A 55,239-nucleotide genomic window follows, 5' to 3' on the forward strand; every position below is an offset into this window, starting at 1 on the left:
ACCGTTCGCGCCGTCTGGCGATGATTGGGCTTGAACGCCGCAACTGGGCGTCTCGTGCAGAAAACGCCGCGCAGCAGATTGCTGCGCTAAATGATCGTCGTTCTGAGACTGCCGATGAAGCTGAAGCACTGGCAGAGGCACCTGAAGAGATCGAAAGCCGCCGCCGCGCTCTGCTTAATGAGCTTTCGGGAGCTGACGAGCGTCGCAAGCAGGCTGCCGGCATTCTTGCTGAAGCAGAGGCTGCACAGGCAGAGCTCGACAAGGCCGCAACGCTTGCCATTCAGCAGCTTGCGACCAGCCGCGAACAGCGTGCGCGTGCGGAAGAGCGCCTGACAGCTGCCGAGGAACGTCGCAAGGATACGGAAGCGCGTATTGTCGATGCACTTAATTGTGCGCCGCACGAAGCGATCCGCCACACAGGTTTTAAGCCTGAAGACCGTATGCCTGATCCTGATCAGCTCGAGCGCCAGCTTGAACGTTTGCGGATCGAACGCGAGCGTCTTGGTGCAGTCAACTTGCGCGCGGAAGAGGAAAGTCAGGAGCTTTCTGCGCGTCTTGAGGCGATTATCTCCGAGCGCGAAGACGTCATTGAAGCGATCAAGAAACTACGCCAGGCGATTCAGAGCCTCAACCGCGAGGGCCGTGAACGTTTGCTGGCCGCATTTGATGTTGTGAACGCGCAATTTCAGCGCCTGTTTACGCATCTTTTTGGTGGTGGTACTGCGGAATTGCAGCTCATTGAGAGCGATGATCCACTGGATGCAGGGCTGGAAGTTCTGGCACGCCCACCCGGCAAGAAGCCGCAGACCATGACGCTGCTTTCAGGTGGCGAACAGGCACTGACTGCAATGGCGCTGATCTTTGCCGTGTTCCTGACGAACCCGGCACCGATCTGCGTACTGGACGAAGTGGACGCGCCGCTCGACGACCATAATGTCGAGCGCTATTGCAATCTGATGGACGAAATGGCGGCTTCAACCGAAACGCGTTTCGTAGTCATCACGCATAATCCGATCACCATGGCGCGCATGAACCGCCTGTTTGGCGTGACCATGGGTGAGCAAGGCGTGAGCCAGCTTGTCTCGGTTGATCTTCAAACCGCAGAGCAGCTGCGCGAAGCAAGCTGATTTTAGAGCGCGCCTCGAGAAGTGTTAAATGGCTCTGCGTCGGATGATGCGCAAAAGCAAATATTCAGATCGACGCGCTCATTTCTGAGTCAGAGTTCACTCTTCATTCCCGCTTTCGTCTTCGTCATCATCATCATCGGCTTCAATGACTTGCCAAATAAACGCATGAAGACGTTCTTCAATGCTTGCTCTGGATGCACCTGATGCTTCCATTTCACGCTTGATTTTGAAAAACTGATCTTTGTCGGATTGCGACAGATATTTAGCGGCGGTTTCAAGTGATGATAGAGATGTGGACATGGCGGTTGATACTGCTTTGTTTCGCAAGATGCGCTTAGAGCACGTTTCGAGCTGATTGTATCAGATCGGCACCCTAAGCCTTTTTATTTGAAGCATAATCTTATCGATCCTCGTTTCACTACGATAGGACTTATGCTCTAAAACAGATAGACAGAGCATTTCCAACAGTTACAGCGGTTCCAGTTAAGAATGAATCGTTGGAACCGCTGTAACTGTTTGTTTTTACGCATTATCCGACGCAAAACCGCTTCGCACTTTTGCTGGAAATGCTATAAATCGAAATTGGAAAAGCTCTGGCTTCAGGTTTTATCTGATTAGCGAGCTTTATAGGTTACGCTGATCTTTGCGCCTGTCAGAGCGTGTTGTGCAAGTTTGCCCGGCTCCAGATCCTTTAAGCCGATTGGCAACGGCTTGTCGAAATGCACATCCATTGTGAAAAAGCCCGTCGGATTTGGCATGTCCTGAACAAAACGAGCCAGCGCTTTTCTGGAAGCCGCATCGATCTCGCTGTCGGGCATAGCTTCAATGCCTTTGCTTGCAATATCGCGTAGACGCGCAATGTCGACTTCCGGGTCGCTTTCGCCGGTCTCAGATGGCAGTGCAGCGAAATTGACGAGTGTCGGCAAAGCGACACTTTCCAACAGGCCCTGATTATCGAGGCGCAAACGCAGATGCGAAAGTGTGGCGGTCGGATTAACGGTCAGGGAAGCAACCGATGAATCGATCGGCAGGTTGATTTCCGCAGAAACTGAAGCTTTGCCCAGCTTTGTGCTGCTGATTTCTGCGTTCTGAATGTGCAGATAACCACTCTCCGGATTGAAGCGGTAGGAGGCCGTAAAATCCATCGGCCATTGCTGAATTGAGGTGATGTAATCCGAGATTTTGCTGCCGCTTTGCAGCGTGAAGCGCACACCATCGACCGCAATGCGTCCCCATTGCGGTGCAGTTTTGCTCAAATCAGGCGCTTCGGACAGATAGTCCTGCAAGCGATCCACTTCGATGATGGCCCTGTCTACTGTCCAGCCCATCATGCTCGTGGCTTGATACAAACCGTTCAAAACAACGCAGCCATCGGGGATGTCTCTGACTGCATAATCCTTACCGGGCTTGAGAACGCTCATACCTTTGAGAAACTCTTCGCACCGGCTGAGCGGTGCGCTGTCGGGCGCAGGTGCTGTTGTCTGAGCGGATGCTGACGAAGCGGCGAGAGAAAGCAGAACGGCTGGGAGAATGAAGCGCATGTCACCAATTCTATGTTGAACTAAATAAGACATGGCGCATCATTTCCATGTGGTCGCTGCTGTCAACTAGCAACTATGATGCTGTTACTTCTCGCTCCAGACAGCAAGCTCATTGCCGGCAGGGTCGGTGAAGTGAAAACGACGACCGCCGGGAAATGCAAAAATCGGCTTCACAACCGTTCCACCAGCTTCTGTCACAGCCTTCAAGGTTTCTTCGAGCTGCGCGGAATAAAGCACAGGCAACGGCTTGCGCGTCGCTTCCGGATCGGCATCAAAACCGCCATCCAGACCTTCTGCGAAGGCAGAATAGGTTGGACCGTAATCAACGAACGACCAACCAAAAGCGCGCGCATAGAAACTTTTAGCAGAATCCAGTGATCCATTGCCAGCTGGCATTTCAAGATAATCAAGCTTGCCGGTGATACGCATAGTCAACTCCAGGTGTTCTTTATTTGTTCTTATATTGAGAGTTAACGTGCGTCTTTGTCAAGAGATATCAAATTTGGTTCACAGCGCAGTCAATCAACTAGAATCGTAGGCGTGCCATCATGAGTGAGTCCACGTAGTGCCCGTTTCTAAAGGATTCGGATCGCAAAACGCCCTCGCGTTCAAAGCCGAACTTTTCATAAAGCTGGATGGCATGAACATTGTCTGCATAGACAATTAGATCCAGTCGCTTCAGATTAAGCCAGTTGTCTGCCACGTCAATAATTTGGCCCATCATGCCCGTGCCGATGCCTTGGCCCTGATATTCGTCATGCACACCAATTCCGATTGTCCCTGCGTGCGACTGTCGGCCCTCCGCACAACGAACATCGCAACAGCCAACGATCTTATCGTGGAGCAATGCGAGTACGACGATATGACGATCTTTGAGGGACGATAACCATTTACGTGTGTTCTCAATACGGGTGAATGGCAGGCGTATAGTCCCCGCCCGAAATTTGGGCATGTTTGTAATTGCACAAATTTCTTCGGCGTCTTCGGTACGTGGAGCGCGAAAGGTGAGCGCATTAGATGTTGCAGCCATAAGCCCTCTGACAACGGCAATTGTCAAAGCTTAGCTCTTCGAAACCCTGCTCACCATCACAACAAACAGTTGCTTCTTTCTCAAGCCGCCATTCGGCTTGAAGGACGGTTCGGGGTCTAATCGATTCTATTACGGTGCTTTGTCTTTTTTGATTGGCAGACAACGACTTGATCGCATAAGCACGAAGATAGTTTCTGCAAGCCTGTGGAAAACCACAGACATTGCGGACCGTTACCTGCGCAAGGGAGGCCGGCATGGCGAAGTGGGTGTACGCATTCGGTGATGGTAAGGCAGAGGGCGCTGCGAGTGATCGCAACCTTCTCGGCGGTAAAGGTGCGAACCTGGCTGAAATGAGCAGCCTTGGTCTGCCAGTGCCGCCCGGTTTTACGATCACGACGGAAGTGTGCACTTCCTATTATGACCATGAGCGGTCCTATCCCGACGAACTTGATCAGCAGGTGCAGACAGCACTTGATCAGGTGGCCGAGCGGACTGGACGCGTGTTCGGTGGTGCGGAAAAGCCGTTGCTCGTGTCGGTGCGATCGGGTGCGCGTGCATCCATGCCTGGCATGATGGATACGGTTCTGAACCTCGGTCTCAATGATGAGACAGTGCAAGCCATTGCGCGTGAGGCTGGCGACGAGCGTTTCGCCTATGACAGCTATCGCCGATTCATCCAGATGTATTCGGATGTCGTGCTGGGTGTCGACCATGGCTTCTTTGAAGAAATCCTCGAAGACAAGAAGGCCGATCTGGGCGTTGAAGTCGATACGGCTCTAAGTGCGGACGATTGGAAAGATGTGATCGCGCTCTACAAGGCGAAGGTCGAGGAAGAACTCGGAGAGCCTTTTCCGCAAGATCCACGCGAACAGCTTTGGGGGGCAATCAGTGCTGTTTTCTCCAGCTGGATGAACGCCCGCGCCATCACCTATAGACGTCTGCATAACATTCCGGCTCAATGGGGCACTGCGGTGAATGTTCAGGCCATGGTGTTCGGCAATATGGGCGAAACGTCTGCGACCGGCGTTGCCTTCACCCGCAATCCGTCGACCGGCGAAAAGAAGCTTTATGGCGAGTTTCTCGTCAATGCGCAGGGTGAAGATGTCGTGGCAGGCATTCGCACACCACAGAACATCACCGAAGAAGCGCGTATTGCTGCGGGTTCTGATAAGCCTTCGCTTGAAAAGGTCATGCCGGAAGCCTTTGCCGACTTTCTGAAAGTGGCAGATCGGCTTGAGCAGCATTACCGCGATATGCAGGATCTGGAATTTACCATCGAGCGCGGCAAGCTCTGGATGCTGCAAACCCGCTCCGGCAAGCGCACGGCAAAGGCCGCACTCAAGATGGCTGTTGAAATGGCCGCAGAAGGGCTGATTACTGAAGAAGAAGCCGTGCTGCGCATTGATCCGGCCGCACTCGACCAGCTTCTGCATCCGACCATCGATCCGCGAGCCGAGCGCATTGTTATAGGCCAAGGCTTACCCGCTTCTCCTGGCGCTGCGACAGGCGAAATCGTGTTCTCGTCTGAAGATGCAGAACAGGCAAAAGCCGAAGGCCGCAATGTCATTCTGGTGCGAGTTGAGACGAGCCCTGAAGACATTCACGGTATGCACGCGGCTGAGGGCATTCTGACCACGCGCGGCGGTATGACCAGTCACGCGGCAGTGGTTGCACGCGGCATGGGCAAGCCCTGCGTGTCGGGTGCAGGTTCTCTCCGTGTTGATTATCGCAACGGTACCATGCTGGCTGCTGGCCAGACCTTCAAAAAAGGTGATGTGATCACCGTTGATGGCGGCAACGGGCAAGTGCTGAAAGGCAAGGTTGCCATGCTGCAGCCCGAACTGTCGGGTGATTTCGGCAAACTCATGGAGTGGGCAGACAAGACCCGCCGCATGAAGGTGCGCGCCAATGCCGAAACGCCTGCCGATGCCCGCACCGCACGCTCGTTCGGGGCAGAAGGCATCGGCCTTTGCCGCACCGAGCATATGTTCTTTGAAGGCGAACGCATTATCGCGATGCGGGAAATGATCCTTGCCGACAAGGAGGATGGTCGCCGTGCGGCTCTAGCAAAGCTTCTGCCGATGCAGCGCTCGGATTTTGTCGAGCTGTTCGAGATCATGAAAGGCTTGCCTGTCACAATCCGGTTGCTCGATCCGCCTTTGCACGAATTCCTGCCACGCACTGATGAAGAAGTAGCAGAAGTGGCAAGCGCCATGGGCGTCGACGCCGATAGACTGCGCGAGCGTGCCGATAGTCTTCATGAGTTCAATCCGATGCTCGGCCATCGCGGTTGCCGTCTGGCGGTATCCTATCCAGAAATCGCCGAAATGCAGGCGCGTGCGATCTTTGAAGCTGCGATTGAAGCAGGCAAGAAGACCGGTGAGCATGTCGTGCCGGAAGTCATGGTGCCGCTGGTCGGCCTCAAGGCAGAACTTGATTTTGTCAAAGCGCGCATCGATGCGGTGGCAAAAGAAGTGATCGGCGAGTCCGGTGTCCAGATCGACTACATGGTCGGCACGATGATCGAATTGCCGCGTGCCGCTCTTCGTGCTGCTGAAATCGCTGAAACGGCAGAGTTCTTCTCTTTTGGCACGAACGACCTCACGCAGACCACTTTCGGTATTTCGCGTGATGATGCAGCGCCATTCCTTTCGACCTATCAGAGCCGTGGTGTAATCGAACAGGACCCGTTCGTTTCATTGGATTTTGATGGCGTGGGAGAGCTGATCCAGATCGCAGCCGAGCGTGGACGCAAAACACGCGACAAGCTCAAACTGGGTATTTGTGGCGAGCATGGCGGCGATCCGGCATCGATCAGCTTCTGCGAGCAAACAGGTCTTGATTACGTGTCCTGCTCGCCATTCCGGGTGCCGATTGCCCGACTGGCGGCAGCCCAAGCTGCAGCCCGCAATGGTAAAGCATCCTGAAAAGTGTAAAACGGTTTTAGGGTAATATGCGCCTGAAACGAAAATTTAGAGCGGTGATCTCAATCAATCGGATCGCTGCTCTAAATCATTGCCATAATTCGGCTTTGGTTCAGGCGCTGTAAACAGTAAATTTCAAAGCCAGAACTTTAATTAATCGGGGCAGCTATGTTTCGTCAGTTGTTAGCGGCGGGGGCCGCGCTTGTTTGCTTGAGCTCTGTGGCCAGCGCCTATGACGCGCTACCGCAGCCAGAGAAGCACGAGAAAATCAGCATTGTTGAACCGCAATTGCGCATCGCCAAAGGTGGTCCTGCTTCGCCACAGGTCGCGCTGACGCTTGATGCCTGCATGGGCAAAACGGATCACCGTATTCTCGATGTGCTGGTGGAAAACCGCATTCCGGCGACAATTTTTGTCACCGCGCGCTGGTTGAAACAGAATGCCGAAGCTTTCGCCGTAATGAACGCTCATCCCGACCTTTTCGATATCGAGAACCACGGCAATATGCATGTGCCAGCCATTACCAATGCGCCGACCATGTATAATATCAAAACTGCAGGTTCGCTCGATGCAGTCCGCTCCGAAATCGATGGTGGCGCGGATGCGATCGCTAAATCCGGCGCATCAAAGCCGCAATGGTATCGGGATGCCACGGCCCGTTATTCGACTGACGCTATTAAACTTGCGCAGAGCATGGGCTATGAGATCGGCGGCTACTCGCTCAATGGCGATCAGGGCGCATCCCTGCTTGCACCTGTCGTAGCCCGCCGTATTTCGGCGGCGCGCGATGGCGATGTCATCATTTCCCATATCAACCAGCCGACACGTTCGGCAGGTGAAGGTGTTGCCAAAGGCATTCTTGCGCTTCAGGCAAAAGGCATGAAATTCGTGAAGCTACGCGATGTTCAGACGACGATGACGCTCAATCCGGTGCCAGCACACAATCTTCATGCAATAGCACCAGCTGCAGCTGTGAAGCCGCAGGCCGAGAAATAGTGCTTTAGAGAGCATCCCGAAAAGTGCGAAGCGATCCTTGTGCGCCCAGGAGGGCGCACGGCGCTCTAGGTTCCGTTGGTTGTCTTACCATTCGGTGTCAGGCTTTTCATGACAGCGGCATAATTGCGGCCAAGGCTTTCAAACAGCGCATTGTTGCCGGTTGGCGGAGCGACTGAAAGTGTTGTGCCATCGTGTCCAAGCGTAACGAAGACGACCTGATCTTGCGGCTGTCCGGGAATGGCAATTGCACCGATACGTTGTGCCTCGGTGGTGTCCAGCGCTGGCATATTGAAAAGTACTTCGCCGCCCACACGCTCAGCTGCCTTGGCAAGAGCCGTGTCAAATCCTTCGATGAGAACGTCTATGGCACCGAGCGCAAATTCGAGCTCGACTGCTTCCAGCGTCATGACATCCTGCTCCGCTTCAGCGGTGCTGGATGTGGCTGGCATTTGGCCATTATGAAGGGTTCGATCCATGTCGTCCTCTCCGACGAATCCGAAAAAAGCCCCCATATACGCGATCATGCCCTTCGTTAGAAGTTGCTGCAATAGCTTTTATATTGATTTCACTCTATTTTTCCCGCTGTTTTTTCATAGCTGGTTAAATTGCCAGCGAGTGCTGAGCCTTTTTCTTTTGCGCCAGAGCAGTCTCTGTTATGCATGATTGCGCTCTAAAGGCAGTTGGGACCCCGCATGAGAAAACTTCGCTATCAGCGCCGACAGTCGCGCTCCGCAATTTGGGCATTGCGGTTTGGCGTTTTTGCGGCTGTCCTGTCAGCGCTTGGTCTTATTCTGCACAGGTTCGGTAAAATCGAGACACCCGATTTTGTTCTGGTTGCAACTGCGGGTGGGATATTCGCGATTTTAGCACTGCTTTGTGCCGCAAAGGGGCTACGCAATCTATGGGTGAATGGTGACAAAGGCGGTGCGCGTTCGTTCTGGGCTAGCTTTCTGGCATGTGCTGTTCTGCTGCCCCTCTGTTTCGTCGCCTCGCTTTGGTATGGCTCGCCTCCGCTCTATGATCTGACGACCGACTTTGAGACGCCGCCGCAGTTTCCCTCGACCATGCCTGCACGCTTAACGCGTATGAATTCGCTGCCTGTTGAGGTCCAGAGCGATATGCTGAGGCAGATGTCCGCCTATCCTGATGTGATGGGGCGCCGCTATGAAGCTGCACCCGACCGGGTTGCACAAGGCGTGGAAAACACGTTGAAAGCATTTGGCTGGAAACAAATCAGCCGTGATACGCCGCTGCCAACGCAGAATGCGACACGCTTTGCAGCAACTGCGCACAGCACCATTCTTGGTTTGAAAAGCGATGTGGTCATCCGCCTGCTTGATGAAGGCGAAACAACCTATGTCGATATGCGATCCGTTTCGCGTTACGGCAATCGGGATATGGGCCTGAACGCTGCCTTTATCACCGAGTTTCTGTCCGCGCTTGAAGGCGAAGTGAACAAGGCTCCTGCTGATGTGGAGTAATCACCGCGGCTGATAAATGCCGTTGAGCGACGGGTTGCCATCCGTAATGACTTCACCGCGCCCGACAAGATCTTCAAGGTGGGCGAGAACTGAGAGAGCTGCAGCACCATGCAGGCGCGGGTCGGTATCGCGGTAGATAGTCTTGACCATGTCGGGAATGGTGCAGTCGCCTTGCACGATCCGCTCCAATATCGCACGCTCCCGCATTTTCCGATGTGCGCGTAAACCACGCACAAATGCAGCTGGCTTGGTGACGGCTCCACCATGACCGGGCAGATAGATGCGATCATCGCGCTCCAGCAGCTTTTCAAGCGAAGTCATGTAATCGCTCATCGATCCATCGGGCGGTGCGACGATGGATGTGGCCCATGCCATCACATGATCGGCTGAAAAAAGAATGCCGGTGCCTTCAAGGCCAAAAGCCATATGATTGGCGGCGTGTCCGGGTGTGTGTATTCCGCGAAGGCTCCAGCCATCGCCATCGATTTTCGCACCATCGGCGAGGGCCAGATCGGGCGCAAAATCAATATCGGCGCTCGCCTCCAGCATATTGATCTCGCCGCTGTAATAGGGGCGGGCAGGGCGATGCGGACCTTCGGCGACAACGAGCGCGCCCGTCTGTTCTTTCAATCGCTTTGCGAGAGGCGAGTGGTCGCGATGCGTGTGGCTCACAAAGATATGACTGACAGGGCGACCGGCAATTGCTGCAAGCAGCGCCTGATAATGCGCTTCATCTTCCGGTCCAGGATCGATAACCGCCAGTGTATCGGTGCCCACAATGTAACTATTGGTGCCATGAAAGGTAAAAGCGCTGGGATTATTCGCGGTCAGCCGCAGCAGGTCTTTATTCAGGGCAACCGGAGTCCCATATTCAGGGGCAAAGCTGCCGTCAAAATCAAGCGCCATGGACTAACCCGTTCTTCTTTGGTTTTATTGATTAAGCGGCTTAGGACGAATATAGTCCGGTTTCAAATGATAATCTGGTCGAACGGTACTCACAGCGCCCATATTGGGTCGATATAAGGAGTGCGATGAACATGCGTCAGAGAAACAAATCAAGGGTTGCCGTTGCTTCTCTTCCTGCCGGCTACTTGCAAACCAGGCAATTGGCTCGCGCTTTCCGGTTTGTTTTGCTCGCGCTTATCGGCACCGCTGTTCTCACCATTTCCGCCAATATCAAAGTCGATCTTCTCTACGTCAACGTGACAATGCAGACAGCAGCGCTGTTTGCAATCTCTGCGTTTTATGGCTCGCGTCTGGCGGTTGCCACGGTTGCCCTTTATTTGCTTGAAGGCGCACTCGGCTTGCCGGTTTTCACCGGAACGCCGGAAAAGGGGCTTGGCCTTGCTTACATGGTTGGTCCGACAGGGGGCTATCTGCTGTCCTATCTCATTGCGGCCTGGATGGTCGGTCGCGCTGCCGATAAGGGGCTGGCGCGCAAACCGCTTGTTCTCGGCGGTGTCATGCTTGCTGCCGAAGTTGTCATCCTTGTGATGGGAGCAGGTTGGATTGCCTATTTGTTCGGTTTAGAAAAAGGCATCGCATTCGGCTTTGGCGTGTTCATCATTGGTGATCTCGTCAAGCTCGCACTTGCTGCTTGTGGGGTTCCCGCAATCATGTCGCTTCTCAAGCGATAAACAGCGCAAGTCTTTGATAATTTAGACAGGCCGGGCGACGACCCCGGCTTTTTTCATGTGTTTGTTGAAACTGCTTCGCGATTGACAATTTGCTGGCGGCAAAGCTTTGTTAGGTGTCATAAAATCAGGTTTGTGGGGAGGACAGTGTGAAATTTGAAGTGCTTGAGGTTGAGCCGCTAACAAAGGCGGCTTTTGCGCCATTTGGGGATGTAATCGAGATTGAAGGCGCCGAACGTCGCCTTATCAACAATGGCACGACGGAGCGCTTCCACGATCTGGCCCATGTTGAAGCAGCAGGCACCGACGCCCGCGTCCTCATCAATATTTTTAGAGGTCAGTCCTTCACAGCGCCTGTCGATGTCGTCATGCTGGAGCGGCATCCGTTCGGCTCGCAGGCTTTTGTGCCGCTAAATGGCAGGCCGTTTCTTGTTGTTGTTGCAGAAGATGCGGATGGCAAACCCGGAAAACCGAGAGCGTTTCTGGCGCGGGGTGATCAGGGCGTCAATTACTGGCGCAATGTCTGGCATCATCCGCTTGTGTCGCTGGAGCAGACATCGGATTTTCTTATTGTTGACCGGGCGGGAAGTGAGAATAATCTGGAGGAATATTTCCTGCCGGATGTCACTTATCGCATTGAGACAATTCCGGCTCTCAAAACACAAATCTGAGGTGAACCATGGGCAAGCTATCAACACATGTTCTCGACACTGCACATGGTAGTCCAGCCGCAGCAATGCGGATTGAACTCTATCGTCTTGGCGCTTTAGGCAAAACCGAACTGATCAAGCGCACCGTCACCAATCTCGATGGTCGCACCGACGAACCATTGCTCAGCGGAAGTGAAATGCAGGAAGGCACCTATGAGCTTCAGTTTCACGTTGCTGAATATTTCGAAGGGCGTAGCGCCGATGTTGCCAATCCGCCGTTCCTTGATTTGATCCCGATCCGTTTTGCGATTGCAGATGAAGACGGCAATTATCATGTGCCGTTGCTGGTCAGCCCCTGGTCCTACTCGACCTATCGCGGCAGCTGACTTATCCCCACCAGCATAAGTGCGGTTAAGCTCCTCGCATTATCACAGCGAGGAGCTATTTATGGACCAGACACACAATCTCAAACTTCCCTATATCATGCCCAGTCAGGCGCAGAAGCACGTCACACACAATGAGGCTTTGCGCTTTCTCGATGCAGTTGTGCATCTGAGTGTAAAATCCCGAACCCAAACGGGCGCTCCGGAAACACCTGCCGCAGGTGATCGTTATATCGTTGCTGCACCTGCTACCAGCCAATGGGCAGGAAAAGAGGGCAAGGTTGCCTTCTTCATTGATGGGGGATGGTCATTCGCGACCATCGCAAAAGGCTGGCTGGCCTACGTCGAAGAAGAGGCCAAGCTATTTGTTTACAATGGCACAGAATGGCAGGTCACAGGCTCGGTGCCGGATAGTCTTTCGTTGTCCATGCTGGGCGTGCAGGCGACGGCTGATGCGATCAACCGTTTCGCCATTTCTTCGGAAGCGAGCCTTTTCAACAATGCCGGCGCCGGGCATCAGCTGAAGATCAATAAACAGGCCGCAACCAATACGGCCAGCCTTCTGTTTCAGTCGGGCTGGACCGGATATGCAGAAATGGGCCTGAACGGGGACAATAATTTCAGCGTTAAAGTCGGCGACGATAGCGGAAACTGGCGAGAAGCCATGAAGGTCGATCGTGCGACCGGCAATCTGGCCATTGGTCAGATCTGGCCGTCAACACGGCTGCATGTTGATGGTCCGATACGCCCGGCCGCCTATGCGGTTGCCGCTTTGCCATCGCCGTCCCAGCACGGGGCTGGCGCAATGGCTTTTGTGAGTAACGCCAGCGGCGGCGCGCAAATGGCCTATTCGGACGGATCGGTCTGGCGAAGCGTGCGCACGGGCGCTGTAATTGTCTGATACGCTTTTGATGGAATGCAGCGGTTTTGCAGCATTCTCAATGATTGTATGTTCTCGCCAATTCAGATGACAACGACCTTTTTTGCCTGTGACGATAGATGTTCGTGAATAACCAGCGTGCCGCCTTCCGATTGTAACGGCAGCGGGGCTTTGGCTTCTCGTGCTTCCTTCGGCGTAATACCGAAGCGCCCTTTGAAAGCCTTCGTCAGTTGTGTGCTGTCATTAAAACCGCAGCGATAGGCGATTTCTTTAAGTGAAACAGGCTTGCCTTTTTGTTCGATCAGAATCCGGTAAGCCATATCGAGCCTCTTGTCGCGGATAACCTTTGCCACGCCGCCGTCCGGTTCAAATGCGCGATAAATATGTGAGCGCGACATGCGGAAATATTGTTGTATCGAATGGGGACCAAGAAGCGGGTTCGTTATGTTCTTGTCGATATAGGCAAGAATGCGATTGCGTATCGGCAGATTGATTGTTGCACTCTCAGCAGCGCCTGTGTCCGCCCTCTTAATACACGCAGCAAGTAGCGCCATCATTGCATCTTTGGCGGCGATGGCCTCCACGGCGGAGAGTTCCTGAACCACATCATTAAGCCCGCGCAGAAACTCGAAGAGGAGCTGGGTTGTCGCAGCTTCCGTTTTGAACACCATGCCATGAAGATTTCGCCATCCGATAAGCTTCTCCAGCTCTTGCCGCTGCATGATAACCGTCAGACGTGCGCCCGCTTCTGCATGACTGGTTATGACCTGTGACATGTCGAGGATGAAAATGTCGCCGGGTTTCGCAGCAACAGAGACTCCGTTGAAATCTCCACTCAGGGTGCCGGAAAGTAGGGCTTGAAGAACATAGTGATCGAGACCAGTCTGAGCGATCAGGTTCTTTGTGCGCTCATAATGCTGGGTGTTAAAGGTGGTGGATCCAACCAGCATGTTGCCGAATGGATAAGAGCGCAAAGTACCGATAAAGCCTTCTTCGTTTTCTTCATCGAGGGCAGATACTTCGTAAAATAGCTTGATAGCGTCGCGCCAAAAATCGTCGCGCGCTTCGGCATCGACCATATCTGTCGATAAAAACAGCTCTTTTGTCATTCCAACCCCATTGTGGGAGGTAATTATTATTTCCCGCAAAAGGTTATTGCGACAAAAGCAATCAATTAGACGTTAAAATTCAATATAATAAGAAAGATGTGATCAATCTTTTGGGAAGTAGAAGTTAACTGGTCGCTTTTATGGCGTAAATATTGTGCTTGACCATAAATGACAAAGCCCCAATCAATATTAGTAGTTGCTAATATTGATTGGGGCTTTGTGTTGTTTGTTAAGTGGGATTAGTAGGGGCTGTCGACCTTGCCCATTTCCACATAGACAGTCTTGATCTGGCTGTAATGCGTCAGCGCGGCAATGCCGTTTTCGCGGCCAATGCCGGACTGTTTGTAGCCGCCAAATGGCACTTCAACAGGCGTCAGATTATAGGCGTTAATCCAGCAGGTTCCTGCCTTGATCTGTCCGATGACGCGATGGCCGCGTGCGATGTCGGCGGTGAATACACCGGCCGCCAGACCGAACTCGGTATCGTTGGCGCGTGCAATCACTTCATCCTCGTCCGAGAATTCGAGAATGCTCATGACCGGGCCGAAGATTTCCTCGCGGGCAATCGTCATGTCGTCAGTCACATCGGTAAAGACGGTTGGCTCGATGAAGTAGCCTTTGTCGAAACCCTGCAGCTTTGGAATGCCGCCGCCGCATACAAGCTTCGCGCCTTCTTGCTTGCCCTTTTCAATATAGGACAAAACCTTGTCGCGCTGCGCGCTGTTGACGAGTGGTCCCATCTGGGTGGCTTCATCCAGAGGATCACCAATGCGGATTTTGCGGGTGCGTTCTACCAGACGCTCGACAAATGTTTCGCGAACATCCTTATGAACGAAAACGCGCGTGCCGTTGGAGCAGACCTGACCGGTCGAATAAAAGTTGCCGAGCATCGCACCGCCAATAGCGCTGTCGAGATCTGCATCATCAAATACGATGATCGGAGATTTGCCACCAAGTTCCATCGTGACATGCTTCAGATGCTCACCAGCCTGCGACATGATCCGCTTGCCGGTTGGAACTGAACCGGTGAGCGAAACCTTCGCTGTCATGCGGTGATTGACGAGTGCCGCACCAACATCGCCAAAGCCTTGTACAACATTGAACAGACCGTCAGGAAGACCAGCTTCCTTATAGGCCTCTGCCAGCGCGAGTGCCGAAAGAGGGGTGTTCTCGGACGGCTTGAAGATGAAAGCATTGCCCATAGCCAGTGCTGGCGCAGATTTCCATGCGGCGATTTGGATCGGGTAATTCCACGCACCGATGCCAACACAGATGCCGAGTGCTTCGCGGCGCGTGTAAGCAAACGACCCGCCAAGCTCTACGAACTCACCATTAAAGCCGGAAATGATGCCGCCGAAAAACTCAAGCGCATCTGCAGCCGATGCTGCATCCGCCACCAGTGTCTCCTGCAATGCCTTGCCGGTATCAAGCGTTTCGAGCTTGGAGAGCTTCTTGTTTTTCTCGCGTAGGATTTCCGCTGTGCGGCGCAGAATGCGGCCGCGTTCCACCGGCTTGAGCGCTGCCCATTCGCCTTGCGCTTTCAACGCGGCAGCATAGGCGCTCTCGATCACATCCGGTGTTGCTGAATAAAGCTTTGCGATTTCTTCGCCTGTCGCCGGATAGATGACGGGGAGCGGCTTGCCAGCTTTGTCTTCCACGAATGCGCCGCCGATGAAATGCGAGGCTTTAGGTTGGGCTTTCATTTTATTCTCCTCGAGTTTCATTAGCGATCAGATACTTCCCAGCGTGGGTTGATCCAGGGTTCCTGATTGGATCGCGCCAGCGGAGTGCGGCCCAGAATATGATCCGATGCCTTTTCGCCAGTCATGATCGACGGGCCGTTGAGGTTGCCGTTGGTGATGCGCGGGAAGATGGATGAATCCGCAACCCGCAATCCGTCAACGCCAATAACTCGGCATTCTTGGTCAACCACTGCCATTGGATCGTCAACTGATCCCATTTTGCAAGTTCCGCAAGGGTGGAATGCACTTTCCACATGCTCGCGAATGAAATTGTCGATCTCGTCATCAGACTGCACATTCGCGCCAGGCTGGATTTCCGCGCCGCGATAAGGGGCAAATGCGTCCTGTCCGAAAACTTCGCGTGTCAGTCGCACGCAATGACGGAAATCGGCCCAATCATCCTCATGCGACATATAGTTGAACTTTATGACAGGCTTTTCGCGCGGATTAGCCGAGCGCAAGGTAACACTGCCGCGCGACTTGGAGCGCATCGGTCCGACATGCGCCTGAAAGCCGTGCGATTCTGCAGCCGCTTTGCCGTCATAACGGATCGCGACCGGCAGGAAGTGGTATTGGATATCCGGATATTCCACGCCTGCTTTCGAACGCACGAAGGCTGCGGATTCGAAATGGTTTGTCGCGCCATCGCCAGTTTTGAAGAACAGCCATTCCGCGCCAATCTTGGCTTTGGAAAACAGGTTGAGTTTGGAATAAAGCGTGATCGGCTGCGTGCATTCCTGCTGGATATAGACTTCCAGATGATCCTGCAGATTTTGCCCAACGCCGGGGCGGTCAGCCACGACCTCAATGCCGTGCTCTTTAAGCTGCGCAGCAGGGCCAATGCCTGAAAGCATAAGCAGCTTTGGCGAATTGATCGACGATGCAGCGATGATGACTTCGCGGCGTGCGCGGATGGTCGAGAAAGTACGGCCCGCTTCGATTTCAACCCCGACCGCGCGCTTTCCTTCCATCACGATTTTTCGTGCTAAGCCTTTGACGAGCTTCACATTGGGGCGCTTGAGTGCAGGTTTAAGATAGGCATTGGCCGCAGACCAGCGACGTCCATTATGGATCGTCTGCTCCATCGGGCCAAAGCCTTCCTGCTTCTCGCCATTATAATCGTCAGTGACTTCAAAGCCCGCTTGTTGGCCGGCAGCGACGAAGGCCTTGAACAGCGGGTTATCGCTGCGACCGCGCTGAACATGCAGCGGACCATCGGTGCCGCGCCAGCCTTCCTGTCCGCCGTGGGAATTTTCCATCCGCTTGAAGTAGGGCAATACATCGGCATAGGACCAGCCGCGCGCGCCACTTTCCGACCAGTGATCGTAATCGCGTGCGTGCCCGCGCACATAGACCATGCCGTTGATGGATGATGATCCGCCGACCACCTTGCCGCGTGGCGTGACGAGACTGCGCCCGCCGATATGCGGCTCAGGTTCGGTGGAAAAGCCCCAGTCATATGTTTCCATATTCATGGGGAAGGAAAGGGCGGCTGGCATCTGAATCAGCGGGCCGATGTCTGGGCCGCCAAATTCAATGACAATAACCGAGTGCCTGCCATCTTCCGACAGCCGGTAGGCCATAGCCGAACCGGCAGAGCCGGAGCCAATAATAACGAAATCCGCTTCCATCTTATTTCTCCGCCGAAAGCTGAACAGCGATGTAATCTTCAACAAGGGCAATTGCCGATGCCGCATTTGGCGCATCGGCACCAAGGGCATGGCGGATATAAAGCCCATCGATCAGCGCACCTGCGCCTTCGGCAATACGGTTGGCGCGCTCGTGGCTGGTCAATTGTTCCAGCGCGAAGACGAAGTTTGAATGCAGGCGGCGCGCATAGATGCGCAAAAGCCGCTTTGTGTCTTCGGATTGCTGCGCATGAACATAGAAGGTCAGCCAGGCTGCAATCGTCTCCTGCGCAAACTGCGAGGCGGAGAAGTTAACCGCGATGATGGCCGCAATACGCTCACGCGGAGTTTCTGCAAGCTTCACGGCGGCGTTCAAATCGCTTCCGAGCTCACGCAAGAGATGGCGCATGGTGGCCAGGATCAGCTTGTCTTTGCCGCCAAAATAGTGATGCGCAAGCGCGGGCGATACGCCTGCTTCATGGGCGATCTGCGCAACAGTGACGTCCAACGAACCACGCTGGCCGATAGTACGGATGGCGGCATCGATCAGTTCGCGCCGCCGTAGGGGTTCCATCCCGATCTTAGGCATAATCGTCATCCGGGTTGAGGGCTGTTGATCCCTATTGTAACTTTGATTGACTGGTCAATCAATAAAAACTCGGTGTGCACTAAAATACGGATTTTTATCCGGTTGCACGCGTGTTCAGACTGTGGGCTTGCGGGGCGCGAGCGCTCTGCATACATTCAGATGATGAGCAGAGCTTTCACCAAAGAACAGGATGACGCGCCTATTGATCTCGGCGAACGTCCCATCAGTCCGCACCGCAATCTCGTCACGCCGAATGGTTTGAAGATGATTGACGACGAGCTCGCACGGCTTCACCGCGAACTGGCCGAAGCGAATGTTGCAGGCGAGCGCTCAGCGATTGCCCGCGTTTCGCGTGATTTGCGCTACTGGACTTCGCGACGTGAAACCGCAGAACTATCCGTGCCCGAGCCGGACAGTGACGTTGTACGATTCGGCATGACGGTGGAGCTGGAAAACCTAGATGAAGGCGGTATGCGGGTCTGGACCATTGTTGGCGAGGACGAGGCCGACCCCGCCAATGGCAAAATCTCCCACGTCTCGCCCGTGGCCATAATGATGTTTGGCAAGCCCGTGGGCGATGTGCTGAAAATCAACGGCAGAGACTGGGAGATTGTAGCTGCATCTGTGTGATTTACAGCCACCCCTTCCTGCGGAAATAGAATAGCGGCAGCAAAGCTGAGGCCACCATCAAGCCAAGCGCCATTGGATAACCCCAGGGTGAGTTCAGCTCCGGCATGAATGAGAAGTTCATGCCATAGATGGATGCGACGAGTGTTGGAGGCATGAAGCCCACTGCCGCAACCGAGAAAATCTTGATGATCGCGTTCTGTTCGACAGAGATAAGCCCGACAATCGTATCAAGCAGGAATGTCACCTTGTTGGACAGAAAATCCACATAGGCGACCAGCGACTGCGCATCGCGTTCCAGCGATTTGACCCATGAGCGCGTGTCTTTCTTGGTCGCAACCGGGCTGTTGATCGCAGAGAGATAAACCAGCATTCTGCTGATGCCTGCCAGACTTTCGCGCATTCGCGATAGAAACGTACCCTGTCCACCGATCTGCGTGAGGATGTGCCGGAAATCCTCAGTCGTCATTGGCCGTGCTTTGGGCTGGCGACGATAGATCGAATGCGATGCCGCATCGATCTTGCCTGCAACGCCTTCCAGAATATCTGCCAGACGATTGGTGGTGGCCTCGATTATGCCGAGCATGATTGAAAGGCCGGAACATTTTGCATTCGGGATCAGGCCGTTGCCCGGCTTTGTCGCGCGTGTGATGTAAATGCTGACCGATTTCGGATCGGCATAGCGAACCGTTACCAGCCGCTGTCCATGCAGAATGAAAGTGACAGGTGCGAGTTCACGATGATCGAGATCCACCGCATGAAGGATCGGCACAGTCAGATATTGCGCGCCGTTCTCCATATAGAATCGGCTCGATTCCTCGATTTCCGTCATGTCTTCACGGGTCGGGATCGAGATGCCGGTCCACGCCTCAACGATATGATCTTCATTGACGCCGGGTGCGAGAAGGTCAATCCAGATAACGTTTTCAGGAAGGGGATTGCCCGGCTCAACCTCGACGCGGTCGAGATGGTCTCCGTTAAGGCAGTAAAGAGTAATCATGCGGCACCCGGTTGCGAAGGCTTCATTCTAGCGTGCCACATTGCGCGATAATTGTTAACGGAATGCGGCAGATAAGGTTAAAGCAGATTGCGCGTCGCATGTAATCCACATTGACACGCGAGATTATGACATATAATTCATCAAGTCATCCGATGACTTTGGTGATCTATGGAAACACTCTCAAGAAAAAGCCTTGCCGATGCTGCGGAACAGTCCATCCGGGCTGAGATCACGGCCGGCAATTGGCGCGTGGGTGAGCAATTGCCCAATGAAGCAAGCCTTTCCGCGAAACTTGGGGTCAGTCGTGGCACTGTGCGCGAAGCCGTGCGTGCGCTGGTCGCCCAAGGGATGCTGGAAACGCGGCAGGGTTCCGGAACCTATGTCCTGTCGGCGGCAGACATGCGCCGCAGCCTTGATCGTATTCGCCATACAAGTTTGCGTGACCGCTTTGAAACGCGGGCAGCGCTTGAGGCGGAAGCTGCCCGACTTGTTGCTCAACGAGCGACACCGGAAATGATCCGCCATCTTGAAGCGATGCTGGAGCAGCGCAACAAGCGTGCGGAAACAAGCCGAACCGATTTTGTTTCGCGAGATTTTGCCTTCCATGAAGCAATCGTCGCGGCATCGGGCAACAATGCGCTTATCGAGGTCTATGCCTTCTTTTCCCAATCCATCCGGGAGTCAATAGAGGCGACGCTCGATGGAGAGCTGCCGGAACCCGATCACGAAGAACACAGTGCCCTTATTGAAGCTATCGCCACTGGTAATCCCGACCTGGCAGGCGAAGCAGTGCGTCGATTTATGGCGCCCCTAATCAAAGAACTTGAAAGGCTGTTGGCATCATGAGCCACACAAACAATGTTTCGTTGCAGGCAGCAACGGAAGAAAATCCGGCACACAATGCGGAGCCTTTTGTTGATGCCGAGGCCGACAGCGTGCCGCAACCCGCTGCACAACGCCTGCCGAGCCAAGCTTTGCGCGTGCTACTGGGCTTAAGTCTGGTGTTGATTGCTGCCAATCTGCGTCCGGTATTTTCAAGCGCTTCGGTCCTCCTTCCAGAAATCATCGACGCAACCGGCATGTCCGGTTTTGCTGCTGGCTTACTAACGACATTGCCGGTGGTCTGTTTGGGCGTATTCGCACCTTTCGCGCCGAGACTAGCCCAACGCTACGGTGCCGAGCGCGTCTTATTGTTTGTTCTGATTGTCTTGACCATCGGCACGGCAATCCGCGGCATCGGAAGCCAGGTGTCACTGTACATTGGCGCGATATTGGCTGGTGCTGCCATCGCTACCGGCAATGTATTGCTGCCGGGGGTCGTAAAGCGGGATTTCCCTAAAACCGCTGCGATTATGACCGGCTTTTATACGATGGCACTTTGTGGCGGCGCAGCCGCTGCTGCCGGGTTCACAATTCCGATTGAGCATATGCTCGGCGGTTCATGGAACCTTGCACTGGCTTTCTGGGCAATTCCAGCAGCGCTGGTTCTCGCACTTTGGCTGCCGCAGGCGCTGCGCGCGAAGCACAATGTCGCGTATTCAGGTTTTAAGGTTGTCGGGCTTTGGAAAGACAAGCTCGCCTGGCAGGTCACACTGTTTATGGGCCTTCAATCCTCGATGGCTTATGTCGTTTTTGGCTGGCTTGCGCCAATTCTGCGAGAGCAGGGGCTGAGTGCTACGGCAGCTGGCGGTTTGGTTTCATTTTCGATCATGGTGCAGGTCGTAACCTGTCTGGCGATCCCATCGATTGCGATACGCCAAAAGAGCCAGAGCCTGCTTAATGTGGTGCTTTGCATCAGCGCGGCGTTGCCTTTGATGGGCTTTCTTTATCTGCCGCAATGGAGTTTCTGGCTTCTGGCCATTGTGCAGGGCTTTGGGCAGGGCGGTTTGATCGCTGCCGCTATGATGGTGATCGTGTTGCGCTCACCGGATTCACATACGGCAGCTCACCTGTCCGGCATGGCGCAATGCGTCGGCTATACATTAGCGGCTATTGGTCCGCTCGTTGTTGGCATGATCCATGGTGCGACAGGAAGCTTTGCCGCCTGCGGTATATTCTTTGCAGCTCTTGGCTTGGGAGCAGCCATCAATGGCTGGGGTGCCGGGCGTACCCGTCATGTCGGCGTGACGGTCATAAAAGAAGCATAAAAAAAGCCCCGGAAAACCGGGGCTTTTTCTTTGGTGCGTCAAATTTATACGAACTGGCCGAGGCCTGGGATCGAGCCGACAACGGCGTCGACTGGTTCAGCACCAGCCTTTTCCTTGGCAAAACGGATGGTTTCCTTGGCAACGCCGGAGATTTCACCCATGCCGAGGCCAGCGCCCATCAGCTGCGAGCCGAGACCCATCACGCCGCCCATCAGGCCGGAAAGCAGACCGCCACCCTTGACCTGCGAAATGGCTTCTTCGGCGCCCGGGAAAGCTGCCAAAAGCTGCTGTACTTTATCAGCCGGGCCTTCCTTCTGCAGAAATGCCAAAATCATGCCAACAGCCTTTTCAGCAGTTGCTGCATCGATGCCAACATTGGAGGTGATGCGCGCGATCAGTTCGTCCATGAGAGTCTCCCAAATTTCTTACGTTTACGTAATATGCATTCTCATTGGCGCTTTGCAAGCTTTCCTGATTTAAAATATTCGCATTTTTCTGTGACCGCATGACGCCAAAATTGCACATCAATGGATAAAATGGCTTAATCATTGTTGCAGGGCGGTAGTGCTAGTATATCGTAAGGGAGCAAACCTTTTACGGAGCGACCTGCCTGATGACTGCTGATGATGCCATTTTCCTTGGTGCAAGCCGCAAACCAGATGATTCCTACCAGCAGCCTGAATATCTGGCGCTGAAATATGGTAACAGGCATGGCCTCGTTACCGGTGCGACAGGTACTGGTAAAACGGTCACGCTGCAGGTTCTCGCCGAGAGCTTTTCGGCGGCTGGCGTTCCAGTCTTCTGTGCCGATATCAAGGGCGATCTTTCCGGCATCGCCGCCAAAGGTGTCGTCAATGACAATCTGACCAAGCGCGCAGAGGAAATTCAGCTCAACCCATATGAGATGCGCGCATCTCCCGTTATTTTCTGGGATATTTTTGGCGAGCAGGGCCATCCGGTCCGTGCCACGATCTCCGAAATGGGGCCGCTGCTGCTCTCGCGCCTGATGAACCTGACCGATGCCCAGGAAGGCGTTCTTAACGTTGCTTTCCGTTTGGCCGATGAAGAAGGCCTGCTGCTGCTTGATCTCAAAGATTTGCAGGCAATTCTCGCGGAAATGGCCGAACGTTCGGCTGAGCTTTCTGCAAAATACGGTAACGTCAACAAGGCGTCGGTTGGTGCGATTCAGCGCTCGTTGCTCGTGCTTGATCAGCAGGGCGGCTCCAAATTTTTTGGCGAACCCGCCCTTCGTATCGCTGATCTGATGCGGACGACGACCGACGGTCGCGGTGTTATCAGCGTGCTCGCAGCCGACAAGCTGATGATGAGCCCGCGCCTTTATTCCACTTTCCTTCTCTGGCTCATGTCGGAACTCTTCGAGGAGCTTCCTGAAGTTGGTGATCCTGACAAGCCGCGTCTGGTCTTCTTCTTTGATGAAGCGCATTTGCTGTTCGATGAAGCACCAAAGGCGCTGGTTGATCGCGTCGAGCAGGTGGTTCGCCTGATCCGTTCCAAGGGCGTGGGCGTTTATTTTGTGACGCAGAATCCGCTCGATGTGCCTGAAACAGTGCTCGCTCAGCTTGGCAATCGTGTTCAGCATGCGCTCCGCGCTTATACGCCTCGCGAAACAAATGCAGTGAAGACCGCTGCCGATACGTTCCGTCCAAACCCGGATTTCAAGACGTTTGAGGCGATCACCAATCTTTCAACCGGTGAAGCACTGATTTCGACCTTGCAGGCCAAGGGCGTGCCTTCGATGGTGCAGCGCACATTGATCCGCCCGCCATCGTCGCAGATTGGCCCACTGACGCCTGAAGAACGGGCGAAGATCATTGCCGCAAGCCCTGTCTCCGGCCAATATGATCAGGCAATCGACCGCGATTCAGCGTTCGAAATGCTGGCGCGCAAAGCGCAGGCAGCAGCCGACGCCCAGCAGAAGACGAAGCAGGAAGAGGCCGGTGAAGGCGGCGGTATTTTTGGCGATCTGTTGGGAACTGCGCTTGGAACTGGTCGTCGATCTGGCCGTCAGACAGTTGCAGAAACGGCTATGAAATCAGTGGTTCGTTCTGTCAGTACGTCACTTGGACGTGCGCTTGTGCGCGGCATTCTGGGCAGCTTCAAGCGCTGACAGATATTCGCCTGAAATAAAAAAGCCCCGGTTTTCCGGGGCTTTTTTTGTATCTCGTAAATTCTGGATTACATAACCAGAATAGGCGATTTCGGTGGAACGCGGTTGTAAAGATCGATGATGTCCTGGTTCATCAGGCGTACGCAGCCGGAGGAAACAGCCTTGCCGATCGACCACCATTCAGGATTGCCGTGCAGACGATAGATCGTGTCCTTGCCATCCTTGAAGATGTAAAGAGCGCGGGCGCCGAGCGGATTCTTGAGACCTGGAGCCATGCCGCCGTTGCGCGAGCTGTATGGTTCGAGTTCTGGCTGGCGGGCAACCATTTCATCCGGTGGCGTCCAGCGTGGCCATTCGCGCTTGTACTGGATGACTGCGCGGCCCGACCATGCAAAGCCGTCGCGGCCGATGCCGACGCCGTAGCGCATTGCCTGTCCATTGCCCAGCACCAGATAGAGGAAACGGTTTGCCGTATCCACGACGATTGTGCCTGGCATTTCGCCAGTTGGATCCTGAACGACCTGGCGAAGATAGCGCTTGTCCATCTTCTGGATCGGAATGGCCGGTAGCTGAAAGCCATTGTCTTCTACAGCGGCATACATGGATGCCCAGCTTCCATAAGAAGCATCGACATTGGCCTGAGGGGTCCTGTTGATAGGATTGCCATTGGCATCAACATCAATGATTGGAACATTCTGCCCCAACTGAGCGCAACCGGCGAGGCCGGCCGCCGCTGTTGCTGTCATGGCCGTCAGAAAGGAACGGCGGGTAAGGGTCGTTTGCATATGAAAACCATTTTAGTGGCGGGAGGATTTTTAGATACAACGGTTAGGGTTAATGAAGTGCGACCAACTGGTTGTGATAATCGCAGATTCTGCGGCTATAACGGCGTTGGACGCGTTTTGTTGCGGGCAAAACGCCCGATAATTGTGGCTCTCAGCCGTTCGTAATAAGGCCTAAAAGTGGCTGAAGCGCTGCAGCAGGCCTCGTGTTGCCGTTGCGACACTATTTTAGCCGCAACAGGCGGTTGTCACCCAATTTGCGTTGTTCAAGTTTTAGTGAGATTCAGTCGAGCAATTGCAGGCTCGGCAGAATGAGGGCAGGGGGATATTGCTTATACTCGTCGGGTTGGTTGGACCGGTTGATCCAGACCGCGCGCATTCCGAATCGTGCGGCCCCAGCCACATCCCAGCGATTGGACGATTGAAACGAAATCGCCGACGGATAAAGCCGCCATTGCATCGTGATGAGTTCATATACTGACGGTGACGTCTTATAACGCCTGACGCTATCGGCAGAAATGACATCATCAAGCAGGACATCGAGTGCAGAGGATTTGACTGCCGCTTCAAGCATAGCGGGCGAGCCATTGGACAAAATAGCCAGCCGCGCTCCCCGGCTTTTCAGGCTTTTGAGGGCCGCTGGCACTTCTGGATAACAGTCTAGCTTCCAGTATGCTTCAAGCAAATCGTTGCGAAGTGCCGGATCGACAGATGGATAACGTGCAAAGGCGAAATCCAGTGCTTCTTCTGTGAGCTTCCAGAAATCGCGATATTCGCCCATGAGACTGAGCGTCCACGAATATTCGAGTTGCTTGGTGCGCCAGAGCAGGGAGAAGGCCGCGCCATCCGGTCCCGCTTTATCTTCATGCCTACGCACGGCGGAATGCACATCGAACAATGTGCCATACGCGTCGAAAACATAGGAACTGTGGGACACCGATTTTCTCCGTTCGTGCATCAATCTCAAAAAAAGTAAAGTGAACCCTATCCTTATGCAATTTCAATAATAATTCATTGTGATGGGCGCTAAATTTAGAACATCCGGCATTGCCGCCTGCGGCATTGCGGCCTATGTAGATTGCGCACGCAAGTTTCCGGGTATGTGTTCGCACTGCCCCACAGTAGCTGCCTATTGTAAGCTGAAAGACAGAGGAGAGTTCCAATGGCCTTTGAACTGCCCGCCCTTCCGTACGATTATGACGCACTTGCTCCGTTCATGTCGCGCGAAACCCTCGAATTCCACCACGACAAGCACCATCAGGCTTATGTTACCAATGGTAACAAGCTGCTCGAAGGTTCCGGCCTTGAAGGCAAAAGCCTCGAAGAAATCGTCAAGGAAAGCTTCGGCAAGAATCAGGCGCTCTTCAACAATGCTGGTCAGCACTACAACCACCTCCATTTCTGGAACTGGATGAAGAAAGACGGCGGCGGCAAGAAGCTGCCAGGCAAGCTTGAAAAGGCTGTTGAATCCGATCTCGGCGGCTACGACAAGTTCCGCGAAGACTTCATCGCTGCTGGCGCTGGTCAGTTCGGTTCGGGCTGGGCATGGTTGTCGGTTAAGAACGGCAAGCTCGAAATCTCGAAGACCGCAAACGGTGAAAGCCCGCTGGTTCACGGCGCAACGCCAATCCTCGGCGTCGACGTATGGGAACATTCCTACTACATCGATTACCGCAACGCGCGTCCGAAGTACCTCGAAGCTTTCGTTGATAGCCTCGTAAACTGGGATTACGTCCTGGAGCTTTACGAAAAGGCATAATTTGCCCTTCAGTAATGACAATGAAGAGCCCCGCGAAAGCGGGGTTTTTCTTTGCGTAGAAAAAGATAAAGCGCCATTCGGGCTTAACCCAAACCCATGAGTCATACGCATGGGTTTGAGTGCAAGGGACCGGTGGGTCAGGAAATGCTTGAATTTAAAAGGTGAGTATTAATATCAAGTAATACCCTTTTTATATAGTGATAATCTTGAATGCCTCTGCGATTAAACAATAGTATTTGTATCAAGTTTTTCACGTTGTCGTGAATGCGCTGTAATAATCGATATAAACTCGACGTGTTACTTTTGAGAAGTGGGATTTATTCGGCGTCTTTGTTGCAAAGACTGAGATTGTATCGGATATTTTTACCAAGGGACGATCGTTGTTCAATTTTTAGATGCGGAGGATCGCATGCGTTCATTTTTTCTCGCCGTCAGTTCAGTGGCTCTTTTGACTGCCGGTGTGGCTCATGCCGATGCTATTGCAGATCGTCAGGCAATCATGAAAGACATGGGCCGTTCAGTTGGACAGCTCGCGCCAATGGTGAAGGGTGATAAGCCTTTCGATGCGGCAGCCGCTCTGGCTGCCCTTGAAAAGATCGATGCGGACGCAAAGAAGTTCGACGTTGATACCCTGTTTCCTGCAGGTTCCGATCAGGGCGACACGGAAGCCTCACCAAAGATTTGGGAAAACAAGGAAGACTTCGTCAAGCACGTCGAAAAATTCCGCTCTGATGCAGCCGCAGCGCTCGCGGCCAAGCCTGCTGATCTCGATGCGCTGAAGCCAGCCTTTCAGCAGGTTGCCGCCAATTGTGGTTCCTGCCACCAGGCTTATCGCGTGAAAAAGAACTGACAAGAGCATCTGAGCCAATAGCGCGAAGCCTCTCCGGGGCAGATAAGTCTACAGACTGATTTCTGATCCCGCTTCGATGCATCAGATAATGCGCAAACAAAGGGATAGGGCGGTTTCAACAATTCTACTTAAATAGAAACCGCTCTAGCAGAACAATGGTCCGTAAACTCGCATATGCTGCCGGCGCGATAGTCATCATTGGTGCCGCCACCTTTTGGGTACTGACAACGCCTCAGACGGTGGACCAGTCGGTGATTGCAGCTTTGCAGCCGGGTGATGCGACAAAGGGCGAGCATGTGTTCTGGGCAGGGGGCTGTGCTTCCTGTCACGCTGCTCCCGGCGCGTCGGCTGATGACCGTAAGGTTCTCACCGGTGGACATGAACTGGTTTCAGATTTTGGCACATTCATTGCGCCTAACATCTCTCCGTCAGCGCAGGGCATCGGTAACTGGACCCTGCATGACTTTGCAAATGCCATGCTGAAAGGTGTCGGGCGGGCAGGGGAACACCTTTACCCTTCTTTCCCTTATACATCCTATGCAAAGATGCAGCCGCAGGATGTTGCAGACCTTTTCGCCTATATGAAAACCCTGCCTGCGTCGGATAATGTAGCGCCACCGCATAAGCTGAGCTTCCCATTCAATATCCGCCGTGGATTGGGTCTTTGGAAGCAGCTTTATCTTTCCGATAAGCCGGTCGTTGAACTGGCAAATGCATCCGATCAGGTGAAGCGCGGTCAATATTTAACGGAAGCTCTTGGCCATTGTGGCGAGTGCCATACGCCACGCAATGTCATTGGCGGGCTTGATGATAAGCAATGGATGGCCGGTGCGCTTTCACCTGAAACGGGAAGCGATGGTCGCAAGGGTGTGGTTCCCAATATTACCTCTGGTGAAGGTGGTATTGGCGAATGGGGCGAGAACGATATCGCCTATGCGCTGCAAAGTGGCTTCACACCGGATTTCGACTCACTCGGCGGATCGATGGCCGATGTCGTTGCCAATATGGCGCATCTGACAGACGCAGATCGAGACGCGATTGCCGCTTATCTCAAAGCCATTCCGGCGCATTCAAACGGCTATCCGTCCAATCGCTAGAGCATAATTCCTTAAACTTGAGTCAGTTTAAGATGAAATTATGCTCTAGTTTTAAAGTGTTAGAGCGACCTTTGCGCGCCTATTCAGGCGCACGGCGCTCTAATTACCGCTTCGTACAGCGAACAACTGTTGCGGCACCGGCATTGGTGTATTTGCTCTGCATTGTGTAGAGCCAACCTTTACACTCAGCCATTGTCTTGAAGCAGCGGAAGCGATCAATCGGCACCAGCCCATCGCCATCGCTGACAAATGGTGAATCGTCTACACCGCTGAACTGACCGACAATAACGCCGCTACCGCGTGGTGGCGTATTGCAACGTTGACCCGCAAATTCGCTGACGTTTTTGCGGACTTGTGCGTTGGCGGCCGATACTGACGGTAGTGCTACAAAAGCGGAAACCAGTAAACTCAATGCGGCCGTTGAAACGGTGAAGCCCTGACGCAACATGGAACACTCCCACTATTTGAAGTTATTCAACTAGAGCATAATTCCTTAAAATTGGATCAGTTTAAGCTAAAATTATGCTCTAATTTTAAAGTGTTAGAGCGACCTTTGTGTGCCAAGTCTGGCACACGGCGCTCTAGAGCGGTTTTGGCGAATGCTGAGCCATTGAAACCGCTCTATCTATTTGTTCTCACGCATTTCCAGACGCAAAATCGGTTCCCACTTTTGCTGGAAATGCTCTAAGAAGATTATACGCCATTTGGTGAAGTTTTCTAATCTCAAATTTTCTTACAAGTTCCGATATTTGTTCACTAAATTAGGCTTAAGATCGAAAGTACGTTCACTTCTTAAGTATTAATCTTGTTGACGGAAGGCATCGTTATTTATAGACAGCAGCACGGTTCCGGCACCTGCCGCCTGCAGACGAATGTCTCGGTGAAGCCCGGCTTTTGATATCTTCACCCTCGAAGCATTTCGTTGGTGGTAATGCAGGCACCCATCGCAATTGAAATGTGATTTGAGGAGTCTGTGATGTCTTCGGGACAATCACTCGATAATCGTTTTCTGCACGCTTCTCCGGGGCGTGTGTTTCTGACCAATGTGCTGCCCATGACGCTCATCATGGTGATGAACGGCTTGCTGAGCGTGGTCGATGCAATCTTCCTGGGCCATTTTGTTGGTGCCAGAGCCATGGCTGCAGTCAGTCTGGTCTTCCCAGCAATTATGCTCACAATTGCCATGTCAACGCTGGTCAGCGGCGGCATGTCGAGCCAGATGGCAAGGCAGCTTGGTGGCCGCAGGATTTCAGAGGCGGAAGCAACCTTTGCACGCGCTCATGGTCTGGCACTTATCATCGCGTTGGGCTTGATTGCGCTATTTTTTCTGGTTGGGCGCCCGCTTATCAATGGTATGGCGGACGGCGATATGGCGCTTGCAGAAATGGCATATCTCTTTCTGTTCATCACCATTCTAGCGCTGCCGCTTCAATTTGTCCTTGGCCTTCATGCCGATGCATGGCGCAATGAGGGGCGAGCTGGCCTGATCGCGATAATGTCGGTCTGCGTGACGCTCGCCAATATTGCACTGAACTACATTTTCATTGCGAAGATGGAGCTTGGCATTGCCGGATCGGCTTTGGGTACGGTTTTTGCTCAAACTCTTGGCTTGTTGTTGCTACTTGGTTTCAGGCAATTCAAGCAGGGTACGATTTCGCTCAATGCTTTGTGGCACAACTCCTGGGTCGGCGGTTGGGGACGTATTGCGGGTCTTGGGGCTCCGCTGAGTTTGAGCTTTATTGGCATTGCGTTGAGCACGGCCTTTGTGATCAGCGCGCTTCGTTTTTCCGAAGGCTCGGACTATGCGTTGAACGTTGCGGCTTATGGCATTGTAATGCGGATATTCGGCTTCACATATCTGCCTTTGATGGCCGTAGCGCTCGCAATGCAGAGCATCGTCGGCAACAATGTGGGTGCGGGTCTTTATAAGCGCTCGGACACTGTTTTGCGCATCGCGCTAACAACAGTGTTCGTCTATTGCCTCATCATTGAGATCATTGTCCTGATGGTCAGTAATTCCATCGGCTTGATCTTTGTGGACGACCTTGCTGTGAGTGAAGCGGTGGCACAGATCATTCGCCCAATGACCTATGCTTATCTTTTCACCGGGCCAGTTTTGGTTTTTGCGCTTTATTTTCAGGCCATTGGGCAGCCCGCACGCGCAGGACTTTTGACATTGAGCAAGCCGTTTGTGCTTCTGCCTGCTTTCGTAACGGTGCTTACAGCATTCTGGGGCGTTAATGCGATCTGGTTTGCATTCACGCTCGCAGATACGGTGATTGCGCTCATAGCTTTCGCAGTTCTGATTGCCGCTTTGAAGAAGCGGACACGTGCAGGCGGGCTTGGACTGTCACCTGCAGCGAAGCTCGCAACGGAACGTTACAGCGGTTCCAGTTAAAAATGAATCGTTGGAACCGCTGTAACTGTTTGTTTTTACGCATTATCCGACGCAAAACCGCTTCGCACTTTTGCTGGAAATGCTATTAAAACGAAAACTCCCGCCGAATGAAAATCCGGCGGGAGTTCCAATTTTCTTGCATTTATTCATAAGCCGTCAGGCTTTTCCGACCGCTTTCAACGCAAAAGCATAAGTGTAGGCAACTTCTTCCAGTCGGGAGAAACGACCCGAGGCACCGGCATGTCCCGCATCCATATTGATGCGGAAAAGAACCGGATGATCGTCTGTCTTAAGCTCACGCAGTTTCGCAACCCACTTGGCAGGTTCCCAATAGGTAACGCGCGGGTCGGTCAGACCAGCCACAGCCAGAATGCGCGGATAGGCTTGCGCGCTGACATTATCGTAAGGCGAATAGGCTGCGATGTTGCGATAATCGTTTTCCGAGGTGATCGGATTGCCCCATTCCGGCCATTCAGGCGGCGTCAGCGGCAAGGTATCATCAAGCATGGTGTTGAGCACATCCACGAACGGAACTTCCGCAATGATACCACCAAAGGCTTCCGGTGCCATATTGGCGATAGCGCCCATCAGCATACCGCCTGCCGAGCCGCCATGTGCAACAATGCGATCATGGCTGGTGAAACCATGCGTGACGAGGTGTTTTGCTGCCGCGATGAAATCCGTAAACGTGTTGGTCTTCTTTTCGCGCTTGCCGTTTTCGTACCAGGCAAAACCCTTGTCCTTGCCGCCACGAATATGCGCGATGGCATAGATGAAGCCGCGATCCACGAGCGACAGACGCGAGGTGCTGAAGCTTGCCGGGATGGTGATGCCATACGAACCATAGCCATAAAGCAGGCAAGGGGCAGAGCCGTCGAGCTTTGTATCCTTATGATAGATCAGCGAAACGGGCACCAGTTCGCCATCCATTGCCGGAGCGAGAACGCGCCGTGTGATGTAATCAGCAATATTATGGCCTGATGGAACTTCCTGCGTTTTGAGCAGTGCGCGTTCACGCGTGCGCATGTTGTAATCAAACAGCTGCTCAGGCGTGGTCATCGAAGAATAGGAGAAACGAATAACATCCGTATCGTATTCCGCGCTGCCATGCAGGCCGAGCGAATAGGCTTCTTCGTCGAATGCGATGGCGTGCTGCTCGCCGGTTTCGCGATCACGGATAACGATGCGCGGCAGGCCATTATCACGTTCCATCCAGACCAGATGCCGCTTATAGGCGGAATGCGACAGGATCAGGCGTCCCGGCACTTCCGGAACCAGCTCTTCCCAGTTTTCAGGCTGCGGTGCCGCTGCCGGTGCGCGCATGATCTTGAAGTCTTTGGCCCCATCAACATTGGTCAGAATGAAGAACTCATCGCCACCGGGCGCGATATCGTATTCAACGCCTGTTTTACGAGCCATGATCAGCTGCGGTTTTGCAGATGGATCATTTGCAGGCAACAACCAGCATTCCGAAGTCTCGTGATCATGAATATCGATGAAGATGAAGTCATCGAGTGGCGAGCCACCAACGCCAAGGAAGAAACCAGCATCCTTTTCTTCAAAGATCAGCTTGTCCTGCGTCTGTGCTGTGCCGATCTCATGGTAGAAAACCTTGGATGGTCGGTGATTTTCATCCAGCAAAGTATAGAAGAAACCTTTGCTGTCAGCATCCCAGCTGCCACCGCCATTGGTATCCGTCAGAATGTCTTCGAGATCCGACAAGCTGTCGAGGTCACGTACCTTGAGCTTGTAGAACTCTGATCCCTTGTCATCATAACCCCAGATCAAACGATTGTGATCGGGTGAATGATCGGCAGATGCGAGGCGGAAATAGGCCTTGTCTTTCGCTTCCTTGTCGCCGTCGAGCAGAATGGTTTCATCACCGCCATCGCGCGGGGTGCGAATGAAGTAAGGCTGCTCGCCGCCGGTGCGATAGGATACGCCGTAAGCATAGGGGCCATCCTTTGAAGGAATGGATGAATCGTCTTCCTTGATGCGACCGCGCATCTCAGCAAAAAGCTGCTTCTGAAGTGCATCTGTGTCCTGCATCAAAGTGGTCTGGTAGGCATTTTCCGCCTCCAGATGCTCGCGGATTTCAGATGCCAGAACCGACGGGTCTTTGAACACTTCCTGCCAGTTGTCAGCGCGGAGCCAGGCATAATCATCAGTTCGGGTGATGCCGTGGCGCGTGTCGCTCGCGGGGTGCTTTGGTGCTTTTGGTGGCTGAGGAAAATTGGTGTCGTGTGGCATGTAAAATCCAGTAAAAAGCAAATGAAATCAGTCCGAACCGTTGTGCCGGTCCGGACTGTGAAGCACAGGAATTAATCCTGATCGAAGATCAGTGCATTGCCGTTCATGCAATAGCGCAGGCCAGTTGGCGGAGGGCCGTCCGGGAAAACGTGACCCAGATGTGCATCGCAATCCGAGCAACGAATTTCCGTGCGGTTCATACCGTAGGAGTGATCTTCAAATGCTGAGACGGCATCTGGTTCGATCGGCTGAAAGAAGCTCGGCCAGCCAGTACCGGACTCGTATTTAGCTTCCGACTTGTAGAGTGGCCGGTCACAGCAAACACAACGATAGGTGCCGTGTAAGGAGCTGTCGAAGTTCGGGCTTGAAAAAGCGCGTTCCGTGCCGTGCTGACGGGTGATCTGATACTGGATCGGCGTAAGCTGTTCGCGCCATTCCGCATCGGTCTTCACGACCTTCAATGGGCGGGTTTGATCGGTAGAGCTAGACATCTATATCTCCTCTCTTGAGCGAAGCCGTATGGATTTGAATGCGGCACAGTGCAAACGGACATAAACTCTTCAATATATTGTTGAATTGCTTGTGCGCTTAGATGCCTGCATGTGCTCTGCGTTTCGTAGCGATTATATAGTTGGTGGATAAGCCAAATGCGAGCTGATCTGAATGAAATATATTATAATTATGCCTTTTTGCTGCCCGACTCCCTGTTCATGGTCGCAATCAATAAATTGTGTTTGTAGTGGCGTGGGTAAATAGACTTGGCAGAAAAAAACTATTGCTTATGTGTGAGCTACAAATTAATGAAGCTGCGGAAAAGAGATGCAAATCCCCCCATCTTTAAAAATATATGGCTGAGCTGAAAATAGCGGCAAACGCGTTTGGCTACAGCATAATTCCTTAAACTTGAATCAGTTTAAGGTAACGTTATGCTGTAAATATAGATTGTTAGAGCGACCTTTGTGCGCCCAAGAGGGCGCACGACGCTCTAGTCTGAACGGGAATTGGTTTTTTGTGTTTAAGTACATTGTATTTGCACAACCAAGAAGAAATCAATTCCATTAATGTAAAGTGGTTTGACAATTCTATTGCAAATGGCACTATTCATTGGTATTCGCATCGCGAAATGAGTTGGGCAGGGCATAAGAATTCGCGTAGACGGCAATCGGTTTTGAGAGTCGCAGTCTGCTTGATAAAAAGCAAAGACAAAAAAAGGAAATACAATGGAAAACCCTGAAATTTACGACGAAAGCGCAGAACTGCTTCTCAGCCTTACTGCTGATGTTGTTGCTGCTTACGTCGGAAACAACTCCATTCGTGCGAGCGAACTGCCTCTCCTGATTTCGGAAGTGCATTCTGCTTTCAAGCGTCACGTTGAGCGTGAAGAAGCTCCGGTCGTTGTTGAAAAGCCGAAGCCAGCCGTCAATCCAAAGAAGTCGGTTACTGACGATTACATCATCTGCCTGGAAGATGGTAAGAAGTTCAAGTCGCTGAAGCGTCACCTGATGACTCATTACAGCATGACGCCAGAACAGTACCGTGAAAAGTGGGATCTCGATCCTAACTACCCGATGGTTGCTCCAAACTATGCTGCAGCACGTTCGCGTCTTGCAAAGAAAATGGGTCTGGGCCGCAAGCCTAAGGACGCATAATTATAGCGTTTCCAGCAAGAGTGCGAAGCAGTTTTGCTTTGGATAATGCGTAAAACCAAACAGTTACAGTGGTTCCAACGATTCAGTCTGAACTGGAGCCGCTGTAATCAAATCCTGGTATCGGAAGCTTGTGTTTCGATACTGACATGCGATTTGTTTGATGATGGCTCGGAATACATGAGGTAACCTTCATGCTCTCCGGGCCATTATTCATTTGAATTTATAGCATCGACTTTTGCTTTGCTTTTATCCCGCATAGCCGGTCCAAAGCCTGTTTTAATGCAATATGTCGATTAAGATCATAGCTCCAGTGCCCGCGAACACCACGAAGACGTTCGCGTTCGATAAGGCGGTTTAGGCGGCCTTTTGCCTGCCGCTGCTCCTCAGCTGGGGCGCGGAGAAGCTTATCCATATCAATCCCTGCTATGATTTGCAGCGCTGCGCGTTGTATCGCGCTCATGCGCTCTTCTTTGCGCGCGTTCAAAAAGGTTTGGGTTGCTTCTCTTAGGGCTAATTCCATTATCATACTCCTCGTCGGCTTAATTTGGTGCCGAAAGGATCGCGCATTTCGCGGTTTGATGGATAAATTCCTATTATTTATAATTTTGTTAGACGCGGTATCAATTTTCTGTTGTAAAAAACTTATCCACGCTTGCAAATTCCTCACTATAAGAAGATATTCCTATTACGGTGAGGAAAGATGAATGTCTTTGGAACTAACAGATATCATCCATACCCGGGCTGAAGCTCTTGAGGCTTTGAAGGTGATTGCGGCGCGACACGGTCGAGCCCTCAGGATAGATAATTCTGGTCGTGCGTTGGGTCGCAGGCGCCAGGAAAAAAGCGTGGAACTCTGTTACGCGTTGATCGATTTGTTGTCGGCACATTTTTCTGTAAGCGGCGCTGAACTGCGCTCGCCGCTAAGATGCAGAAGAGAAGTAGCACAGGTCAGACAGATCGGAATGTATCTGGCGCACACATCGTTTGGAATGGTGATGAGCGAGGTTGCATGTGGGTTTTCGAGAGACAGGAGCACTGTTGTTTATGCGTGTCATCTTGTTGAAGACAGACGTGATGACGAAGATTTCGATGCAGTGGTTTCCACACTTGAAAAGGTTGTGAATTCAGGGTTCTCGGCTTGGAGGATGGCAGCATGAGTGTGGCGTTATCAGCTTCTGAAACAAGATTGGTCCGCTTTTTAAAGCAAGGCGGCTGCGAAATGCAGGATTCCGTTCGCGAAACGCATGTATTGCTGGTTGGCGAGCAGGGAACTATTGCCGCAACGCGTATCGAGATCAGCGAAATGCAGAAGCGCGGCGTCATCATCTGTGATGGCCAGCGCCTGGCTCTCTCTGGGCCAATCCGCAAGGTCGCTGCAAAATGTGCCAAACCAGCAAAGACAGCACGGGTCAGTCAGACAATTGAAACGGAGCAGGGGGAGACTGTTGAAATTAATCCAGCCGAATCTCCGCTCGCAAAGCTTTATCGCCTTAGAAGTGCCGATGGTTGCAGCTTCATTTCTGAGGACGAGTTTCGGGCAGGCGAGCGCCTAAGAGCTGATTTCACGCGCGGTTCTTTAATGCCTTCGATTTCTGCGCGATGGGATGCAAGTGTGGGCAATTCGGGTCGTTCCGGTCCCGGCGGGATGGCCGAGCTGACTGATATTGCACTGGCGAGCAGAATCCGTGTGGAGCGTGCGCTGGAAGCGGTTGGCCCCGAACTTAGCGGGGTCCTGATTGATATCTGTTGCTTCCTGAAGGGATTGGAAACAGTCGAGCGTGAGCGTCAATGGCCGGTGCGTTCAGGGAAGATGTTGCTAAAAATGGGGCTGGCAATGCTGAATAGGCACTATAATCCGCCGCGCGCAGTCGAACATAGGTCGCCGACAGTGCTGCATTGGGGTGCGGACGATTATCGTCCGACTGCTCGTCCCAGCCAGGGTTGAGTGGGGGTGCTCATTTTGACCGCATTGACCCTTTGAAGACTTTGAACAACAAAGCATTAGCAGCGGGGGTGAAAATGCAAAGCAATCGGCAAAGTCTTGAACGAGTTCTTGCAGAGCTTGAAGCTCGAGCGAAAACCGAACGTGTCTTCGTTAAAATTTATGCTGAAACCGCGCGTAATGAAGCCGATGCCGCTGATCAGCGCATCAAAGAAGGACGTTCCCGCGGACCTCTGGACGGTCGGATTGTATCGATCAAGGATCTATTCGATGTAACTGGCGAGCCAACGCTCGCTGGTTCCATCGTGCGTAAAATTGGATCGCCTGCCACCAATGATGCCCTCATTGTGCAACGTTTGAGGGATGCGGGCGCGATCATTGTCGGTAAAACGCATATGACGGAATTCGCCTTTACTGCAGTCGGATTAAACCCCCATTACGGCGTGCCAGCCAATGCAGTGGACCCAACGGGCGTTCCTGGTGGTTCATCGTCGGGGGCGGCAGTTTCGGTTGCAGAAGGTACGAGCGAAATCGCCATAGGTTCAGATACTGGCGGCTCTGTGCGAATCCCTGCCGCTTTGAATGGTGTGGTTGGCTTTAAACCTACCGCTAAACGCATTCCGCTGGATGGCGCATTTCCACTGGCCCCCTCACTTGATTCTATCGGCCCTCTGGCGAAGACCGTTGCCGATTGCATTGTGACGGATGCGATAATGGCTGGCGAAGCGCCTGTTCTGCCTGATGCTGCAGATTTGAGCACGCTAACGGTTGGTTTGCCGGAAGGCGTGCTCTTGGCTGATATGGAGCCGGAAGTAGCAGAAGCTTTTGGTGAGGCGTTAAACGCTCTCAAAAATGCGGGCGTGAGGATCGTCTCGCTTGAGGTCAACGATCTTATCTTAGAGCTGCGCAAAGCAGCACGGATTGGTTCGATTGCCGGTATTGAAGCAAGCCATGTTCATGCTGACACCTGGCTCAAAGACCCGGATGCAAATGTTGATCATCGGGTGAAGTACACGCTTGCAGAACGCTTGAATGTCTCAGATCAGGCATATGAAGACCTGATGCAGACGCGGAAAAATCTGGTTCAGGAAATGGACCGGCGATTGGGTGGCATGGATTTCTTCGTAACCCCCACGACGCCAATTGTTGCGCCGACGATTGCGTCTGTCAGCGAAGATCCCGTTGAATATGACCGTGTTGAAGGATTGCTGCTGCGTAACACGCAGATCGCCAATCAATTCGACCTTTGCAGCATCACTCTGCCGATGCCGGTTAAAGGAATGCCAGCAGGATTCATGCTGACAGCCCGAAACGGTGCCGACAAGTTGTTGTTTGCTGCAGCTCTTGCCGTCGAAAAATTGCTAGAGCGTCTCCCGAAAAGCGGGAACCGGTTTTCGGAATAAGATGCGCCTAAAAACAACCAGATAAAGCATTTCCAATGATTCAATCTGAACAGGAAATGCTTTAGGCTGAGACTTTCAATGCTGCTGCATCGCGGCGGATGCGCGCGATCATGGAGCGAAGACCATTTGAACGCTGTGGCGTAAGATGCTCATCAAGTCCGAGCTTCTTCAGCACCTCTTCCGGATCGGAAGCGACGATTTCAGACGCTTTACGACCGGAATAGAATGCAAGCACAATAGCGACGAGGCCGCGGACGATATGGGCGTCAGAATCGCCGAGAAATTCGACAACCGGATCATTGCCTTCATGTGGAATAGTCTTCAGCCACACCTGGCTGACGCAGCCTTGAACCTTATGCGCCGCGTCACGGGCATCATCTGGATAGGCTGGCAATTCCTTACCAAGATCAATCACATAGCGATAGCGATCTTCCCAATCGTCGAGAAATTCGAAGTCGGAGATAATGCTGTCGATTGTGGTGGTCATGATATTTGCTCAGATTTGATCCCGGATATGCCGTCTATATAGGGATAAATGTGACAAAGGTCACGGAAAAGCATCACTTGCGTGCGGGAATTGCACCTGTGGAAGAATGATCAAGTGCGCGCAGTGCTTCAGCGCGTGGCGTAGGGATCGGAATGGCATGGAGTAAGCTTTTCGTGGGCTGCTCCGTCGTTGTGTCCTGCGTTACAGTAACTGGCGACACAGTCTGCGGCTTTGTACCGAAGCGATCGCTTAAATATTCAAGTACTCCGCCGCTGCGTTCCAGCACACCGCTCGCGGCACTGGAAAGAACAGACGCGCCGTTTTCACACAAAGCAGGGTTGTTTACGCAAAGCTTGCCCAGTTCCAGCGCCGTTTTGCCATTATTGAGCAATTGGTCAATCGAATCCGGCTCCGCTTTGGTTTGAACCGGAGCGCTGTTCTTCGTCGATGTGTTTTCCTGATCCGCAGGAAAGAAGTGCGGCATCACCATGAATGCCAGCGACAGCCAGATTGCGGATTTGATGAGAAAACGGATCATTAGCTCAAAAATGTTGATCGGAAGCTTCGGGGCTATTTTCTACGGAATTTGAAAAGATTCCGTAACTGACGGATTCGACGCATTCATGACATGAAACAAATGCCGAGAGCCGAAGGCCTTGATGTCACTTGTCTACCTTCTGTTTACCATAGTGAAAAAACCCGGCCTCTGAACCGTCAGATTTTGGCTCAATGGACGCAACACGGTTCAGTTTTATCGTTTCTTTAAAGCCTCACCTGCAATTCTACTGTCGACGGGCTGATCCCTGATGGTGAAGCCAAACGAGTATTGAGTGAGTAAGGCAAGTTGAACGCCATTCTTTTGAACGCAGCACAGATCGTAGGCACGCAGGTGCAGGCGCTCGCGCGTTTTCACGAACGTTTCTGTCAGCGCTGGACTGAGCAATCAGACGCGTCTGCGATTCGCGTCGTCGGCTCATTCATGCTTTTCCCGGTTCTTTTGTTTGCTGCGGTACTCGCATCCGGCGTAGTGACTGATGTTGCAGCCATAGCCGTTCTCGCGGCGAGCCTTGCAGGCGTTGCCATGATTTTTTGTGCGCTAAGCCTGATGGGCTTGAGTGCCGCAGTCCTTGGTGGTCTGAATTTTGCCGCCTATGGCGCAGGGCTGGTTTCAATTGCGGCCTTCGCGAATACCAGCAATGTCACGCTTTGGCTTATGGCTGCAGCTTTGCCGTTGGAAGCATGGTTTGTGAGCCGCAAGCCTATGGCAACACTTGGCGGCGCAGTTGTTGCGGCTTCCGTACTAAGTGCGTTTGGGTTGATCGGCGGCGCCACCGTTGCTGGTGTATCATCGGTCTCATTGCTTGTTTTGATGCTTTACATGGCGAGCCTCGTTGCGCGCAGCTTCATGATCCGAAGCGCGATAACAGCGGCGCCACAGACTTTGAACAAGCCTGTCGTTGCTGAAGGCGATGTGCAGCTTTCGATGGATGCAGAAGGTATTGTATCGGAAATTGATGCGAAGTCTGCCGCTGTTCTGGGCGTCGAACCCAAGATGCTGGAAGGCACAGCACTGATTGATCGCGTTCATGTGGCTGATCGCGTGCAATATTTGTCGCTTCTCGCAGACCTGCGCTCGTTGCGCACTGCCCGCGCAGCTGATATCCGCCTGCGCACACTTGAAAACGGTAGCCCGGTCTTTCTGTCATTCCGCATGGATGGTGCGGCTATGAATGGCGTGATCACGCTGATCGGACGTTCGCTTGAAGGTGAGCAGAAGCTCATTGAGGAAATCAATGCGCTGAAGGCGCAGCTTGAAGCGGAACGCATCGGCAAAGGTCGATTGTTCGCAACTGTCAGCCACGAGCTGCGTACGCCGCTCAATTCGATCATCGGCTTCTCCGATATGCTGTCGCATGAAATGGGATGCCAGCTGCAGAACGAAAAGCAGCGTGAATATGCCGGTCTCATTCACAAGTCGGGCCACTATCTGCTCGAGCTGGTCAATTCGGTCCTTGATAATTCAAGGCTGGAAACCGGCACTTATCGGATCGAACCGCAGAGCTTCAGCTTCCGCGATGCTGCTGAACTGTGTGCAGCGGTTATGCTGCCGCTCGCTGAAAAGAAGGGTCTTGCCTTCTGTCATCGTGTGAACGCGACAACCGGTGAGGTCGTTGCTGACCGCCGCGCAGTCCAGCAGATTTTGCTTAATCTTGCTGCCAATGCGGTGAAGTTTACCGAGACTGGCGGCTGCGTCACCATCGACGCTACCCGCGTTATGATTGATGGACGTCCACAGTTGGAAATCATCGTCGCCGATACAGGTATCGGTATTGAACCGGAAGATATGCAGCGCATTGGATCGCCTTTCGTGCGAGCTGACAATAATTATACGCGCGCGCAAGAGGGAAGTGGACTTGGCCTTTCAGTGGTCAAGGGGCTGGTCGAGCTTCATCAGGGCTCGATGACCATTAAGAGCTGTGTGGGTGAGGGAACGGTCGTAACTGTTCTTCTGCCAGTCGCAGGCCCGCAAAAACTGCTTGAGCAGGATTCTTTGGGAGAAGAAGATCAACAGAAGCTTGGCACGGTGATTGATATCCACCGTCACCAGGGAGAACGGATTAATGAGTGGCAGAAAGACGAAAACCGGGACCAAGGCCCAGAGCGGATCGATGCGCAAACCCGCAAAACGGCATAGTCTCGGTCGCCGCCTCCTTCAGTTCTTTTTCAATTCTGCTTCTAAGCTGGCGATAGCTGCTGGCGAATTCATTGTGCGCAACCCCGTGCTAACCGGTGGTGCGACGGCCTTTGCTGTGGTGATGGGCTTTGTTTCAGCCAATGCGCTTTGGTACCAGCCAGAAGCGCACAATGCCGTCTTCTTCAAAACCCGTGCGGACTTTGTGTTCAAGGCAACGCCGCGTGCGGTTCTGCCGGGCACGGCTGCTGCCAACAAGTCTGAGGAAACAGCACCTACCCAAACGGCAAATGCGGAAACACCCGCAACGGCTGAGACGAAGCCAGATCAGCAACCGACGGAAACTGCGGACCTGTCTCCTGATCGGCTGCAAACGACCGGCTCGATTGATGAAATGCTGCCCGCCCTTGCGCCAAATGCCGATATTGAAATTGCTCGACTGCAGCAAAGATTGCTGACGCTCGGCATCTATAAAGGTGCTGTCGACGGATTTACCGGTCCGCAAACACGCGAAGCAATTGAGCGTTGGCAGGCACTTCAAAAGAAGGTGGGCGTTCCGGCACAAAGTGGCGCGGTGCAGACGGCGAATGAAGATGATGTCGCGAAGGTGATTGATTTAGCGGTGCCGTCCCCAAGGCCTGAACCGGCAGTTTTGAAAATCGACGCATCAGCAAAACGTGCACCTGACCTTGCATCGCTGGAAAGCAAGCCGAGGCAGGAAAAGAAGCAGCTGGCTGCAGAACCTGCCGTACAACAGCAGGCAAAGATTTCCTCGCAGGATATCGTGCGGGTGCAGGCAGGCCTCAAAGCCTTCGGCAACGAAATGGTGAGCGTTGATGGTGTTCCGGGTAAATCCACGCAGGACGCGATTCGCGAGTTCCAGAAGCTGTTCAATCTTCGTGTCACCGGCGAAGTGGATGCCGCACTGATTTCTAAGATGCGTGAGATCGGTCTCATCAGTTGATGCAGGGTAAACTATGCGTCTGACATCGGATTTCTGGGTTTCGGCACTCATACGCAAAGTTCAGGGCGAGGGCGGCTTTGCGTATCTCGCCCGCCGCGGTTCTAAAGAAGCCGGTGCAATTTTCATCAAGGTAAGTTCGCGCTTTGGCACATGTGATCTTTATTCACCTGCGCCGCAAACGTCCTATGAGGAAAACACAGACGGAGAGCGCATGTTTCTGCGCATTCTTCATGATGTCGATGACGTTAAAGCATCAGAACGCATGGATCGAGAGGTCAGATTTGATCCCGATCTTTGGCTTATAGAGCTCGAAGATATTGCCGATCCTGAGGGCTTTTTCTCAGTCTCGAAAGACGAGCTATAAGGTTGAACGCTTCGTTGCGGCCTCGTCATCCGTAGCCGTTACCATCTCGCGCAACTTGCTGCGAAGCAGTTTGGACATGTCATCTGCCTTCCATCGGCGCACGAGCATGACAGCCTTTTCCTGATCGATTGAACGATAAATCTGAATGAATTCGCGTAGGCCTTCGCGATCAGCGGCCACTGGCCCAAGCACGGCAGACATGACCATGAAACATTCAGAAGCAGACAAGCCAAGCGCACGCAAGGCGATAGGTAAATGTGAGGCGGGCCACTGGCCGATAATGTGATCGGCACGCTCAAATGATACGTCGAGAGAATCAGCCAATGCCGTGCGGAAAATCTGGTCGTCGATCAGAAGGGCTGTATCGATGAGATGTTCCGGGCTGGATAAGGCACCAGAGTTGAAAAACGATGGCTGATGCGGCAGCTCGCCTTCTGATCTTTCGGCCTCATTGATGGTAGGCTGGATTTCAGTCTTATCGGTTCCGAGCCCAGCAAGGTTTTCCTGTAAGGCCAACAGCCTATCAATAACCGGATCGGTGAAGCTGCGTAACACGCCTTTCAACAACGCATCGTCGGATTGTCTGCGGGCAATGGCGCGGGCATGAGCAAGGCCGTTCTTGCCGATGATATCGACGAGATCCTCAGACCGTAGCACAGGCGAACGCAAAAGAATCGGTGCGGAGATTTCGACAGGTTCGCTTGCGAGCGACAATACGAGACGTCGTGGCGCGTCTTCAATCTGTGCCAGCGCAGAAGCGGCCTGCCGCTTGCCTCGCATAGTTGCGCGTTCAAGCAGCGGAAATGCAAGATCTTCAAGTTGGTGGGCATCATGCCGTCCGGGGCGTGTGATTGAGGCAAACGCAGCTATAGCAGCGCCAAGAAGGTCATCTGCTTTGCTCCCATCAGCTCTCAAATTTGATTGGTTCCGATTGCCTGAAATCTCTTCCAGGACGCGGAACTGATCGTTTGTCACGCAAGGTACTCCGGTAGGCTAATACTATTAACGCGGCCTGCCGCATGTCGGCAGACTGGATAATAGGCATGAAGCCTTAGCAACTCATTAACCGTGAGTAGGAAAGTGTCTGTTTTGCAGGTAGTTAACGACAGCATGTCTCCCGAAAATGGGAACCAGTTTCGGGATAAAGGCAAGTTTAAAAACCAAAGCTTACAGCGGTTCCAACGATTCTTTCTTAACTGGAACCGCTGTAGCTCGCTTCATACGGCGCACAGCTCGCTTGCGTGAAGAAGTTTTGCACTTGTTGACGCCAGCTTGCATCGGGAATGAAACTCCGCAGAACCACTGCGGCTTCGCTTACATCCTGCTCAATAATGATCGAGCGTCCATCATTCTGCACGCCTTCAGAGCGAAGAGCAGCGATGCCAATCGGGTCAGCGATAATGAGATCAAGCTGTTTGTCGGCCGATACATTGTCGTTGAGGCTGTAAAGATTGTCACCATTGGGAGCATAGACAGATAGTGACCAGAAGGGCGTGGCGCCTTTCGTCGTGATGTGGACCGGCCCTTCCGACAAATCAAACCGACAGGCAGCCTGCTCCATCAGCGGGTCCTGATCACTTATCAACCCTGATTTTTCGGATAGAAGGTGGAAGCGGTAGGTATCACCTAAAGCTTCCAGATGCGACCATGCATTCTTGCTCGAATAAAGCGGGACAAGCAGCAGGACAGCAATATGCACGATTGCAGCACCGATCAGGCCAAGAAGCAGTAAACGCAGGACTTTAGCCACGACATGCCTCCAGATTTGCGACCGGCACAATACGGGGCATGACAAGATCGACGAGGCCGGAAGAGCTTGCAGCCGGCGTGTCGTAAAGCGTCATCACCAGAACGAAGTTGCCGCTACCTTCAACGGGAAGCCAATTGTCCGGGCTTGCATTCGGACCAACCGTAACCTGCACGCGCCCGTCATTGTCATAGAGCATCTCACGCGAATGCAGCGCTGTCTGAAGACCTTCGCGAGGAACAATAGGCTCCAGATTGGTGTTGGCTGGATAAAGCGTCCAGAACCGCGTTGATGGTGTAAGGCCGGTCAAACGATAACTGCACCCACGACGCAGCTCCCTGCCATTGCTGTCACGGCGCGCATAGAAGGGGAGGCCTTCTGCTGTGCCGATAGCGAGGTAGGCTTTGCGGGCAGCGCGCGCTTTTGAATAAGGATCGGCGTCTGTCGTGCCGGAAGCTGGGTAAGCACTCCATGCACCCAGCTGCAACTCACCAAAACCATCGAAATTGTCGAGGGTGTAATCTGTTACCCAGATGCCCCCGCCAAGCGAGATGACCAGAACCACCAGAACTTTGAGAATAGTCTTCAGCATAAGGCGCTCAGAGTACCGATACTTTCGAGCGCCCGGCAAGTGCAGGCACAGGTGGCGCGTTGCGAATCTTGTCGTTGAGTTCCTTGAGCGCCTTCGTGGCGACAGGTGACAGAACGCGCGGTGGTGCCGACATCATCTCTTCCGGCTTTCCGGTTGCAGCAACCTTTGGCTCAGCCGTCTTGGCCGGTGCAGGGAAGGCGGGCGTGATGCCCGGAATTGGCCTCAGCTCGATATTCTGATGGGCATAATTCATCATTCGCTGCCAGGCCATGGCAGGCAGCACACCGCCGGTCAGATCCTTCATCGGCGTGAAATTATCATTGCCGAACCAGACAGCGGCAGTGAAATTGCCGGTAAATCCTACAAACCAGGCGTCACGATAATTCTGTGTCGTGCCGGTCTTTCCGCCAACGCGCGTCATTGGAAGTGCTGCCCGGCGGGCTGTGCCGCGTTCAGGCACCTGCACCAGCATCGAGTTCATCTCAAAAGCCGCTTTCTCGGACAGCGCCCGATGTGGTTTGGGCGCATCGCGAGAGAAGTCCCAGAGGACTTTGCCTTCCGAAGAGACGATCTGCGTGAAGGCATGACGGTTGCCAGCCATCCCACCATTCGGGAAGACATTGAAGCCTGTCGCCTGATCCATCACGGTCATTTCGGACGTACCAAGCACCATGGTCTTGTGCGAGGAAATGGGTGATTCCACGCCCATTGCCTTGGTGAGCGCTACAATCGGTGCGGTCGTCAGATGATCGCGCGCCAGCCGAACCGGCACGGAGTTCAACGAGCGCACGAGCGCGGTTGTCAGGTCCACGCGACCGGCAAAGCTGCGGCCATAATTGCGTGGCGACCAGTTGCCCCAGCTGATTGGCGCGTCGGAAACGATGGTGTTCGGCGTCATGCCTTTCTCCATCGCAGCTGCATAAACATATGGCTTGAAGGATGATCCAGCCTGCCGCAGCGCCTTTGTTGCACGGTTAAACTGACTTTCGCCGTAATCGCGCCCGCCGACTAGCGCTCGCACCGAGCCGTCATTGGCGATGACGACCGTTGCAGCTTCGGAAACCTTATAGTCCTTGCCGTACTGACGCAGATGGAATTCGAGCGATTCTTCTGCTGCCTTCTGGATATTACGATCGAGCGTAGTCCGAACCGTCAGTGTGTGTTGCGGCACGTTACCCGCGATTTTCTTCACCTCTTCAAAAGCCCAGTCGAGGAAATAGTCCGGACTTTCATTTTTGGCGCGGTCGATGACGCTGGCCGGGTTGCGGCGCGCAACTGCCACCTGTCCGTCGCTCATGAAACCGCTTTCCACCATGTTAGAAAGCACGACATTTGCGCGAGCGCGGGCGGCAGGAAGATTGACATGAGGCGCGAACTTCGCCGGCGCTTTGAACAGACCTGCCAGCATGGCAGCCTCGGCGAGACTCACATCCTTGATGTTTTTACCAAAGTAAAACTCGGATGCTGCCGCGATGCCGAAGGTGCCGCCGCCCATATAGGCGCGGTCGAGATAAAGCTGGAGTATCTCTTTCTTGCTCAGATTGCTTTCAAGCCAGATTGCAAGGAAAGCCTCCTTGATCTTGCGTTCGATCGTGCGCTCATTGGAAAGAAACAGATTTTTGGCAAGCTGCTGTGTGAGAGTAGAGCCGCCCTGAACAACACCGTTGGCGCGCAGGTTTTGGCTCAGCGCACGGCTCAGCCCCCAGAAATCAATGCCGTAATGATCGAAAAAGCGACGGTCTTCGGTGCCAAGCACAGCTTTGAGGACGTGGTCTGGCAATTCATCAATCGGCACAGCCTGCCGGTGCAGGATGCCGCGCTGGCCGATTTCGTTACCGTAACGGTCGAGGAATGTGACGGCATAATCATCCTGCGCGCGCCAGTCCTTCTTGGTTTCCTCAAAGGCAGGCAGCGCCAGCGCGAGCATGACGACAGAGCCGATCACGCCCAGCGTAAAACCTTCATCGAGAACCTCGACAACGAGACGACGGAAGCCGCGCACCCGGAAACGCCGGGAGAAAATAGTGATGTTTTCCCACCATTCACGGGCATAAAAACGCAGATTGTAGAGGCCCGAGTCAATCCAGGCGTCAAGACCGATGAGCCGCGAAACCCCGAAGGGCTTGCGCTTTTTCTTGTCAGTATCTTCATCGGCTGTTTTACGCATGAACTCTACTTTATAGCCGTTAAAGTTGTGAGACGAGCGAAACCTACCCGTCAATCATATCAGATTAATAAGCTATAACTCACGTAAATTAGTAAACAGATCTCATAAAAAGATCAGGAAAATAATCATTGATAGGAAAATAGTCCTTGACGGCGTAACGGTCATTTGCTAGCTATTAGATACAGTCAGAAAAGTGTGACTGGTGCCGAAGAAGCCTCGATACCCCCGGCTTTTATCGGCAATGCAAAACCCCGGAAGCTTCATGCTTTCGGGGTTTTGCATGGAAAAGGGAGTTTGACGGATAAGGCCGTTGAAAACGCGAAAAATTGACGAGTGCCGCGAGGCGAGGGTCAGGCTGGCTTTTCGCCTGCAAATGAAACACGACGTTGCCGTCACCGAAATCGCAAAGGTGATGGGATGCTCCGAGAGACAATATCTTCACTGGTTGAAGCGCTTTGGTCTGAATGAGCAGGTGCAAATCAAATCGTCCAGCACCGAAAATGCTCTGCAACGATTGCGGACTGAGCTCAACAAACTGATCGATGGGGAGGAGCTGCCAGACAAAAACAAGGCAGAAGCCCTCATGGCTCTGGCGAAAGCCGTGAAGACGGTTGGTGAGCTTGCAATTGAGACGGGGGCGTCGGAAGTGAACGGTGGTGCTTTGGCACCAAGCCTTCATGAAGCCAGACAGGCTCTGGCTCGCATAGACAGGAGAATCGACGAACTTGCAAAAAGGCGCGCGCAGGAAATCTTGGGGCGCGGACTTGACGCGAAATCAGATCATGACAGCAGAAAGCGAATGGCTGCTCAAGGCGCGTGATGCACAATTGCCGCCACCCGCCGGCTGGCGAACCTGGCTTATTCTGGGTGGTCGCGGTTCTGGCAAAACGCGTGCTGGTGCTGAATGGGTGTCTGGCATGGCACTGGGCCTGGCACCTTTTGCAGCAAAGGCTTGTAGGCACATCGCGTTGGTCGGTGAAACTTTTGCCGATGCGCGCGAGGTGATGGTGGATGGTCCCTCCGGCATATTGTCGGTCTCACGGCTTTCGCGGCCGCGATATGAAGCAACGCGTAAGCGACTTCTGTGGGACAATGGTGCGGTGGCGTCGCTTTATTCGTCCGAGGATCCGGATGGATTACGCGGACCGCAATTTGATGCTGCATGGTGCGACGAGCTGGCCAAGTGGAAAAATCCGCAAGCCACATGGGACATGCTGCAATTTGGCCTGCGTCTGGGCGATTTCCCGCGTCAGGTTGTGACGACGACACCGAGGCCCGTGCCTTTGTTGAAGGCATTGATCAGCGATGCTTCAGTTTCGATGACGCATATGCGGACATCTGAAAACGCAGCCAATCTGGCGAACGGTTTTATTGAGACGATTAACCAGCGATATGCCGGAACGAGGCTTGGACGGCAGGAACTCGATGGCGATTTGATTGAAGAACGCGCAGGCGCCTTGTGGTCGCGCGACCGGATAGAACAGTGCTTTGAGGTTCAGGCACCGGAACTTATCCGCATTCTGGTGGCGATCGACCCTCCTGCTTCTTCGGGTAAGTCGTCGGATGCTTGCGGGATTGTGGTTGCAGGTATCGATGAAAATGGTTTTGCGCATGTGCTTGCCGATGAAACCATGAACATGGCCAAGCCACATCAATGGGCGCGACGGGCGATTGCGCTTTATCATTCCTTTGAAGCGGATGCGGTTCTGGCTGAGGTTAATCAGGGCGGCGAAATGGTTGCAGCCGTGCTTGCGGCGGAAGATGCGACGGTGCCGGTTTTGATGCGGCGTGCCTCGCGCGGCAAGTGGTTGCGCGCCGAGCCGGTGGCAGCCCTTTATGAACAGGGGCGTGTTCGCCATACCGGGCGTTTCGCAGCACTTGAAGACGAAATGTGTGACTTTGCGCCTGAAGGGCTCTCGAACGGACGCTCGCCGGATCGCCTTGATGCACTCGTTTGGGCGCTGACCGAACTCATGCTGGGTGGCGAACGAAAGCCACGTATCCGGCGCTTCGGGTAAAATTTAACTTTATTGGAGAGCCGATATATGGCGTGGAACTGGCCGTGGCGCAAAGTTGCCGCGAATGCCCCTTCGTATTCTGAAGCGGGGCGAGAGAGAAAAAGCGCAAATGGCTTCGTGGCGCTTCATATGGAGCGCGGCGCTTCGTGGATTGCGCGGGATTATACGTCGCTCGCTCGTGAGGGCTTCATGCGCAATCCGGTCGCGCATCGCTGTGTGCGCCTGATCGCGGAAGCGGCCAGCAATGTGCCGTGGCTGCTCTATGAAGGCATGACCGAACATGAAGTGCATCCGTTGCTCGACCTCATCGCGACACCGCAATGCGGGCTTGATGGTAGCAGTTTCTTCGAGCGGCTTTATGGGCATTTGCTGATTTCGGGCAATGCTTATGTGGAGCGCGTCGATCTGCCGAGCGGTAGAAGTGAGTTGCATCTTTTGCGGCCTGAAAGGGTGACGCTGGAAACATCGAGTGACGGCTGGCCGCAATCGCTGGTCTATCGCTCAGCCAATACGAGCCGCATTGTTTCGCTTGCGGGCGCTGCATCTGTTGGCCTGCATCTGAAGCTTTTTCATCCGCTGGATGACCATTACGGATTTCCGCCGCTTGAAGCAGCTCTCATGGCGCTTGATCTGCACAATGCAGCAGGCGCCTGGAACAAGGCTTTGCTTGATAACTCTGCACGCCCCTCTGGAGCGCTGGTCTATGCGCCCAAAGACGGCGGCAACTTGACGGAAGAGCAGTTTGATCGCCTGAAAACCGAACTTGAGGAGGGCTACACCGGAGCATCTGGTGCGGGACGGCCGCTGCTTCTTGAAGGTGGGCTCGACTGGAAGGCTATGGGTTACAGCCCACAGGATATGGATTTCATCGAAGCGAAAAATGGGGCGGCTCGCGACATTGCTTTGGCATTTGGCGTGCCGCCGATGCTGCTCGGCATTCCGGGCGACAACACTTACGCCAATTATGCCGAAGCCAACCGCGCATTTTATCGCCTGACAGTGCTGCCGCTGATCAACCGTACGGCAAAGGCTTTCGGTTGTTGGTTGGGTCCATTGTTTGGTGACGATCTCAGACTTGAGCACGATACTGACCGCATCGAAGGTCTGTCGCTGGAGCGGGAATCGCTCTGGCGGCGCGTGTCGGAAGCCTCATTCCTGAGTGATGACGAGAAACGCGATGCGGTTGGCTATCAGCCGCGTGCGGAAAGGAGAGTTTCATGAGCAATCTGAGCGAAACCGTTATGGCGTCTGATGCAAGTCTCGTGTGGTTTGCCAAGGTTGCGGGCGCGGTGGCCGGTTCTGCCGTGTCGCTCGCCTATATGCTGCCAAATGGCAAGCGGGAAGCGGCAATCCGATTTGCGGTCGGCATCATCTGCGGCATGGTGTTTGGGGGCGCTGCAGGCGTGAAAATTGCCGAAACGCTTTCTCTGCAGACCCTGCTTGGGCGAGCCGAACTCATGTTGATGGGGTCGACGGCTGCAAGCCTCGCGGCATGGTCTGTGCTGGGCATTCTCAAACGTTTTGCTGAGCGGGCCAAGAACGCATCGCTAACTGGAATTCTACCCGTTGAAGGAACAGGAATGGCAAAGCCTGACCTGAAACTTGAAACTAAGCGTGCATCATTGGCGCTTGAAGAGATCGAAATCGATGGCAGCTTTTCAGGCTATGCAAGCGTGTTTGGTTTAGCTGATCTCGGCAATGATGTGATCGAAAAAGGCGCCTTTGCGAAATCGCTTTCCTCGCGCAAATCATCCGGTGTGCGCATGCTTTGGCAACACGATGCGACTGAACCGATCGGTGTCTGGACGGATATTCGTGAGGATGCACGCGGCCTTTTTGTCGAGGGCAGACTGGCCAAGGGCGTGGCACGTGCACGCGAGGCGCTGGAACTCATGCGCACTGGTGGGCTGGATGGGCTGTCCATCGGTTTTCGCACTGTCAAAGCGCGCAAGGATGCGCGGACTGGTTTGCGCCACATCACGGAAGCAGATCTCTGGGAAATCTCGGTGGTCACGTTTCCTATGCTGCCACAGGCACGCATCGATAATCTGAAGGCGGATTTGCCGACAGTCAGAGAATTTGAACGCTGGCTCACGCGGGATGCGGGGCTGAGCCGTTCTGCTGCACGTCTGGTTATAGCCAAAGGCTATTCAGCGCTTGCAGCTATTCAAGGCCGGGACGGGCGGGATGCTTTCCAGGCAGATGACAAGGCACTTGCGCAGCGTATGCGTGCCGCCTGCAAGATGATGCAACTTAATTAAATCAGGATCAAAAATGGTAAAAAATCATGCAATCCCGCTCGAAACCAAGAGCGTGGAAACGAAGGCGCTTGGGAACAACGGCGATGTGTCGGAAGCTTTTGACGAGTTTATGACGGCCTTCTCGGCGTTCCGTGAAGCCAATGACGAACGTTTGAAGAAGGTTGAAAAGAGCGCCGATGTCGATGTGCTGTTGCGCGACAAGGTTGATCGTATCAACCGCGCGCTCGACGAACAGAAACAAGCACTTGACCAGTATGTTTTGAAAAGCGCCCGTCCGCAGCTTGGCAAGGGCAATGCTATTGTTGATGTCGAGCATAAGCAGGCCTTTGACGGTTATGTGCGCCGTGGCGACGAGCAGGCGATGCGTGGCATTGAGCAAAAGGCACATTCTTATGCCTCTGGTCCGGACGGTGGCTATCTGGTGCCTGCGGAACTAGAGACTGAAATCGGTCGCCGTCTGGCCGTGCTCTCGCCGATACGTGGCATCTCCAGTGTGCGCCAGGTTTCTGGTGCCGTGCTGAAAAAGCCATTCTCGGTCAGTGGCCCGGCAACGGGCTGGGTCGGCGAAACCGATGCGCGTCCGCAGACCGCTTCGGCCAAGCTTGCAGAGCTGCAGTTCCTAACGATGGAAATTTACGCAATGCCAGCGGCCACTTCTTCATTGCTTGATGACGCAGCTGTCAACGTTGAGCAGTGGATCGCCGAAGAGGTCGAAGCAGCCTTTGCCGAACAGGAAGGTGCTGCCTTCATCACCGGCAATGGCCTAAACAAGCCGATGGGCTTCCTGAGCTATAGCACAGTCGAAGATGCGAGCTGGGAGTGGGGTAAGATCGGCCACATAGCCACTGGTGTTGACGGCGCATTGCCTGCGTCCGATCCATCCGACAAGCTGATTGAACTCATCTATGCGCTGAAAGCTGGCTATCGCCAGAACGCCAATTTCGTGATGAACCGCAAGACGCAGAGCGTGTTGCGCAAGCTGAAAGATGCAGACGGCAATTACCTCTGGCAGCCGCCAGCGGCTGTTGGTGAAAAGGCGTCGCTGATGGGTTTTGGTCTGGTCGAGGCCGAGCATATGCCAGACATTGCAGCTGACGGAACGCCGATTGCCTTTGGCGATTTTGAACGTGGCTATCTGGTGGTGGATCGTATCGGTGTGCGCGTGTTGCGCGATCCATATTCTGCCAAGCCATATGTGCTTTTCTACACCACCAAACGCGTGGGCGGCGGCGTGCAGGATTTTGATGCGATCAAGCTTCTGAAATTCGCAGCCTGATATTTTTAGCAGTGATCTCCCTGCCGGTTTTGGCAGCTAGATTCAATTTGCGAACAGGTTGAATCTTTTTCTGGGGTTGCATGCGTAACTATCTGATTTGAGAGTTATTTAAGGGGAAAATACATGACAATGTTTCTTGTCACGCCGCCGGCGCTGGAACCGGTGACGATTGCTGACGCTCGCGCATTTTTGCGAATTTCGACCGATAGTGAAGATGATGTTCTGCGCCGTATCATCAAGACCGCGCGCGAGCTTGTCGAAGCCGAGACGGGGCTTGCACTGGTTGATCAGACATGGCGCCTGCGCGTTGATCGCTGGCCGCGCTCGGGGCGTCTCGCTATTTTCAAATATCCGGTAAAAGCTGTCACAGCTGTGGTCGCATATCGTCCCGACGGCAGTGCAATCAGCATGGAGCCTGAAGAGTTCATGCTCCAGCATGGCCGCCGTCCGCAACGTGTTTATATGGCGCAATATCCGGATGCACAGACGTTCTGTGGCCTTGAGGTCGACTTCATTGCGGGGTTTGGGGAAACCGGCGTTGAAGTGCCAGACGCGCTCAAACAGGCGATACTCACTTTGACTGCGCATCTCTATGAGAACCGCGCAGGCATGGATACAACCAAGGCTGAACTGCCCACGATGGTTGGTCAGATGGTCGATAGCTGGCGACGAATATCCCTATGAACAACGTGCTGTTTATTGATCCGGGTCAGCTCACGACAGAGTTGGCCCTGGAAGCCATGCAGTCTGTTGCTGATGGTATGGGTGGCTATCGCGAAACATGGTCGAAGATCGGGACTGTTTGGGGTCGTATTGAACCCCTATCAACTAGTCAGCGGGATTTCGGTATCCGGCCACGCCCGGAGATCACCCACCGCATTCTGGTGCGTCATCGAGCAGACATCGCAACAGACAAACGCTTCCGCAAAGGTGGGCGTGTTTTCACGCTGCACTCTGTCCACGATCCGGATGAACGCGGACGTTACCTTATCTGCCTGGCGGTGGAGGAGGGGCGGTGAATATCACGATGAAACTGACCTTCGATGGTCTCGTTCGGGCACTGCGTTTCAGGCAAATCGCGGTGCGGGAGGATATTGCCACCGGGCAGCTGATTGCCCGGCGCGACACTCAAAAATCAAGCGGGGAGCAAGATGAGGAACGGCGCGGCAGCATTGCAGAAGGCACTTTATGACGCCTTGAAGAATGACGAAGAACTTATTGAAACACTTGGGGGTGAGCATGTTTATGATCACGTTCCGCCCAAGACTCCATTTCCTTATGTCACGCTCGGCGAAACGCTGAGCAAGGACTGGAATACGGCCTCTGAGCCGGGTGGAGAACATTTTCTCAATATCCAGATATGGGCGCGTGAAGCAGGTCGCAAACGCGTGCTTGAAATTGCTGGGCGTATCGCAACGAGGCTCGATGAAGAACCACTCGACCTCAACGGTCATCGCGTCGTCAATCTCATGCTGACCGAAGTTCTAGCCCGCAATACGGACGGGTTCGGCAGCTATCTCGGCACCATGCGCTACCGCGCTGTGACCGAACCGGAAAATTAAAGCGCATCCCGAAAAGTGGGAACCGTCTATGCGGGGAAATCAGTCCACTGGACTGATTTCTGATCCCGCTTCGATCAGAATTAAGATGCACGTAAAAGCAAAAAAGATCGAGGAACACAGAATGGCAGCTCAACGCGGCAAGGATATCTTGCTGAAAATTGCGCATGGCACGGGCCAGTTTGAAACCTGTGCTGGCTTGCGCACCAAGCGCATTGCTTTCAATGCCGAAACCGTCGATGTGACAGATGCGGATGCTGCCGGTCGGTGGCGGCAACTGCTGGCCGGAAGCGGCGTGCAACGAGCTTCGATCAGCGGATCGGGCATATTCAAGGATGCAACATCGGATGCTCTTATCCGTAGTGTGTTCTTTGATGGTGAGATTCGCAACTGGCAGATCTTGCTGCCCGACTTCGGCACCATCACCGGTCCTTTCCAGATTGTGGCCCTTGAATATGGTGGCAATCACGATGCGGAAGTGACGTTTGAAATTGCGCTCGAATCCGCAGGACTGATCTCCTTCGGAGATGTACTATGATGGTCAATCGCCATCGCGGCGAGGTTGCGGCAAAACTTGATGGCCGCGACTGGACACTCTGCCTGACGCTGGGTGCGCTGGCACAATTGGAGTCTGCTTTTGAAGCGGACAATCTCTCCGATTTGATTGCCCGATTTTCCGGCGGCAAGCTTTCCGCCTTCGATATGCAGCGTATCATCTGCGCCGGTCTGCATGGCGGCGGACATGATGTGCCGTTTGAAGATGTAGCGGAGATGCGAGCAGATGGCGGCGCGAGCGGCTATGCCCGCATCGTTTCAGCATTGCTGACCGCGACCTTCGGAACGGAAGAAAGCGATTCTCCTTCAAACCCTTGAGTGCCGCAGTTGAATCAGTTCCTTCACGTCAGCCTTTTCCCTGGGAAGAGGTGATGCGCGCAGGTTTTGGTTTGCTGCGGCTTTCCTCAAAAGACTTCTGGGCCATGACCCCACGCGAACTTGGCGCCGTTCTCGGACCCGTTTCGCAGAGCACGAATGCTCCTTCGCGTGCGACACTTGACGCGCTGATGCACGCCTTTCCCGACAGGTAATTTACAATGACAGATGAAAACGTAACCGTTTCCGTCGAGGCGGACATGAGCGCCTTTGATCGCGCTCTGACCGATCTTGAAAAGCGTTCGTCAAGCTTCGGCTCAAACCTGACAACGGCACTGAAAAGTGCAATCGTTTCTGGCAAGGGGCTTGATGATGTGCTGCGCGGGCTTGCCAGCAGTCTGGCAGGCTCAGCGCTTTCTGCTGGGCTTCAGCCACTGCAAAGCCTTGGTTCCTCGCTAATGTCGGGTGTGATGGGCGGCATTCGCGGCGTCATGCC

60 protein-coding genes and 1 pseudogene (2 of these 61 running past the window's edge) are annotated in these 55,239 nt (G+C 53.5%); 37 read left to right on the forward strand and 24 right to left on the reverse strand.

Going from position 1 to position 55,239, the window contains the following annotated elements:
* Positions 1-1,127: the end of a chromosome segregation protein SMC gene (gene smc, locus ABWV94_RS00585; protein ID WP_113498310.1), read on the forward strand. The gene continues 2,332 nt to the left of window position 1, outside the view; only the last 1,127 of its 3,459 coding nucleotides appear in the window; the start codon falls outside the window, past its left edge; it ends in the stop codon at positions 1,125-1,127.
* A gap of 96 nt (positions 1,128-1,223) precedes the next feature.
* Here the strand turns inward: smc and ABWV94_RS00590 are convergent, their stop codons facing one another.
* From ABWV94_RS00590 to ABWV94_RS00605, 4 genes are all read right to left on the reverse strand, one after another.
* Positions 1,224-1,454, reverse strand: a complete 231-nt coding sequence (locus ABWV94_RS00590; RefSeq protein ID WP_353412444.1) for a hypothetical protein — start codon at positions 1,452-1,454, stop codon at positions 1,224-1,226.
* 287 nt (positions 1,455-1,741) lie between these two features.
* Positions 1,742-2,668, reverse strand: a complete 927-nt coding sequence (locus tag ABWV94_RS00595) for a hypothetical protein (RefSeq protein WP_353412446.1) — start codon at positions 2,666-2,668, stop codon at positions 1,742-1,744.
* Positions 2,669-2,752: 84 nt separating this feature from the next.
* Entirely contained in the window at positions 2,753-3,097 is a 345-nt protein-coding gene (locus tag ABWV94_RS00600; protein WP_113498306.1) for a VOC family protein, read from the reverse strand.
* A 97-nt stretch (positions 3,098-3,194) separates the two neighbouring features.
* Positions 3,195-3,698, reverse strand: a complete 504-nt coding sequence (locus ABWV94_RS00605; RefSeq protein ID WP_113498304.1) for a GNAT family N-acetyltransferase — start codon at positions 3,696-3,698, stop codon at positions 3,195-3,197.
* Between the two features lie 254 nt (positions 3,699-3,952).
* Between ABWV94_RS00605 and ppdK the strand changes: the two genes are divergently transcribed.
* Together ppdK and ABWV94_RS00615 are read left to right on the forward strand one after the other, a co-directional pair.
* Positions 3,953-6,625, forward strand: coding sequence for a pyruvate, phosphate dikinase (ppdK, locus tag ABWV94_RS00610; RefSeq protein ID WP_113498302.1), 2,673 nt, complete (start codon positions 3,953-3,955; stop codon positions 6,623-6,625).
* Between the two features lie 165 nt (positions 6,626-6,790).
* Positions 6,791-7,618: a polysaccharide deacetylase family protein gene (locus tag ABWV94_RS00615; protein ID WP_113498299.1), complete on the forward strand. Its 828-nt coding sequence runs from the start codon at positions 6,791-6,793 to the stop codon at positions 7,616-7,618.
* A gap of 65 nt (positions 7,619-7,683) precedes the next feature.
* Here the strand turns inward: ABWV94_RS00615 and ABWV94_RS00620 are convergent, their stop codons facing one another.
* Positions 7,684-8,094: a hypothetical protein gene (locus ABWV94_RS00620; RefSeq protein ID WP_007874087.1), complete on the reverse strand. Its 411-nt coding sequence runs from the start codon at positions 8,092-8,094 to the stop codon at positions 7,684-7,686.
* Positions 8,095-8,310: 216 nt separating this feature from the next.
* Here ABWV94_RS00620 and ABWV94_RS00625 point away from each other — a divergent pair, with 216 nt between their 5' ends.
* Positions 8,311-9,099 carry a DUF1499 domain-containing protein gene (locus tag ABWV94_RS00625; protein ID WP_113498297.1) on the forward strand — a complete coding sequence of 263 codons (789 nt, stop codon included), beginning with the start codon at positions 8,311-8,313 and terminating at the stop codon, positions 9,097-9,099.
* Here the strand turns inward: ABWV94_RS00625 and ABWV94_RS00630 are convergent, their stop codons facing one another.
* A complete protein-coding gene (locus tag ABWV94_RS00630; protein WP_113498295.1) occupies positions 9,100-10,005 on the reverse strand; it encodes an MBL fold metallo-hydrolase in 906 nt (301 codons plus the stop codon).
* A gap of 131 nt (positions 10,006-10,136) precedes the next feature.
* On the opposite strand from ABWV94_RS00630, the gene ABWV94_RS00635 reads away from it, so the two are divergent.
* The 4 genes from ABWV94_RS00635 (at position 10,137) to ABWV94_RS00650 (ending at position 12,667) form a co-directional block, all read left to right on the forward strand.
* Positions 10,137-10,736, forward strand: coding sequence for a biotin transporter BioY (locus ABWV94_RS00635; protein ID WP_113498424.1), 600 nt, complete (start codon positions 10,137-10,139; stop codon positions 10,734-10,736).
* A 146-nt stretch (positions 10,737-10,882) separates the two neighbouring features.
* Positions 10,883-11,404 carry an ureidoglycolate lyase gene (locus tag ABWV94_RS00640; RefSeq protein ID WP_079211614.1) on the forward strand — a complete coding sequence of 174 codons (522 nt, stop codon included), beginning with the start codon at positions 10,883-10,885 and terminating at the stop codon, positions 11,402-11,404.
* An 8-nt stretch (positions 11,405-11,412) separates the two neighbouring features.
* A complete protein-coding gene (gene uraH / locus ABWV94_RS00645) occupies positions 11,413-11,769 on the forward strand; it encodes a hydroxyisourate hydrolase (protein WP_007874093.1) in 357 nt (118 codons plus the stop codon).
* A 61-nt stretch (positions 11,770-11,830) separates the two neighbouring features.
* Entirely contained in the window at positions 11,831-12,667 is an 837-nt protein-coding gene (locus ABWV94_RS00650) for a DUF2793 domain-containing protein (protein ID WP_113498293.1), read from the forward strand.
* Positions 12,668-12,729: 62 nt separating this feature from the next.
* Here the strand turns inward: ABWV94_RS00650 and ABWV94_RS00655 are convergent, their stop codons facing one another.
* The 4 genes from ABWV94_RS00655 to betI all read right to left on the reverse strand — a co-directional run bounded on the left by ABWV94_RS00655 (position 12,730) and on the right by betI (position 17,714).
* Positions 12,730-13,755, reverse strand: a complete 1,026-nt coding sequence (locus tag ABWV94_RS00655) for a helix-turn-helix domain-containing protein (protein WP_113498291.1) — start codon at positions 13,753-13,755, stop codon at positions 12,730-12,732.
* A gap of 239 nt (positions 13,756-13,994) precedes the next feature.
* A complete protein-coding gene (gene betB / locus ABWV94_RS00660; protein ID WP_113498289.1) occupies positions 13,995-15,458 on the reverse strand; it encodes a betaine-aldehyde dehydrogenase in 1,464 nt (487 codons plus the stop codon).
* 20 nt (positions 15,459-15,478) lie between these two features.
* Positions 15,479-17,128, reverse strand: a complete 1,650-nt coding sequence (gene betA / locus ABWV94_RS00665) for a choline dehydrogenase (RefSeq protein ID WP_113498287.1) — start codon at positions 17,126-17,128, stop codon at positions 15,479-15,481.
* A gap of 1 nt (position 17,129) precedes the next feature.
* Entirely contained in the window at positions 17,130-17,714 is a 585-nt protein-coding gene (gene betI / locus ABWV94_RS00670) for a transcriptional regulator BetI (RefSeq protein WP_007874105.1), read from the reverse strand.
* A gap of 162 nt (positions 17,715-17,876) precedes the next feature.
* Between betI and ABWV94_RS00675 the strand changes: the two genes are divergently transcribed.
* Complete coding sequence (locus ABWV94_RS00675) at positions 17,877-18,344, forward strand: GreA/GreB family elongation factor (RefSeq protein ID WP_064322382.1); 468 nt, start codon at positions 17,877-17,879, stop codon at positions 18,342-18,344.
* A gap of 1 nt (position 18,345) precedes the next feature.
* On the opposite strand, the gene ABWV94_RS00680 is transcribed toward ABWV94_RS00675, so the two are convergent.
* Positions 18,346-19,341 carry a magnesium transporter CorA family protein gene (locus tag ABWV94_RS00680; protein ID WP_007874109.1) on the reverse strand — a complete coding sequence of 332 codons (996 nt, stop codon included), beginning with the start codon at positions 19,339-19,341 and terminating at the stop codon, positions 18,346-18,348.
* Positions 19,342-19,509: 168 nt separating this feature from the next.
* Here ABWV94_RS00680 and ABWV94_RS00685 point away from each other — a divergent pair, with 168 nt between their 5' ends.
* Both ABWV94_RS00685 and ABWV94_RS00690 read left to right on the forward strand, forming a co-directional pair.
* A complete protein-coding gene (locus tag ABWV94_RS00685; RefSeq protein WP_105518279.1) occupies positions 19,510-20,187 on the forward strand; it encodes a FadR/GntR family transcriptional regulator in 678 nt (225 codons plus the stop codon).
* Positions 20,184-21,488 (forward strand): CynX/NimT family MFS transporter, encoded by a 1,305-nt coding sequence (locus ABWV94_RS00690; RefSeq protein ID WP_353412453.1) that lies wholly within the window; start codon positions 20,184-20,186, stop codon positions 21,486-21,488. The genes ABWV94_RS00685 and ABWV94_RS00690 overlap by 4 nt, the downstream gene beginning before the upstream one ends.
* Positions 21,489-21,532: 44 nt before the next feature.
* Here the strand turns inward: ABWV94_RS00690 and ABWV94_RS00695 are convergent, their stop codons facing one another.
* Positions 21,533-21,895 (reverse strand): hypothetical protein, encoded by a 363-nt coding sequence (locus ABWV94_RS00695; protein ID WP_007874122.1) that lies wholly within the window; start codon positions 21,893-21,895, stop codon positions 21,533-21,535.
* Between the two features lie 206 nt (positions 21,896-22,101).
* On the opposite strand from ABWV94_RS00695, the gene ABWV94_RS00700 reads away from it, so the two are divergent.
* Complete coding sequence (locus tag ABWV94_RS00700) at positions 22,102-23,616, forward strand: helicase HerA-like C-terminal domain-containing protein (RefSeq protein WP_113485000.1); 1,515 nt, start codon at positions 22,102-22,104, stop codon at positions 23,614-23,616.
* 68 nt (positions 23,617-23,684) lie between these two features.
* Here ABWV94_RS00700 and ABWV94_RS00705 read toward each other — a convergent pair whose 3' ends face one another.
* Together ABWV94_RS00705 and ABWV94_RS00710 are read right to left on the reverse strand one after the other, a co-directional pair.
* The gene (locus ABWV94_RS00705) at positions 23,685-24,401 is read right to left on the reverse strand and encodes a L,D-transpeptidase (protein ID WP_007874129.1); all 717 of its coding nucleotides are present in this window, start codon (positions 24,399-24,401) and stop codon (positions 23,685-23,687) included.
* Positions 24,402-24,681: 280 nt separating this feature from the next.
* On the reverse strand, positions 24,682-25,335 hold the full coding sequence (locus ABWV94_RS00710) for a haloacid dehalogenase type II (protein ID WP_007874130.1): 654 nt from the start codon (positions 25,333-25,335) through the stop codon (positions 24,682-24,684).
* Positions 25,336-25,560: 225 nt separating this feature from the next.
* Between ABWV94_RS00710 and ABWV94_RS00715 the strand changes: the two genes are divergently transcribed.
* The 3 genes from ABWV94_RS00715 (at position 25,561) to ABWV94_RS00725 (ending at position 28,104) form a co-directional block, all read left to right on the forward strand.
* Entirely contained in the window at positions 25,561-26,157 is a 597-nt protein-coding gene (locus ABWV94_RS00715) for a superoxide dismutase (protein ID WP_007874131.1), read from the forward strand.
* A gap of 409 nt (positions 26,158-26,566) precedes the next feature.
* On the forward strand, positions 26,567-27,007 hold the full coding sequence (locus ABWV94_RS00720; RefSeq protein WP_007874132.1) for a c-type cytochrome: 441 nt from the start codon (positions 26,567-26,569) through the stop codon (positions 27,005-27,007).
* Positions 27,008-27,162: 155 nt separating this feature from the next.
* On the forward strand, positions 27,163-28,104 hold the full coding sequence (locus tag ABWV94_RS00725; RefSeq protein ID WP_113498283.1) for a c-type cytochrome: 942 nt from the start codon (positions 27,163-27,165) through the stop codon (positions 28,102-28,104).
* 103 nt (positions 28,105-28,207) lie between these two features.
* Here ABWV94_RS00725 and ABWV94_RS00730 read toward each other — a convergent pair whose 3' ends face one another.
* The gene (locus tag ABWV94_RS00730; RefSeq protein WP_064320321.1) at positions 28,208-28,552 is read right to left on the reverse strand and encodes a hypothetical protein; all 345 of its coding nucleotides are present in this window, start codon (positions 28,550-28,552) and stop codon (positions 28,208-28,210) included.
* A 528-nt stretch (positions 28,553-29,080) separates the two neighbouring features.
* On the opposite strand from ABWV94_RS00730, the gene ABWV94_RS00735 reads away from it, so the two are divergent.
* Positions 29,081-30,502 carry an MATE family efflux transporter gene (locus ABWV94_RS00735; protein WP_113498279.1) on the forward strand — a complete coding sequence of 474 codons (1,422 nt, stop codon included), beginning with the start codon at positions 29,081-29,083 and terminating at the stop codon, positions 30,500-30,502.
* Positions 30,503-30,658: 156 nt separating this feature from the next.
* Here the strand turns inward: ABWV94_RS00735 and ABWV94_RS00740 are convergent, their stop codons facing one another.
* Together ABWV94_RS00740 and msrB are read right to left on the reverse strand one after the other, a co-directional pair.
* Positions 30,659-32,752 carry a S9 family peptidase gene (locus tag ABWV94_RS00740; RefSeq protein ID WP_113498277.1) on the reverse strand — a complete coding sequence of 698 codons (2,094 nt, stop codon included), beginning with the start codon at positions 32,750-32,752 and terminating at the stop codon, positions 30,659-30,661.
* 71 nt (positions 32,753-32,823) lie between these two features.
* Entirely contained in the window at positions 32,824-33,243 is a 420-nt protein-coding gene (msrB, locus tag ABWV94_RS00745; RefSeq protein ID WP_007874139.1) for a peptide-methionine (R)-S-oxide reductase MsrB, read from the reverse strand.
* Positions 33,244-33,972: 729 nt separating this feature from the next.
* Between msrB and ABWV94_RS00750 the strand changes: the two genes are divergently transcribed.
* Entirely contained in the window at positions 33,973-34,401 is a 429-nt protein-coding gene (locus tag ABWV94_RS00750) for a Ros/MucR family transcriptional regulator (RefSeq protein WP_007874141.1), read from the forward strand.
* A gap of 220 nt (positions 34,402-34,621) precedes the next feature.
* Here the strand turns inward: ABWV94_RS00750 and ABWV94_RS00755 are convergent, their stop codons facing one another.
* Positions 34,622-34,924, reverse strand: coding sequence for a cytoplasmic protein (locus tag ABWV94_RS00755; RefSeq protein WP_407976329.1), 303 nt, complete (start codon positions 34,922-34,924; stop codon positions 34,622-34,624).
* 187 nt (positions 34,925-35,111) lie between these two features.
* Here ABWV94_RS00755 and ABWV94_RS00760 point away from each other — a divergent pair, with 187 nt between their 5' ends.
* From ABWV94_RS00760 to ABWV94_RS00770, 3 genes are all read left to right on the forward strand, one after another.
* The gene (locus ABWV94_RS00760; RefSeq protein ID WP_353412633.1) at positions 35,112-35,558 is read left to right on the forward strand and encodes a helix-turn-helix domain-containing protein; all 447 of its coding nucleotides are present in this window, start codon (positions 35,112-35,114) and stop codon (positions 35,556-35,558) included.
* A complete protein-coding gene (locus tag ABWV94_RS00765) occupies positions 35,555-36,346 on the forward strand; it encodes a DUF6456 domain-containing protein (RefSeq protein WP_113498275.1) in 792 nt (263 codons plus the stop codon). The genes ABWV94_RS00760 and ABWV94_RS00765 overlap by 4 nt, the downstream gene beginning before the upstream one ends.
* A 74-nt stretch (positions 36,347-36,420) precedes the next feature.
* Positions 36,421-37,746 (forward strand): amidase, encoded by a 1,326-nt coding sequence (locus ABWV94_RS00770; protein WP_113498273.1) that lies wholly within the window; start codon positions 36,421-36,423, stop codon positions 37,744-37,746.
* A 61-nt stretch (positions 37,747-37,807) separates the two neighbouring features.
* Here ABWV94_RS00770 and ABWV94_RS00775 read toward each other — a convergent pair whose 3' ends face one another.
* Both ABWV94_RS00775 and ABWV94_RS00780 read right to left on the reverse strand, forming a co-directional pair.
* On the reverse strand, positions 37,808-38,233 hold the full coding sequence (locus ABWV94_RS00775) for a SufE family protein (protein ID WP_113498271.1): 426 nt from the start codon (positions 38,231-38,233) through the stop codon (positions 37,808-37,810).
* Positions 38,234-38,306: 73 nt separating this feature from the next.
* Entirely contained in the window at positions 38,307-38,771 is a 465-nt protein-coding gene (locus ABWV94_RS00780; RefSeq protein WP_113498269.1) for a hypothetical protein, read from the reverse strand.
* A gap of 306 nt (positions 38,772-39,077) precedes the next feature.
* On the opposite strand from ABWV94_RS00780, the gene ABWV94_RS00785 reads away from it, so the two are divergent.
* From ABWV94_RS00785 to ABWV94_RS00795, 3 genes are read left to right on the forward strand one after another with little or no spacing between them, the layout of a single operon-like run.
* Positions 39,078-40,928, forward strand: coding sequence for a sensor histidine kinase (locus ABWV94_RS00785; RefSeq protein ID WP_113498267.1), 1,851 nt, complete (start codon positions 39,078-39,080; stop codon positions 40,926-40,928).
* The gene (locus tag ABWV94_RS00790) at positions 40,903-41,889 is read left to right on the forward strand and encodes a peptidoglycan-binding domain-containing protein (RefSeq protein WP_039859588.1); all 987 of its coding nucleotides are present in this window, start codon (positions 40,903-40,905) and stop codon (positions 41,887-41,889) included. The genes ABWV94_RS00785 and ABWV94_RS00790 overlap by 26 nt, the downstream gene beginning before the upstream one ends.
* A 13-nt stretch (positions 41,890-41,902) precedes the next feature.
* Positions 41,903-42,253 carry a DUF1491 family protein gene (locus tag ABWV94_RS00795; RefSeq protein ID WP_064320330.1) on the forward strand — a complete coding sequence of 117 codons (351 nt, stop codon included), beginning with the start codon at positions 41,903-41,905 and terminating at the stop codon, positions 42,251-42,253.
* On the opposite strand, the gene ABWV94_RS00800 is transcribed toward ABWV94_RS00795, so the two are convergent.
* From ABWV94_RS00800 to ABWV94_RS00815, 4 genes are all read right to left on the reverse strand, one after another.
* Complete coding sequence (locus ABWV94_RS00800) at positions 42,248-43,228, reverse strand: DUF2336 domain-containing protein (protein WP_112812343.1); 981 nt, start codon at positions 43,226-43,228, stop codon at positions 42,248-42,250. The genes ABWV94_RS00795 and ABWV94_RS00800 overlap by 6 nt on opposite strands.
* Before the next feature lie 217 nt (positions 43,229-43,445).
* Positions 43,446-44,003, reverse strand: a complete 558-nt coding sequence (locus ABWV94_RS00805; protein WP_007874158.1) for a DUF1254 domain-containing protein — start codon at positions 44,001-44,003, stop codon at positions 43,446-43,448.
* Positions 43,996-44,592 (reverse strand): DUF1214 domain-containing protein, encoded by a 597-nt coding sequence (locus ABWV94_RS00810; RefSeq protein ID WP_113485009.1) that lies wholly within the window; start codon positions 44,590-44,592, stop codon positions 43,996-43,998. The genes ABWV94_RS00805 and ABWV94_RS00810 overlap by 8 nt, the downstream gene beginning before the upstream one ends.
* Positions 44,593-44,599: 7 nt before the next feature.
* Positions 44,600-46,759, reverse strand: coding sequence for a penicillin-binding protein 1A (locus ABWV94_RS00815; RefSeq protein ID WP_113498265.1), 2,160 nt, complete (start codon positions 46,757-46,759; stop codon positions 44,600-44,602).
* A gap of 310 nt (positions 46,760-47,069) precedes the next feature.
* On the opposite strand from ABWV94_RS00815, the gene ABWV94_RS00820 reads away from it, so the two are divergent.
* From ABWV94_RS00820 to ABWV94_RS00885, 14 genes and pseudogenes are all read left to right on the forward strand, one after another.
* Complete coding sequence (locus tag ABWV94_RS00820) at positions 47,070-47,579, forward strand: hypothetical protein (protein WP_113498263.1); 510 nt, start codon at positions 47,070-47,072, stop codon at positions 47,577-47,579.
* A complete protein-coding gene (locus tag ABWV94_RS00825) occupies positions 47,542-48,777 on the forward strand; it encodes a DNA-packaging protein (protein WP_113498261.1) in 1,236 nt (411 codons plus the stop codon). Before ABWV94_RS00820 ends, ABWV94_RS00825 begins: the two co-directional genes overlap by 38 nt.
* Positions 48,778-48,804: 27 nt before the next feature.
* Positions 48,805-49,998, forward strand: coding sequence for a phage portal protein (locus tag ABWV94_RS00830; RefSeq protein ID WP_113498259.1), 1,194 nt, complete (start codon positions 48,805-48,807; stop codon positions 49,996-49,998).
* Positions 49,995-50,348, forward strand: a pseudogene (locus tag ABWV94_RS00835) (DUF6107 family protein); the annotation flags it as partial. The gene ABWV94_RS00830 and the pseudogene ABWV94_RS00835, both read left to right, overlap by 4 nt.
* Before the next feature lie 9 nt (positions 50,349-50,357).
* A complete protein-coding gene (locus ABWV94_RS00840) occupies positions 50,358-51,038 on the forward strand; it encodes an HK97 family phage prohead protease (RefSeq protein ID WP_113498422.1) in 681 nt (226 codons plus the stop codon).
* A 13-nt stretch (positions 51,039-51,051) separates the two neighbouring features.
* Positions 51,052-52,314, forward strand: coding sequence for a phage major capsid protein (locus ABWV94_RS00845; protein ID WP_113498257.1), 1,263 nt, complete (start codon positions 51,052-51,054; stop codon positions 52,312-52,314).
* 123 nt (positions 52,315-52,437) lie between these two features.
* Complete coding sequence (locus tag ABWV94_RS00850; protein ID WP_353412461.1) at positions 52,438-52,998, forward strand: head-tail connector protein; 561 nt, start codon at positions 52,438-52,440, stop codon at positions 52,996-52,998.
* Entirely contained in the window at positions 52,995-53,333 is a 339-nt protein-coding gene (locus ABWV94_RS00855; protein ID WP_113498252.1) for a phage head closure protein, read from the forward strand. Before ABWV94_RS00850 ends, ABWV94_RS00855 begins: the two co-directional genes overlap by 4 nt.
* Entirely contained in the window at positions 53,330-53,506 is a 177-nt protein-coding gene (locus ABWV94_RS00860; RefSeq protein ID WP_153223303.1) for a hypothetical protein, read from the forward strand. The genes ABWV94_RS00855 and ABWV94_RS00860 overlap by 4 nt, the downstream gene beginning before the upstream one ends.
* On the forward strand, positions 53,466-53,876 hold the full coding sequence (locus tag ABWV94_RS00865) for a DUF3168 domain-containing protein (protein WP_064320342.1): 411 nt from the start codon (positions 53,466-53,468) through the stop codon (positions 53,874-53,876). Before ABWV94_RS00860 ends, ABWV94_RS00865 begins: the two co-directional genes overlap by 41 nt.
* Positions 53,877-53,997: 121 nt before the next feature.
* Complete coding sequence (locus ABWV94_RS00870) at positions 53,998-54,411, forward strand: phage major tail protein, TP901-1 family (RefSeq protein WP_113498420.1); 414 nt, start codon at positions 53,998-54,000, stop codon at positions 54,409-54,411.
* Positions 54,408-54,746 (forward strand): gene transfer agent family protein, encoded by a 339-nt coding sequence (locus ABWV94_RS00875; RefSeq protein ID WP_039859598.1) that lies wholly within the window; start codon positions 54,408-54,410, stop codon positions 54,744-54,746. Before ABWV94_RS00870 ends, ABWV94_RS00875 begins: the two co-directional genes overlap by 4 nt.
* Positions 54,743-54,958 carry a rcc01693 family protein gene (locus tag ABWV94_RS00880; RefSeq protein WP_105518303.1) on the forward strand — a complete coding sequence of 72 codons (216 nt, stop codon included), beginning with the start codon at positions 54,743-54,745 and terminating at the stop codon, positions 54,956-54,958. Before ABWV94_RS00875 ends, ABWV94_RS00880 begins: the two co-directional genes overlap by 4 nt.
* Positions 54,959-54,964: 6 nt before the next feature.
* A protein-coding gene (locus tag ABWV94_RS00885) for a phage tail tape measure protein (RefSeq protein ID WP_113498250.1) crosses the window boundary here: on the forward strand, positions 54,965-55,239 show its 5' portion. It continues 274 nt past the right edge of the window; only the first 275 of its 549 coding nucleotides appear in the window; the start codon lies at positions 54,965-54,967; the stop codon falls past the right edge of the window.

The sequence above is a fragment of the Brucella sp. NBRC 12953 genome (assembly GCF_040369775.1).
GTDB lineage: Bacteria > Pseudomonadota > Alphaproteobacteria > Rhizobiales > Rhizobiaceae > Brucella > Brucella pseudogrignonensis.

Bases quoted from the DNA above. Each gene is read 5' to 3' on its own strand.
- ABWV94_RS00595 (WP_353412446.1), bottom strand. From the start codon at position 2,668: ATGCGCTTCATTCTCCCAGCCGTTCTGCTTTCTCTCGCCGCTTCGTCA.
- ABWV94_RS00600 (WP_113498306.1), bottom strand. From the start codon at position 3,097: ATGCGTATCACCGGCAAGCTTGATTATCTTGAAATGCCAGCTGGCAAT.
- ABWV94_RS00605 (WP_113498304.1), bottom strand. From the start codon at position 3,698: ATGGCTGCAACATCTAATGCGCTCACCTTTCGCGCTCCACGTACCGAA.
- ppdK (WP_113498302.1), top strand. From the start codon at position 3,953: ATGGCGAAGTGGGTGTACGCATTCGGTGATGGTAAGGCAGAGGGCGCT.
- ABWV94_RS00615 (WP_113498299.1), top strand. From the start codon at position 6,791: ATGTTTCGTCAGTTGTTAGCGGCGGGGGCCGCGCTTGTTTGCTTGAGC.
- ABWV94_RS00620 (WP_007874087.1), bottom strand. From the start codon at position 8,094: ATGGATCGAACCCTTCATAATGGCCAAATGCCAGCCACATCCAGCACC.
- ABWV94_RS00625 (WP_113498297.1), top strand. From the start codon at position 8,311: ATGAGAAAACTTCGCTATCAGCGCCGACAGTCGCGCTCCGCAATTTGG.
- ABWV94_RS00630 (WP_113498295.1), bottom strand. From the start codon at position 10,005: ATGGCGCTTGATTTTGACGGCAGCTTTGCCCCTGAATATGGGACTCCG.
- ABWV94_RS00635 (WP_113498424.1), top strand. From the start codon at position 10,137: ATGCGTCAGAGAAACAAATCAAGGGTTGCCGTTGCTTCTCTTCCTGCC.
- uraH (WP_007874093.1), top strand. From the start codon at position 11,413: ATGGGCAAGCTATCAACACATGTTCTCGACACTGCACATGGTAGTCCA.
- ABWV94_RS00650 (WP_113498293.1), top strand. From the start codon at position 11,831: ATGGACCAGACACACAATCTCAAACTTCCCTATATCATGCCCAGTCAG.
- ABWV94_RS00655 (WP_113498291.1), bottom strand. From the start codon at position 13,755: ATGACAAAAGAGCTGTTTTTATCGACAGATATGGTCGATGCCGAAGCG.
- betB (WP_113498289.1), bottom strand. From the start codon at position 15,458: ATGAAAGCCCAACCTAAAGCCTCGCATTTCATCGGCGGCGCATTCGTG.
- betA (WP_113498287.1), bottom strand. From the start codon at position 17,128: ATGGAAGCGGATTTCGTTATTATTGGCTCCGGCTCTGCCGGTTCGGCT.
- betI (WP_007874105.1), bottom strand. From the start codon at position 17,714: ATGCCTAAGATCGGGATGGAACCCCTACGGCGGCGCGAACTGATCGAT.
- ABWV94_RS00675 (WP_064322382.1), top strand. From the start codon at position 17,877: ATGAGCAGAGCTTTCACCAAAGAACAGGATGACGCGCCTATTGATCTC.
- ABWV94_RS00680 (WP_007874109.1), bottom strand. From the start codon at position 19,341: ATGATTACTCTTTACTGCCTTAACGGAGACCATCTCGACCGCGTCGAG.
- ABWV94_RS00685 (WP_105518279.1), top strand. From the start codon at position 19,510: ATGGAAACACTCTCAAGAAAAAGCCTTGCCGATGCTGCGGAACAGTCC.
- ABWV94_RS00690 (WP_353412453.1), top strand. From the start codon at position 20,184: ATGAGCCACACAAACAATGTTTCGTTGCAGGCAGCAACGGAAGAAAAT.
- ABWV94_RS00695 (WP_007874122.1), bottom strand. From the start codon at position 21,895: ATGGACGAACTGATCGCGCGCATCACCTCCAATGTTGGCATCGATGCA.
- ABWV94_RS00700 (WP_113485000.1), top strand. From the start codon at position 22,102: ATGACTGCTGATGATGCCATTTTCCTTGGTGCAAGCCGCAAACCAGAT.
- ABWV94_RS00705 (WP_007874129.1), bottom strand. From the start codon at position 24,401: ATGCAAACGACCCTTACCCGCCGTTCCTTTCTGACGGCCATGACAGCA.
- ABWV94_RS00715 (WP_007874131.1), top strand. From the start codon at position 25,561: ATGGCCTTTGAACTGCCCGCCCTTCCGTACGATTATGACGCACTTGCT.
- ABWV94_RS00720 (WP_007874132.1), top strand. From the start codon at position 26,567: ATGCGTTCATTTTTTCTCGCCGTCAGTTCAGTGGCTCTTTTGACTGCC.
- ABWV94_RS00725 (WP_113498283.1), top strand. From the start codon at position 27,163: ATGGTCCGTAAACTCGCATATGCTGCCGGCGCGATAGTCATCATTGGT.
- ABWV94_RS00730 (WP_064320321.1), bottom strand. From the start codon at position 28,552: ATGTTGCGTCAGGGCTTCACCGTTTCAACGGCCGCATTGAGTTTACTG.
- ABWV94_RS00735 (WP_113498279.1), top strand. From the start codon at position 29,081: ATGTCTTCGGGACAATCACTCGATAATCGTTTTCTGCACGCTTCTCCG.
- ABWV94_RS00740 (WP_113498277.1), bottom strand. From the start codon at position 32,752: ATGCCACACGACACCAATTTTCCTCAGCCACCAAAAGCACCAAAGCAC.
- msrB (WP_007874139.1), bottom strand. From the start codon at position 33,243: ATGTCTAGCTCTACCGATCAAACCCGCCCATTGAAGGTCGTGAAGACC.
- ABWV94_RS00750 (WP_007874141.1), top strand. From the start codon at position 33,973: ATGGAAAACCCTGAAATTTACGACGAAAGCGCAGAACTGCTTCTCAGC.
- ABWV94_RS00765 (WP_113498275.1), top strand. From the start codon at position 35,555: ATGAGTGTGGCGTTATCAGCTTCTGAAACAAGATTGGTCCGCTTTTTA.
- ABWV94_RS00770 (WP_113498273.1), top strand. From the start codon at position 36,421: ATGCAAAGCAATCGGCAAAGTCTTGAACGAGTTCTTGCAGAGCTTGAA.
- ABWV94_RS00775 (WP_113498271.1), bottom strand. From the start codon at position 38,233: ATGACCACCACAATCGACAGCATTATCTCCGACTTCGAATTTCTCGAC.
- ABWV94_RS00780 (WP_113498269.1), bottom strand. From the start codon at position 38,771: ATGATCCGTTTTCTCATCAAATCCGCAATCTGGCTGTCGCTGGCATTC.
- ABWV94_RS00790 (WP_039859588.1), top strand. From the start codon at position 40,903: ATGCGCAAACCCGCAAAACGGCATAGTCTCGGTCGCCGCCTCCTTCAG.
- ABWV94_RS00795 (WP_064320330.1), top strand. From the start codon at position 41,903: ATGCGTCTGACATCGGATTTCTGGGTTTCGGCACTCATACGCAAAGTT.
- ABWV94_RS00810 (WP_113485009.1), bottom strand. From the start codon at position 44,592: ATGCTGAAGACTATTCTCAAAGTTCTGGTGGTTCTGGTCATCTCGCTT.
- ABWV94_RS00815 (WP_113498265.1), bottom strand. From the start codon at position 46,759: ATGCGTAAAACAGCCGATGAAGATACTGACAAGAAAAAGCGCAAGCCC.
- ABWV94_RS00825 (WP_113498261.1), top strand. From the start codon at position 47,542: ATGACAGCAGAAAGCGAATGGCTGCTCAAGGCGCGTGATGCACAATTG.
- ABWV94_RS00830 (WP_113498259.1), top strand. From the start codon at position 48,805: ATGGCGTGGAACTGGCCGTGGCGCAAAGTTGCCGCGAATGCCCCTTCG.
- ABWV94_RS00840 (WP_113498422.1), top strand. From the start codon at position 50,358: ATGGCAAAGCCTGACCTGAAACTTGAAACTAAGCGTGCATCATTGGCG.
- ABWV94_RS00845 (WP_113498257.1), top strand. From the start codon at position 51,052: ATGGTAAAAAATCATGCAATCCCGCTCGAAACCAAGAGCGTGGAAACG.
- ABWV94_RS00850 (WP_353412461.1), top strand. From the start codon at position 52,438: ATGACAATGTTTCTTGTCACGCCGCCGGCGCTGGAACCGGTGACGATT.
- ABWV94_RS00855 (WP_113498252.1), top strand. From the start codon at position 52,995: ATGAACAACGTGCTGTTTATTGATCCGGGTCAGCTCACGACAGAGTTG.
- ABWV94_RS00865 (WP_064320342.1), top strand. From the start codon at position 53,466: ATGAGGAACGGCGCGGCAGCATTGCAGAAGGCACTTTATGACGCCTTG.
- ABWV94_RS00870 (WP_113498420.1), top strand. From the start codon at position 53,998: ATGGCAGCTCAACGCGGCAAGGATATCTTGCTGAAAATTGCGCATGGC.
- ABWV94_RS00875 (WP_039859598.1), top strand. From the start codon at position 54,408: ATGATGGTCAATCGCCATCGCGGCGAGGTTGCGGCAAAACTTGATGGC.